Here is a 46,265-nt window from a genome sequence, read left to right on the forward strand (position 1 = left end):
CCGCCATAGGGGCTTGTGTGGCGGCTGCCACGGCCATGTTGCGGTTGGTTTCGTAGTCCTTCAGCGCTGCCTTAGCCAGTTCACCACTGTCCACCCGCTTCTTGGCTTCGTCGTAGGCTTCTTCAGCTTTCGCGGCGGCCTCCACGGCCTCCTTGGCCGCCTTCACCGCCATGGCCGTGTCCATGTAAGCGTTACGCACCCCCACCGTGGTGGTGGTGGTCTCCACCTCCTTGCGCGTCTCCGTGCTGGTCGTGTCTTGCTTGCCCGTGATGTTGACGCTTCCACCGGCCTGCACGATGGCTTGGCCATCCACATCGACCTTGCTCGCCACGATGTTCACGTCCTGCGTGGCCAGCACCGCCAGGTTGCCCACGTTCAGCGTCGTGCCCTTGTGCGTGGTGCTGGTGGTGGTCGTGGTCTCGGTGGTCTTGACCTCCTTCATGCCGCCCAGCGACACCTCGTCCTTGTTGAGCTTGCCGCCCACGCCACCGATCGTGTGCTCGCTGTGGCTGGTTTCGCTGGTGCTCGTTTCCGCCGCTGCCTCCAGCGTCACGTTGGCCGCCGAGAGGATGGCCGTGCCCTCGGTGCTCACCTCCGCACCGATCAGCATGACGTTGTTCTGGGCCGCCAGCACCAGCTGCTCACCCGCGTTCAGGGTGCTGCTCTGCTGCGTGACTGTCGTGGTTTTCTGGCTGCTGCTCTCGCCCAGCTTGATCTCTGGCGCCTTCATGTCCAGGGTCTGCGCCAGCGCGCCCGCCGCCACCGCGAAGCCCTTCATCAGGTCCGCCGCCACGCCCCGGTAGCCTTCCGATTTCTCGTTCCAGCTCTCGCTCTTGAGCGCCAGCGTGTCCACGATCAGGTTCTCGGGCGTGCCCTCCCCGTTCACCGCCACGAAGCTGCCGTCGGCCTGCTGCTGCACGGCCACGTCGCCGATGGCCAGGGTCTCCTCGGCGTTCAGGTTGGAGGCCGTGATCTGCACATTGCCCGTGGCCAGCACCTTGATGTTGGCGGCGTTCAGCTCGGTCGCCACCGCCGTCTGTTCCATCGAACCCTTGTCCTGGCTCTTGACTTTGAAGGTGCTCTTCGTCACCTTGGTATCGCGCTCGTACTCCTGGTCGATGCCCGCCGTCAGCGCGATGTTCTCGGCCTGCAGGGTGATGTCTTGCTCGGCGTCCAGCGTGGAGGCGTGGATGTGCAGCAGCCCGCCCGACTGGATCTGGATGTTCTCGCCGCTGAGGGTGTTGCCCACGTTGGAGAGGGTTTCCTCGGTGCTCGTCTTGGTGGTCTTCTTCTTGTTGAACGTACCGCCAGAAGTGCTAGTGGTCTTCTCGTAGCTGTAGTCGCGCTCGGTGGCGGCGAGCAGCAGCACGTCGCCGTCGGCGGCCAGGGACAGGGTGTCGCCCGCTTGCACCGTGGAGGCCGTGGACACCAGGTCTCCGCCGCTGCGGATGCTCAGGTTGCCCCCGGCATCCAGCTCATTGCCCACCACGGTGGTGCTGGATTGCTCGTAACGACGACCCAGCGTCTGCGACTCGTTCGTGACGGCAGCCAAGGTCACATTCCCCCTCGCGGACAGCGCCATGTCGCCATCGGCCTGGAAGCTCGTGCCTTCGCTGAGCAGATTGCCACCGGCTTTGATGGTCAGGTTGCCACCGGCTTGCAGCTGGTTGGTGAGATGCTCGGTTTCGGTGGTGGTCCGCCCCCCACTGGAGGTTTGCGTGGTTTGCGCCACAGCAACCAGCATCACGTTACCCTGCGCGGCGAGGGTCATGTCGCCGCCGGCATTGAAGGATGTGTTTTCGCTGCGCAGGTCACCTCCAACCTGAACGCTCAGACCCTCCTCGGCCTCCAGGCTCGCGCCAGTGAAACGCGCATCCCCGGCGACGTCCATGCTGACCGAGCCGCCACTGATGGTGGCCTGCTGCCCCACCAGCAACGCGTCCACCACGGTTTCGACCACCAGGTCACCGCCCACCTTCAGGCCCAGGCCACCCTGGGCCGTGATGGCGCCGCTCAGGTTGTAGAGGTCGCCACCCGTTTCGATGGACAGTGCGTCACCCGACTGGATGGTGCCGCTGTTGCTCAGCCCCCCCGCCACGTTCAGCGACATGCTTCCGCCCGAGGCCAGCAAGGAGCCGTCCGAGCGCAACACGATGTTGTCGTTGTGGCCCAGATAGACCTTGGGCACCAGGGCGGTCTGCACGCCAAACGCCGTCTCGAAGCTTTCCAGCACCATCCAGACGATGGGTTCCTGCAACTGGGCAATCTGCTGAGGCGTCAGGGCCACGCCGGGTGACAAGCTGAGCGCCTGGGTCTGCTCCAGCGCGTTCTCCATCAGGCCAACGTACTGCTTTTCCAGGTTGTCGTAACCGTCCAGGTACTGGAAGCCGGTCTGGCTCAGCAACTGGTCACGCACCAGGCGCTGCTCCACGAAACCATCGCCCAGGCGCTTGGGGGTCTCGGCGAAGTCATAGTCCAGCTTGTCCAGGATGTAGTCGGACGAGATGAAGGTCTTGTAGCTGGTCAGGCGCGGGTCGGTCTCGACCAGGTAGGGATGGTTGGGCGAGTTGGAGGGTTTGACCAAGGCCGAACTGGGCAGTTGGTAGCCGTCCTGGCCCAGGATCAAATCGGGTAGCGTGGCGTCCCGGTCGGGGCCTTGATGGGCTGCTGCCTGGCTTTGGGCCAAGGCATCCACTGGACTGCCATTCTTCAGTTCAACGAACTCACCCGTGAGGTTCCTGTTGGCTGAGAAGGTTGAGCTGGCAAGCCTGACCGTCGTTTTGCTCGTCTTGTCGTAGTCAAAAGTGTATTGCGGGGTGCACCAAAAAAAATTATCGTTGGCACCGTCACGCCCACAAACCCGTAAAAAGCCCGTCAAAATATCTTGCCCGTCGTGAACCGTGGTGTTGTCAACCGTATAGTCTTGATTGCGCGGCGACTTTGCCTTCACGAACAGGTCATTCCCTGCGCTGATCGTTGAGTAGACGTTGTCCAGTGTGTCATGCACATTAAGTGTCATATCCCCACCAGACAAGATTCGACCTTGAGGGCTGTCGACCGCCACGACGTGATTGGTAACAGTCTCTGTATAACTACGTAAACCGCTGCGATAGTCATCCGTCACATCAAGCTCAATATCGTTGTACTGTCTCACCGTAACAACTGCGCTAACCTCAAACACCTCCCGCTCGTTGCGCAGCGTCCCCGCCTCAATCCGCAAATTCCCCTCCGCCTCGATCGTGGCTGAGGCATTGCGCAAGGTCTCCGTCACCCGGATGTCCGCATCCCCCAAAGCCAGCAGCACCGCGCCCGAGGTGTTGTTCAGGTTGCGCGCCTGCAGCGTCATGTCCTGCGCGACCAGCGCGCCCTTGTTCTCCAGGGTGCCGCCCGTGGTGAGCTGCAACGCACCTTCCGCGAACATCAGGCCGTCCTTGGTATTGCTGACGGAGCCCGCCGTGACCGTGATGTCCGTCGCCTGAACGCCGCCTGCGTTCGTGAGCAGGCCCGTGGCCGTGAGGTTCAGTTGCTCATCGGCCAGCAGCACGGCGTTCGCGCTGTTGGTGAGGGTCACGGCGCTCAGGCTGGCGTTGCGCCCGCCGATCAGGCCGGTGTTGTTCAGTGCCTGATGGCCCTGCACGGTGAGTTGGCCGTCGATGGCCTGCATCAACCCGTTCTGGTTGATGTCGCCTTGCGCCGTCAGGCTCAGGTTCTGGCTGGCCGTGACGGCGCCTTGGTTGCTGACCGCACCGGCGCTGTTGATTTGCAAGTCCCTGTCCGCATAGACCAGGGCATTGGCAGCGTTGCTGATTGAGCCCGCCGTGATGTTGGCGTTGTTGGCCTGCACATTGCCTTCGTTGTTGAGCGCACCGGCGGTGGTGAGGCTCAGCGTGTCCTCGGCCAGCAAGGTGGCTGCGCTGCTGTTGTGCACGCTGGCGGCCGTCGCAACGACATTGCGGCCGCCGGTCGTGCCGGTGTTGTCCAGCGCAGCGTCGGTGTGCAGCGTCAGCGTTCCTTCGTTGGCCTGCGTCGTACCGGCCAAGGTGAGTGCGCCTGTCGCGCTCAGGCTCAGGTTCTGCACGGCCGCGATCTGGCCTTCGTTGACCAGGGTGCCCGCGCTGCTGATGCTCAGCGCCTGATCCCCCGCCACGGTGCCGCTGGCCGCGTTGTTGAATTGGCCCGCCGTCACCGTGGCACTGCCCGCTTGCACCCGGCCCGCGTTCGCGAACTGCTGGGCCGTGGTGATGGCCAACGCCTGCTGTGCCAGCAGCACGGCGTTCGCCGCGTTGTCGACGGAGGCTGCATTGATGTTGGCATTTCCCGCCTGCACGCGGCCTGCGTTGCTCAGGGCCTGCGAGCTTGTGATGTCCAGTTGCTGGCTGGTAGCGATCAGACCGGTCTGGGCATTGCGCAGGGTCTCGGCCTGGATGCGCGCGTTCGCGGCTTGCACCTGCCCCGCGTTGTCCAACTGCCGCGCGGCGCTGAGGTCCAAGCGCTGTTCGGCCGCAAGCACGGCGCTGGCGGCGTTTTGAATGGCATCGGCGGAGACGTTGACGTTCTTGCCGCTGACCGTGCCGGTGTTGTCCAGCACATCGCGGGTCTGGATCGTCAGTTGCCCTTGCGTGGCCTGCACCAGACCGGAATGGGTGATGCGCCCATCCGCCGCGAGCGTGAAGTCTTTGTCCGCGATCATCTGGCCCTGGCTGTTGACACCAAAGCCTTTTTCCGTGCCCACGATGCGGATCACATTGGCGTACATGCCGCCGATGGCCGCCACGTCCAGCGCCACGCCCGTGGTGTTGGAGTCTCCCCCCGCCAAGGGGGTCGCCGCCAGCGTGGCGTGGTCCACCACATTGCGTCCCGTCACCAGGTTGAGCTGCTGAGCCCAGAGCTGCCCGTTGATGCGGATGGTGCGGGAGAGCAGGTCCAGCTGGTCCACGTTGGAGGCATTCAGGCCCTGGCCTTCGATGGCGATCTGCCCGCCATCGACCCGGAACCCCGTGAGGCCGCCGTTGGCACCGAACTGCGCCGTGCCCGTGGTCAGCGTGCTGCGCGAGGTGTTGATGAAACCGCAGCCATTGCAGCTGATGCCGTTGGGGTTGGCCAGGATGAACTCGGCACGCTGGCCCGCGATCTCGGTGTAGCCGCGCAAGGCGCTGGGGTTGGCGCTGGTGACTTCGTTGAGGATGATGCGCGCGGCCTGGCCCTTGAGCGCCGCGTTGCCGTCGATGTAGCCCGCCAACTGCGTCTGGGTGATGGCCGTGCTGTTGTTCAGGATCAAGCCCTTGGGGCCGACGTTGAACTGGTTGTACTGGTTGCGCGACACCCCATCCTTGCTGGCCTGGTTGATGTTGACCACCGTGGTGTTGTTCTGGCTCTGGGTGATCTGCGGCGCGTGCGGGCTGTTCGCGGCAGCCTCCACGCCCGCCGCCTGCGCCAGCACCACACCCGGATAGCACAGGTAGGACAGCAGCACGCCCGCCGCGATGCGCTTGCGCTGCGCCGCGGTGAAGCCGAGGCGGCGGTCCTGCCCCGCCTCATTGCGACGATCCATGTGCCGGTCTTGCTTCAACCCTTGCTGCATGATCTTCCCCTTGTGCATGTTCAGATTCAGATGTGCCATGTCAGTGCGAAGCCTCCCGTCAGGCCTTCGTCCTTGAATGAATCCGGCGCGTGCAAGCCATGCGCCACGAAAGCTTCGTATTGAATCGGTCCCTGCCGACCGCGCCACCCCACGGCGCCACCGGCCAGCCAGCGGCCGTCGTAAGACTCGGTGCCCAGGCCGGAGACGCCGCCCACATCGATGGCCACGAAGACGTCCTGCCCGCGCCACCAGGTGTGGCCCAGCTCATTGCGGCTGAGCCAGCCGCGTTGCCCGCCCAGGCTGTTTTCCCCGCCATAGCCCCGCACCGTTTGCCGCCCCCCCACACTGAACCAATCCAGGCTGTAGAGCGGTGTGTTGCTCCACTGCACCCGGTTCTGCGACGACAGCCAGACCGGCTGGCGCATCGAGGGAAAAGACTGATTGAGGCCAACGGACGCCTGCACCAGGCTGTACGTGGGGCCCGGCGCATCGGGGCCGTCCAGGCCGGACTCGGCGTCGAAGATGCGCAGGCCCTGCTTGCCGGTGAGCGACAGGTTCAGGCTGCCGGTATCCAGGTAGTGGCGATGGCGCACGCCCAACTGCAGCTGCGAGAGACGCCGCTGCTGCACCATGATCTCCGAGTCTTCGATGTAGCTGTGGCGGCGGCGCACGCCCAGGCCCGCGAACAGATCGGTCTTGAGCCGGTTGTCGCGCTGCACGGTGCGGGTGGCGTCGAGCTGAACGTCATGGCCATCCCCGCTGCTCATGAATTCGAGCACGTCGCCTTCCACCTGCTGGTGGTAGCTGAACTTGTTGTAGCTGGCCTCGATCAGCCAGTAGCCCCAGGGCAGGCCGTAGTAGACGTTGTGGCTGCGGGTGCCTTGCTGGGCGTCGTAGTCGGAAGAGCGGTTCAAACCGATCTGGATCTGGTCCTGCAGACCCAGCGGGTTGTCCCAGCCCGCCTGGGCGGACCACTGGTTCTTGCCCGTGGCATCACCGCCGCTGTCGTCCAGCGTCACGCTCAAGCTCCAGGGCCGCGTGGTGGTGACGGACACCTCCACGTCGCTGTAGCCCTCGTTCTCCGAGGGCTTGATTTGCATCTGCACGTCCTGCGAGGCCAGACGCTTCATTTGCTCCAGACCTTGCTCCAGGTCACGCAGGTTGAGCACATCCCCCTTGCGCGCGGGAAAGGCGGTGCGCCAACTGCCCCGGTAGTCCTGGGGCAGACGGATCTGGTTCAGATAGCCGGGAAAGAAATGCAGTACCAAGGTGCCGCTCTTGAGGTCTTGCTCGGGAAAGGCCAGGCGGGAGGTGACGTAACCGCGCGCGAGCAGGCTGCCATTGAGGCTCTTCAGCAGCTGCGCCAGGCCTTGCTGGCCCAGGCAACGGCCTTGCCATGCACTCACTTCGTCTTGCAGCCAGCCAAAACCCGAGGGCATGTCACCTTCCAAGCGGATGTGGTCAAGCTGAAAGCAGAAGTCTTCGGCCGGTGCCGTCGCGTCGGGCGAAGCCTCGGGCGAGGGCAGCTCAAAACGGAAATCCGGCCGCTGCTCGCGGCGCTGCTGTTCCTGCGTCTCGCGCTGCTGGCGGCGCAGCCATTCGTCTTGAATGACCGCATCCACCGGCTGAGCCATCACGCCCCCGCATCCCCATGCGAATGCAACGGTCAGTGCCAAACGTCCTTTTTTCACGCGCCTCACCACGCCTTCCGCTGTTCCCGACTCTTGGCACGGCCTGCAAGTCCTCAGTCGGAGATTGCAAACGCACGCGCCAAGGCTGACCTTTTTGTTGGCGCAAGGAACACCGCAGACAGGGAAGGAGGTTTTGGGCGCGCAAGTCGCGCACCCCATGCAGACAGAGGATGGCGCCAGCACCGGCGCTTTCATCACTGTCTGGCAACCCCGCTGTCGTGTCGTCTGGACGTAGACCGGTAGCTTTGCGACCCTGGCTTTCGCGCAGGTGTGCCTTGCCTCATGAATGAGAACTGATCTTAACTAGCTCTGATCAGCAAACGCGGGAGTGCAGATTTTGAAAGGTAACGAGCCGTTTCCAACGTTAGAACGCCCTTCCCACCGTCAGGTAGCCATGCGTCTCCTGCGGCCCATCCAATCCCTTGGCAATGCCCAAGCGCATCTGCAGCCCCATCACGTAGAGCAGCTTGACCTCCCCCAGCAGTTCTACGCCCACCCCGCGCCAGTAGCGTGAGGGCGCGTCCTCGTCCCTACCCCAGGCACCCCCGACGTCGTAGAACACGCTGGCCGACAGGCGGTTGATGCCCACGGGCGGCACCATGAAGTGGCGGTCGATGTCGGCCAGGGGCGTGCGCCATTCGAGGCTGGCGACGCGCGCGTTGACGCCTTGCAGCTCGGGTTCGTCACCGCTGTAGCCGCGCAGTGCGAGGGTGCGGTTGCCGAGCTGGGTGCCGAGTTGCAGGTGCTCGTCGGTCGCGCCGCCGAGTTGGAAGGCTTCGGTCCGTCCCTGGGCGCGCGCCTCCGTGTAGCGCAGCCCGAGCACGGTGCGCCCCAGGGGCACGAAGCCGCGCAGGTCGGCACGCAGCACAGCGCCGTCGTAGTCCTGGTCCGGGGGCAGGTCGTCGCCGTCCTCGCCCTTGAAAGGGGCGTAGCTTTCGTAGAGGAGCCGGGCATTCAGGCCGCGGTTCGTTCCCTCGCTGTTCCAGTTGGCGCCCCGGCTGTCGTAGTCGACCAAGGCGGCGGCCAGGCGGGTGTCTTCCAGTCGGCGCGTGCTCTCGCTGGCCACGTCCACCCATTCGCTGCGCTCCAGCGCCGCGCCCAGGCCCAGGGTGAAGCGCTGATCAAGACGGGGCCACAGGGCCGTGCTCAGCCATTGCCCCTGGGTGTCGCGCTTGTAGGCGGTGGTTTCTGGGTCATTGCGTTGGCCCGTCCAAGCGCGTGCATCGACACTGCGGCTGAGCGACAGGTGGTGCTGGCCGCGGTACAGGTATTCCAGGCTGCCCACCGCCTCGTTCTGCGTGGTTTCCGCCGCCAGCAGGGCGGCGTACTGGTGCCAGCCCAGGGCGTCGGCACCGCTGGTCTGCACGCCCACGGTGAAGAGGCCGTGGTCAGACCAAAGGGCGGGCCACCACCAGCGCGGGACCATGGAGCGCCAGGCGGCATAGGGTTGATCCAGGCCCAGAGGAGCCTGGGTCTCCCTGGGTTCCTGGGGCTCGGGAATCGGGGACGGCACCCTTTGCGGCACCGCTTGCGGCTCCACGGGCAGGTCCACGCGCGCTGGTGCGAAGGTGTCACCGGACATGCGGCTCAAGGCGTAGCCCCCAGGAACGATCGTCACCAGCCCGAAGCTGCCGTCGGCGGCAAGTCCTGATTGGGCCGTCACGCCGGTGTAGGCATGGCTCAGGCGCTGCAAGCTCGCTCCCTTCAGCCGCCACACGTTGGGCACCCCGTCCTCGGCCAACACCATCGTGAGACCTTCGCGGTCCTGGCTCAGACCATGGATGGGCCGGTCACGGCGCAACACGGTCCGCGGCGGGTCTTGGGGACGCGCCAGATCGAACTGCACGATGCGCCAATCTGGGCCAGGATGCGCACCCCGGCGCTGCACGTCATCAGCGCCTTGGTGGGCGACCACGCTGACGAGGTCTTGGTCTGCGGCCAGGTCGCTCAAGTCCACGCCCCCGGGCGGCGTGTAGATCACGCGCTCGTGCCCGCCTTGGGCGTCCAGCCACACCAGGCGCGTGGCGCCCGCCTCCTGCTTGAGGGCCACGATGCCCGCCTGCGCGCCCTGCCCCGCGTACACGGCACGGCGCAGGCGCGCGCAATGGGTCAGTCTCTTTAGGCCCCCCTCGTGCACGGCGTAGAGGTCGTAAGCCAGCGTCCAGGCATCGCACAGATCAGGCTGGGCAACGAGCACGCGGCCATCCGGCGCGGCCGTCACGCGCGCCATGGCCTGGACCTCGGCCAGTTCACTGTGGTGGCCATCGGCCGCGAAGCGCAACAACCGAGGTTTCAGCAGACCGTCATCAAGCACGGCCAGCAAAGATCCATCCGCCTGCATGGCGACCGAGGGGATGCGAAACAACGGCGCGGCCAGAACCGCGCCCACCGCTTCGGGCTGGCGCTGGATGGCGAGGGCGCGCACGTCCACACGGGCACTCAGGTCCGCCAGGAACTCCTCCCACAAGACGTCCAGCGTCTTGCCCGTGATGGCCTGTGGATTGCTGTGCAAGCGCGGCCACAGGGGCGGATTGCCGCTGTACCGCGTGACCCAGTGCCGGGGCGCGTCGGCGCCATAACGGCGGGCCAGGAAGTCGTAGAAATAGGCGCCATAGAGGTACTGCTTGGACAGCGGCAGTGCGCGCCCGTCGGCGTTGAGCTCGGACAGACCGATGAAACCCCGCGCCCGTTCGGCACGCAGCCAGGCCTCATAGCCGGGGGAATGCAGGCGGCCCCAACCGGACCACGCGCCATCCACCGGCCCTAGCCCGTCCCCTGGCTGCCCCGGCCCGCCTGCGGGGCTGAGGCGTTCACTCTCCACCTGCACGGCCAAGCCTTCCAGCGCCCACGACGGGTTGAACAGGTTGGGAATGAAGTAGGGCACGTTGCCGAAAATCTGCTGGGCTTGCGCGGGCAAGGCCCGCACCTGGTCCAGGTGCACGGCGTGGGTCAACTCATGCACCAGCAGCAAATCCAGCCAAGCGCTGTTCTCCAACAACTCACCGTCGTCCGGCGGCGGGAGCATGACGCCCAACAGGCTGTACGGCAAGGGCGTGGCGTAGCCATTGGCCAGGTCGGTCTCGCTGATCACCACGATCTCGGTGCGTCCGCGCAAGCGCCACTGCAAGGCCTCAACCACCCTCGTGTAGGCGCGCTCGGCCGCGCGGGCAACGGCCTCGGCCTGGGTGCGCTGGCTGGCCCGGTAATGGATGCGGAAGTTCGCGCTGTCGGCGGTGCGCCATTCGACCCGGGGGTCCGGGCTCTGCGCCAGAGCCAGGCCCGTGACGCAACAACACAGCACAACCAGGCGCAGTACGCCCAGGCGGCCCAGGCGGGGCAGAACATCCCTCATGCACACGCTCCCTTGCACACACACCTCACAACAGCGGACGCACCGCCGCCGCCGTTTCCCAGAGCAAGGGTAGCAAATCACGCTTCAGTTCATCGGTCGACAGGCGCGAGGTCTCGGCCACGACGTTCAAGGCTGCCACGGTGCGTCCCTGGTTGTCGCGCAGGGGCACGGCCAGGGCGTGCACGCCGAGTTCGTGTTCCTCGCTGCTGAGGCAGTAGTCCTGCTTGCGCGCCTGCTCGATCACGGCGCGCAGAGCGCGCGGTTCGGTCAAGGTGTGGGCAGTCAGCCGTGCCAGTTGCCGGCCCTTGAGCCAGTCGCCGAACTCCGGCTTGGGCAAGGCCGCCAGCAACACCTTGCCGGTCGACGTGGCGTGGGCCGGCAGACGCGCGCCGAGGTGCAGGCCATAAGGCAACACGGTGGACGGCGCGCCCGCGTGCACCGGGCTGCTGCGCGCCACGATGACCACCTCGTCACCGCCCAGCACCACGGCCGAAAACGACTCCCCGGTGCGCAGGGCCAGGCGCTCCAGCGGTGCCTGCAGCACGCGCGGCAGGCGTGATGAAGCGAGATAACTGCCTGAGAACCGCAACACCTTGCTGGCCAGCCAGAACCAGGAACCGTCGCTCTCCAGATACCCCAGGTGCGCCAGCGTGAGCAGGTGCCGCCGCGCCGCAGCGCGGGTGATGCCCGCGCGCTGCGCGGCCAGCGTGGCGTTCAGGCGCTGGCGCTCGGTGTCGAAACTCTCCAGCACGGCCAGGCCCTTGGCCACGCCCTCGATCAAATCGGCCTTGGCGATCATCGGTACCTCCTCCATGCATTCCTTGCGCGATCATCGCGCAGTGGTGGCGATTGTCGCGCAAAGCTCTCCACCCCAGCGTGTTTCCTCGCTCGCGGGCCGCTACGCTGCACGGAGCTTGAGGCTGTGGGGCAAAGGCGCAGCGAAATAAAGGAGGAGCCAAGGCGTAAGCCTTGGCGGGGGACATTCGCGGAGCCTTTACCCCACAGCCTCAAGCGATGAAGCGATGAAGCATTGGAACAGGAGACCCGCATGAACTACCCCACCCGCACCCAAGTCGCCATCATCGGCGCCGGCCCCTCCGGCCTGCTGCTGGGCGCGCTGCTGCACAAGGCCGGCATCGACGCCGTGATCGTGGAACGCCAGAGTGGCGACTACGTGCTGGGCCGCATCCGCGCCGGCGTGCTGGAGCAGGTCACCATGGACCTGATGGACGAGATCGGCGTCGGCGCGCGCATGCACAAGGAAGGCCTGGTGCACGGCGGCTTCGACATGCTGTTCCAAGGGCAGCGCCACCGCATCGACATGAACCGGCTCACGGGCGGCAAGAACGTCATGGTCTACGGCCAGACCGAGGTCACGCGCGACCTGATGGACGCGCGCAAGCAAGCGGGTCTGACTACCATCTACGAAGCGGCGAACGTCGCCATCCATGACTTCGGCGCGGGCAAGCCGCGCGTCACCTTCGAGAAGGATGGCAAGTCCCACGAACTCCAATGTGACTTCATCGCGGGCTGCGACGGTTTCCACGGGGTTTGCCGCGACACCGTGAAGAAGAGCGCCTTCGCGTCAGCGATCCGCGAGTACGAGAAGGTCTACAACTTTGGCTGGCTGGGCGTGCTGTCCGACACGCCACCGGTGCACCACGAACTGATCTATGTGAACAGCGAACGCGGCTTCGCGTTGTGCTCGCAGCGCAGCAACACGCGCAGCCGCTATTACCTGCAGGTGCCGCTGACGGACAAGGTGGAGCAATGGAGCGACCAGGCCTTCTGGGACGAGCTCAAATTGCGTCTGGACCCAGAGGCACGCGAGCATCTGGTCACCGGCCCCAGCATCGAAAAAAGCATCGCCCCGCTGCGCAGTTTCGTGACGGAACCGCTGCGCTTTGGTCGACTCTTCCTGTCGGGCGACGCGGGCCACATCGTGCCCCCCACCGGGGCCAAGGGCCTGAACCTGGCCGCCACCGACGTGAAGTACCTCAGCGCCGCGCTGATCGAGTTCTACCAGGACAAGAGCGAAGCCGGCATCGACCACTATTCCGAGCGCTGCCTCAAGCGCATCTGGCGGGCCGAGCGTTTCTCGTGGTGGTTCACCACCCTGATGCACCGCTTCCCCGAGAACGGCGAGATCGGCCAGAAACTGCAAGAAGCCGAGCTGGATTACATCGTTCACTCCGAAACCGGCGCGCGCTCGGTGGCCGAGAACTACGTCGGCCTGCCGCTGGATTTCGGCACCTGAGTCGCCACAACCTGCGTCCAGGCTGGGGCACGCGACCGGATTCCTCCGGGGCACGCCCCACTGGGGGTATGCCAGACACGCCGAGCCCGTTGTCGGGGCCCGGCCCGGGTTTGATCTGCATCAAAAGGCTGCGTGGCAGGCCACGGCAGCGTGCTCTGGGGCACCCGGAAGAGAGGCAATCCATCCCATAATTTGTCGATGAGCAAGAAACTGGACGCCATCGACCGGCGACTGCTGGCCCTGCTGCAGGAGAACGCGGAAACCCCGCTGGCCACGCTGGCGGAAGCCGTGAACCTCTCCACCTCCCCTTGCTGGCGGCGGGTGCAGGCCCTGCGCGAACGCGGCTACATCACGCGCCACGTCGCCCTGGCGGACCGTGGCAAGCTCAATCTGGGCGTGACGGTGTTCGTCTCGGTCAAGACCAGCCAGCACAACCCGGCTTGGCTTGAACAGTTCCGCGAGGCGGTGCGCCAGATCCCGGAAGTGCTGGAACTCTACCGCATGAGCGGCGAGGTGGACTACCTGCTGCGTGTCGTGGTGCCGGACATCGCGGCCTACGACGGGGTGTACCAGCGTCTGATCCGCTCGGTGGCACTGAGCGACGTGAGCAGCAGTTTCGCGATGGAAGAACTGAAGTTCACCACCGCCCTGCCCTTGGACTACGCAAGTTGAACTGAGCTGGGCGACTGGCCCCGCAGCCGCTTCTAGATCTCCGAATCCTCAAGCGCCCACTGGCCTGTCGGCCCCTGCATGGCACACGGCACGGCATGGCGAAAAGCGTCAGCCGCGCCGCCCCTTGCGGGCCGCACCCGTCTCGCGCGGCGGCAGGCCCATGTGCTGGGTCAGCAAGCGGCCCTTGGGTGGCGTCACCGCAGACCGGGGCGCGCCCGCACCCGCGGAAGGCCCTGTGGTTCGCGCCGCGGCCGCCGTCTTGCCTGGCGGGGTGCTGTTCTTGCGCCGCGCGCTCTGGTAGCCGCCGTCAGTCAGCGGCTGGAAGGTGGGTATCAGATGATGCTTGCCGTTGCCGATCAAGTCGGCTCGGCCCATGGCCTTGAGCGCCTCGCGCAGCATGGGCCAATTGTTCGGGTCGTGGTATCGCAAGAAGGCCTTGTGCAAGCGGCGGCGTTTCTCGCCGCGCACGATGTCCACCTTCTCGGTACGCCCGTCTTCGCCCACGTCGCGGTGGATGCCCTTGAGGCTGTTCAGGCCCGTGTGGTACATGGTCGTGGCCGTGGCCATCGGGCTGGGGTAGAAGGTCTGCACCTGGTCGGCGCGAAAACCATTCTTCTTCAGCCAAATGGCGAGGTTCATCATGTCCTCGTCGCTGGTCCCAGGGTGCGCGGCGATGAAGTAGGGAATGAGGTACTGCTTCTTGCCCGCCTCCTCGCTGTACTTCTCGAACATCTGCTTGAAGCGGTCGTAGCTGCCGATGCCCGGCTTCATCATCTTGGACAGCGGGCCACCTTCGGTGTGTTCGGGCGCGATCTTCAGGTAGCCGCCCACATGGTGCTGCACCAGCTCCTTTACGTACTCGGGGCTCTTGACCGCCAGGTCGTAGCGCAGGCCGGAACCAATGAGGATCTTTTTCACGCCCTTGAGCGCACGCGCGCGGCGATAGATCTTGATCAGCGCTGAGTGGTCGGTGTTGAGGTTCTGGCAGATGCCCGGATAGACGCAGCTGGGCTTGCGGCAGGCGGCCTCGATCTCCGGCGACTTGCAGCCGATGCGGTACATGTTGGCGGTCGGTCCGCCCAAGTCGCTGATGACGCCGGTGAAGCCCTTGACCTTGTCGCGGATGTCCTCGACCTCCTGAATGATCGAATCTTCCGAGCGGCTCTGGATGATGCGCCCCTCGTGCTCGGTGATGCTGCAGAAGGTGCAACCGCCGAAACAACCGCGCATGATGTTCACGCTGAAGCGGATCATCTCCCAGGCCGGGATCTTGGTCGCGCCATCGTGGGAGCCGTTTTCATCCGCGTAGCTCGGGTGCGGGCTGCGCGCGTAATGCAAGCCAAACACATGGTCCATTTCCGCCGTGGTCAGCGGAATGGGCGGCGGGTTGATCCAGACGTCGCGGGCGGTCGTGCCCTCACCATGGGCCTGCACCAGCGCACGGGCGTTGCCGGGGTTGGTCTCCAGGTGCAGCACGCGGTTGGCGTGGGCATAAAGCACCGGGTCGGACTTGACTTGCTCGTAGCTGGGCAAGCGGATCACGGTGCGCGCGCGTGGCAGGCGCTTGATGCTGCCCCGGCCCTGCAAGGCCGGGTTGGCCATGAAGGTGATGGGTTGCACGGCCGGCATGACCGCGGCCTCGGCGCTGCCGCCAATGTCTCTGGCCGTGCCGCTACCGGTGCCGCGACCCTCCTCGCCATCCGCCTTGCTGCAGCTCTGCCCCTGGGCGGCGGCCTGCTCGGCCGTGGTCATGTAGGGGTTGATGTGCTCTTCAACGTGCCCAGGCGTGTCCACCTCGGTGGAATCGATCTCGAACCAAGGGTCATCGCCCGGCGGACTCTCGCGCCGCACGAACGCGGTGCCGCGCACGTCGGTGATCTCGTGCACCGGCTCCTTGGCGGCGATGCGGTGCGCCACCTCGACCAGGGCGCGCTCGGCGTTGCCGTAGAGCAGCAGGTCGCACTTGCTGTCGACCACGATGCTGCGGCGCACCTTGTCGCTCCAGTAGTCGTAATGCGCGATGCGGCGCAGCGAGCCCTCGATGCCGCCCAGCACGATGGGCACCTCGGGATAGGCCTCACGGCAGCGCTGGCTGTAGACAATGGCCGCGCGGTCGGGACGCTTGCCGCCCACGTCGCCCGGGGTGTAGGCGTCGTCGCTGCGGATCTTGCGGTCCGCCGTGTAGCGGTTGATCATGGAATCCATGTTGCCCGCCGTCACGCCCCAGAACAGATTGGGCTTGCCCAGCACCTTGAAGGGCTCGGCGCTCTGCCAATCGGGCTGGGCGATGATGCCGACGCGGAAGCCCTGGGCCTCCAACACGCGCCCGACCACGGCCATGCCAAAACTCGGGTGGTCGACGTAGGCGTCGCCCGTGACCAGGATCACGTCGCAACTGTCCCAGCCCAGGCGCTCCATCTCGGCACGGCTCATGGGCAGGAAAGGCGCTGCACCGCCAAACCGTTCAGCAAAGCGCTTGGCCCAGTAGGGCCGGTAGCTCGTCAGTGGCTTGGCAGCGCGAGGAAAGAAGGAAACGTCGGGATAGGCTTGCATGGGATCGTGGCAGGCCGCCCGGGCTAGGGCGGACCAAACCGCCGATTGTCCCGGATTTGCGCGGATCATGTGCCCAAGGCCCTGCGCACGACCCGGCCTAATGCTTGGCACAGGCCCCCATGATGGCGCACCCATTGACATGCTGGATGCCCCCTCTTTGGGGCGGTGGCGCCCCCGGGTCTCAGACGGGGTCGGAGGCAGGATGTGACTGCGGCACCCGCGCCAGCGCCGGATGGTCGGCTCGCGGGCAGTCCAGGTGGTAGCCCTGAACCAGGTCGACGCCCAGGGCGCGCACCATGTCCAGCGTCTGCTGGTCCTCCACGAACTCCGCCACCGTGCGCTTGCCCAGTGCTCGGGCCACGTCCACGATGGCGCGCACGAAGATCTGGTTGTCGCCGTCCTTGGGCAGGTCCCGTATGAAGAGGCCGTCGATCTTGAGCAGATCGACTTTGAGGTGTTTGAGGTAGGCGAAGGACGCGAAGCCCGCGCCGAAGTCGTCCAGGCAGGTCTGGCACCCCGTCTGGCGCAAGGCCTCGATGAAGCATTCGGCGTCCTGGAGGTCGGACACGGCGGAGGTTTCCGTCAGCTCGACGAGCAGGCGCGAGGGCTGCACGCCGTGGATGCGCAGCATCTCGGCGATGTAGTTCGGAAAGCTGTTCTGGTCAAAGGAGCGGCCGGAGATGTTGACCGCCAGCGGCGGCATGTCCGGATTCGCCGCCAGTTGCTCGATGCTGGCGCGGACCACCCAGCGGTCAATGTCCAAGATCTTGCCGCTCTTCTCCGCATGGGGTATGAACTGCCCCGGCATGATGAGCTGCAACGGATCGTCCACGTCCACCATGCGGATCAACACCTCCAAGTGGGATACTGTGCCGTCGCCAGCGTGGTACACGCCCTGGTAATGCAGGCGGAACAGCCCCTGTTCCAGCGCCCTGGCGATGCGGTCGTTCCAGCCCAGGCGGGTGATCATCTTGCGGGAACTGTCACGGCCGGGCTCGTACAGCCTCCACGCGTTCTTGCCGCTTTCCTTGGCCTGGTACATGGCGGTGTCCGCATGCGCCACCAGCTCTTCCGCGCTCACCGAGCCATGGGGATACAGCGCGATGCCCAGGCTCGACGTCAGGCGCAGGTTTTGTCCGTCGAGGCGGAACGGGATCAGCGCGATGGCGCGCACGATGCGTTCGGCGAGTTGCTCGGCTTCCTCCTGCCGCGCGTCGGGCATCAGCACGGCGAACTCGTCACCGCCCAGACGGCACAACAACTCGTTGCGCCGCGTGAGGGCACCGACCTCCGAGGCCACGCGGATCAGCACGGCGTCTCCGGCGCGATGGCCGAAGGTGTCGTTGATGTGCTTGAACTCGTCCAGGTCAAAAAACAGCAGCGCGCCATGCCGATGCCGCCGTTGCGATTCCTGGATGAAGCGCGCCAGCTCGTCCTCGAAGCGGCGTCGGTTGAACAGGCCCGTCAAGGCGTCGCGTTCGGCCAGGTACACCAGTTGCTCGGCGGTCTGCCGTTCCCGCGTCACGTCCTCGTGGATCCAAAGCTGGCCGATGAAGCGCCCCTCGGCGTCGCGCACCGGGTAGGCGGTCTGAACAATCACTCGGCCATCGGCCGTGGCGATTTCGTGGGTGGTCGTGGTTTCGTGGGTGCCCAGCACCTCGCGCAGATGGCTGGCGAAATGCTCGGGCTGCACGATCTCCACACCTGAATCGGCCAGCACCTCCCCCACGGCACGACCCACCAGGTTGACGTGTTCGTCCATCCGCCAGATGCGCAGGAAGGTGCGATTGCAGTATTGGACCTGCCGGTCCGCCGTCACGAACAGAATGCCCAGGTCCATCGCGCCCAGCAGCGCCAGCAGGCGCGCGTGTTCTTCCTCGAGCCCGGTCAGGTAGCGGCGGCGCGCGGCCTCCCCCGCGCGCAGCTCGAGCACCATGCCATCGAAAGCACGGGCCAAGCGGCCCAGTTCGTCCGAACCGTTCAGGGCGATGGGCGCGGGCATGCGGCCCTGCCCCAACTCGTCGACCGCCACCGTCAGGCGCTGCAGCGGTTGGGTCACGATGCGGCGGATCAGCACGCGCATGAACCCAAGGGCGGGCAGCAAGCCCAACAGCCCGATGAGGAAGACCAAGGCCGCACCCCAGCGCAGCACCTGGTCCACCTGGGACTGGGGCAAGAGCTGCACCCAACGCCAGTCCGGCCCCTTGATGCGGGACCAGGCCACCCAATAGGCTTCGTGACCGTTCTCACCCCGCGTCGCCCCGATGCGCCGCGCGCCGCCGGTCGCACGACCCAGCGCTTCCTCGGCGGAGATCAAGGCGTGCACCTCGGCCAGCAGCGGATCGCCCAGGCTGGCGATGGCGAGTTGACCATCGGCCTGCACGATGTGGTTCTGCAGATCGGGGTGGGCGATGAGGTGGCCATCGGCGCTCAGGATCATTTGCAGGCCACCCTCGGCGCTGCGCCCGCGCACGGCATCGATCAGGGTCTGGACCACGATGTCGTGCCCGACGGTGCCAACCCAGGCGCCGCGCCAGTCCAGGGGTTGTATGACCGAGACCATCCAGGCCTGGGCCTGCTCGTCGAAATAGACCGGCGTCCAGAACAGCTTGCGCTGAGGATTGTTCTCGGGGCGCGAGCCCGTCATCGTCGGGTAGTTGGCATTGGTGGCGTCGGCGTGCGCGGCGCCGCCCCAATCCCGGCCCCGGGCATAGACCATCAGGCCGTTCTCCACGAAATCCATGTAGGCGGAAAAAAACGGCGGGGCCAGCGCGGGCCCCCGCTCACGCAGCAATTGATAACTGGCGACGGCGCGCAGGCGCATGGAATCGCTCGGGCCGCGCGGGCCGGGGTTCAGGTACAGCGTGGGCGCGCTTTCCGTGTCCACCCGCTCGGCACGCAGGCGCCATACACCGTCCCAGTCACGGGCGAACAAGGCGTCAAAACGCCGGCGGGCCTCGGCCGGGTCCTGTTGCTCCAGTCGCAGGAGCAACTCTTCCTGCAAGCGCAACACGCTGTTCTGGGCCTGCAAGAAGACCGCCGCACCGGCCTCGGCGCGCAACTCCGCCGTCTGCCGCGCCAGGATGGGCGCCAAACGCGACGCCGCCCAGCTCATCGCTGCGTAGCCCAGCACCGCCAGCAAAAGCAGCAAGGCGACGATCAACCCGCCCATGGTCCAGGACAGCTGACGCGTGACGGAAACCCGGCGCGACACGGGTCGAGAAGCGATGCGGAACATGGGTTTTCATTACAACATAGCGGGTCACTTTCGAGGGTCCTCGACGCCCCAGACGTTGCCTCCATGCGTCACCGCGCGGGTAAGATCGATCACCCTATTGCCGCCGACCTTATGCGCAAATCGCTGATCCTCGCCAGTGTGCTGGGTTTCACCGCCTTGACGGCGCCCATTGCCGCGTCCTTGTACTGGGCATCGCACGAGGCGCTGCGCGCGGAATTGGACTACGCGGGCTCGCTGGCGGATGAAATGCTGCGTCGCTCCGCCGCCGCGCGGCAGCAGATTTACCTCGCCCTGGACACTTTGCGCGGGGCTGCGCGCGCTGATTGTTCGCAGGCCACGCTGGCGCTGATGCGCGAGCTGAGCATGGGACTGAGTTACCTCAAGGACGTCGGGGCGGTGCGGGAGGGGCGCTTGGTCTGCTCCTCCATGGGCCAGTACAAGAACGGCATCGCCTTGGGACCGAGCGATGTTCAAGTGTCCAGCGGCGTCAAGGTCTGGCGTGACGTGGTGCTGCCCTATGCGCCCGGGCTGCACCTCAATGTCTTCGAGCGTGATGGCTGGATGGTGGCGGTGCACCCCGATTTCGTCTTTGACCTGGCCTTGCACGACCAGGAAACAACGGTGGCGGTCTTGATCGGTTCTCCTGCGCTGATTCTTCAGTCGCGCGGCCCCATCGACCCGGCCCAGCTGATGAGCGACCCGGCCCTGGCCGCTGGCCACGCTGAGCTGCCGGATCACCTGCTGGTGCGACGCCACTCCGCCCAGAACAACCTGACCGCGCTGGTGGCGATCTCGCGCGCGGGCTTGCGCGAGCGCGTGCAGCGCCAGGCCTTGATCCTTCTACCGCTGGGTGCGGTGGCGGGCCTGTTGCTGGTGGCTGCCGTTGCCCTCGCCACGCACCGCCGCCTGAGCCTGCCCGGCGAGATCCGCCTGGGCCTCAAACGACGGGAGTTTCACCTGCACTATCAGCCGGTGGTCGATTTGCGAACCGGCCGTTGCATCGGCGCCGAGGCCCTGCTGCGCTGGCGCCGACCCGAGGGCCTGCCCATGTCACCGGATCTGTTCATTCCCGCGGCCGAACGCAGCGGAATGATCCGCGCCATCACGGCCCACGTCATCGACAACGCGCTGCGAGACCTACCCGCCCTGCTGGCCCTGCAACCCGATTTTCATCTCGGCATCAATTTCTCAGCCCAGGATCTCGAAGCCGATGGCTCGATCACCCAATTGCTGCGGGGCCTGCGCGCGATGAAGGCCCCCGCGGGCAGCCTGGTGGTGGAGATCACCGAGCGCAACGTCACCGACGCCAAGGCGGCGGCCAAGCAAATCGCCCGCCTGCACGATCACGGCGTGCAAGTGGCGGTGGACGATTTCGGCACTGGGCATTCCAGCCTGTCGGTCCTGGCGGGCCTGGAACTGGACATCCTGAAGATCGACAAGTCCTTCGTCGACGCGATCGACGCGCAGGCGGCGGCCAGCATGGTGCTGCCGCACATCATCGACATGGCCAAGGCCCTGAGCCTGTTCATGATCGCCGAAGGGGTCGAAACCGAAACCCAGGCGGATTACCTGCGCGAGCGCGGCGTTCAGCTCGCGCAAGGCTGGCTCTACGGCAAGCCCATGCCGCTGGAGGATCTGCTGGATTTGCTGCGCACCCAAGGCCGGGCCTGGGCGACCCGTGGCCGGAGCATGCCCGTCTGACCCCATGACCGCACCGCACGACTCCGTGTCCGCCAGCCCGGACACCACCGCCCTCCTGGCGCCACGTTCATGCGCGGATCTTTTCGTGTCCTTCACCGTGTTGGCCCTGCAGGGCTTTGGCGGGGTGGCGGCCGTCGCGCAACGCGAACTGGTGGAGCGCAAGCGTTGGATGACCAACCCGCAATTCGTTGAAGAATGGGCCGTGGCACAGATCATGCCCGGGCCCAACATCGTGAACCTCGCGCTGATGCTGGGCGCGCGTCACTTCGGCCTGCGTGGCGCGCTGTCGGCGCTGGCCGGCATGCTGAGCGCGCCACTGCTGGTGCTGCTGGTTCTGGCGTGGCTGCACGCCCAGTACGCAAGCCACCCCGCGGTGGCGGGCGCACTGCGGGGCATGGGCGCGGTGGCGGCCGGCCTGGTCATGGGCACGGGCCTGAAACTGCTGGCTTCGCTCAAGGGCAATCCGCTGCATCCAGCGCAGCGCCTGCTGCTGGGCGCGGCCTGCTTTGTCGCCATCGCCTGGCTGAGGTGGCCCCTGGTGTGGGTGCTGCTGGGGCTGGGCGGCCTGGGCTGGGCGCTGGCCTGGTCAGGTCTGGCCCGGCGCGAGTTGTCGGCCGCAAGCGCCAAGAGAGCACGGTGATGAACACCCTGGCCACGCCCCTGCTTTCGCTCGCCCTCATGGACTGGCTGCAGCTCGTGCTGCATTTCGCCCTGCTCTCGCTGCTGGCCGTGGGCGGCGCCATCACCACCACGCCAGACATGCACCGCTTTCTGGTCACCGAGCAGGGTTGGCTGAGCGAAACACAGTTCAACGCGTCCATTGCGATCGCCCAGGCGGCGCCCGGTCCGAACGTGCTCTTCATTGCCCTGCTGGGCTGGAATGTCGGGCTCAACCACGGCGCGGGAGGTGGCGCGATGGCATGGGGACTGCTCGGTGCCCTCGCGTGCCTGGTCAGCGTGCTGCTGCCGAGTTCCACCCTGGTCTACCTGACCGCACGCTGGAGCCATGCTCACCGAGAGCGACGCGCCGTGCGCGCCTTCAAACAAGGACTGGCGCCCGTGGTCGTGGCCTTGCTGATCTCCACGGGCTGGATTCTGGCCGGCTCTCAGGCCGGAGAACTCACCGACGTGGGATCAACCGTGCACGAGGCCGGACCGTTCTGGCTGCTGACGGCAAGCACCGCCGTGCTGGTGTGGCGCACGCGGCTGCACCTGCTGTGGCTGCTGGGCGCGGGCGCACTGGTGGGCGTTTGGCTGGCCTGAGGCCGGGCCGCTGCCACGGACGGCGACAATCCAGTGATGACCGAGAACGCCAACAAACCCCTCCCGCCGGCCGCCTCTTCAAGCCGAGGCGGGTCGCGCGTGCTGCGCAAGCTGCTCGGCGCCCTGTTGATGCTGGGCTTGGCCCTGGTGCTGGTGCTGATGGCGGGCCTGGCCTGGATCGCCGCGCGCTTCGACCCGCAAACTCAGGCGCGTCAACTGGCCGAGCAGATCCGCGGCCAAACCGGTTACCAGCTCACGGCCGCCGTCCCCAAGCTCACTGTCGCACCTCGCCTCGGACTGGCCTGGGGGCCTCTGTCGCTGCAGTCCGCGGGGGAGGAACTGAGCGCTGGAGCGCCCGCGCGTTCCGTGGCCACCGCCCAGGGCATGCACCTGTCACTGGACCTGCTCGACCTGCTGCGAGGGGAGGTGCAGGTGCGACGGGCGCGCATCGACGGGCTGCACTTGTGGCCGGCACCGGATCGGCATTACGTCGTTCCGACGCTGGAACTCAAGCTCGCCCAACTCGCGGCGACTGGGCTGGCATCCGCGGTGGGCCCCAACGGACTCGCCACGCCCTCTTCGCCCTCTGCACCTTCTTCGCCTTCTTCGCCCGTCACGGCGTCCCTGACCCGCGCTGCCACGCTGCCGACGCAAGCGGTTCAAGCCACCGGCACCGCGGTCGCCGACCCGCGCCTGGCTCCGCCGCTCACGCACGCCCTGGAGTTGCACGCCACCGTGCTGGATGCCGCAGGTCAGTCCCGGCCGCTGAAGCTACAAGGACAAGTCGGGCTAGAAACGCCCGAGGCCTCGGCCCATGGCGCCGCGTCCCGTCAGCCGCGCGCCTTCCACGTGCTGCTGCAAGGCGCGTTGGATCAGACCACGTTCGCCCTTGAAGCCAGCCGCACCGATGCGTCAGCGGTGCTGCGCTTTGACCTGAACCTGGGCACCTTGGACCTGGACCACTACCAAGCACACCCCCTCGCGCAACCGCTGCCGCTGACCGTGGCGAGTCCTGCGGACAAGTCCACGCCCACGGCGAGCCACCCGCCTGACACCTCGATGCCGCACACCACGGGCATGCCTGCGGCAGACCGTGTCGTCGCTCCTAACACCAACCTAGGCGCACCCGCCCGGGCCTCTGGCACCGCCCCCCTGCTGCGCTGGGTGCATGACCTGGGACTGGACGAGCTGGATTTGCAAGGCACGCTGCGGGTGGCCTCACTGCGGTTCATGAATCTGCAAATCAACCATTTGCGCCTGCAGGCGCAGGCACAAGACCTCCCCTTGCAGGAGAGCCAAGGCCGCAAGCGCCGACGCATCGAGCTGAATCCGCTGACCGCCTCGCTGTACGACGGTGGCGTGCATGGCTCACTGCGCATTCACCTCGACGACGAGGCCGCCGAGACACCTCGAGCCTTGCCCGCAACCACGTTCATCGCCACGAAGCTGGACCTGCGGGACGTGCGCATCGGGCCGCTGCTGCGCGACGGCTTGGGCATCCACTGGCTGGAAGGCCGGGGCAACATCGCGCTCGATCTGCGCAGCGGCGGCACCTCACCCGGGGCTTACACGCGCCACCTCAATGGCAGCGTGGGCCTGCAACTGCAAAACGGGTCCATCGGATTGAACATCGCGGATGTGCTGCGCGCCGGTCTGGGGCAACTGGGGGCGATGAGCAGCGCGCGTCGCGCGGCCACCTCAACGCTGCCGGCCGCGCCGCGCAACGAAGCAGCAAGTTCCGAAGCAGCAAGCTCGCCCTGGCGCACCCCGTTTGAACGGCTGCGTGTGAGCTTTCAGATCGAAGACGGCATCGCGCGCAGCCAGGACTTGAACCTCCAGGCGCCGCCCTTGCGCGCCGGGGGCGCGGGCACGGCCTGGCTGGCCGAGCAGCGGCTGGACTACACCTTGCGCGTCACCCTCGCACCGGCCGCCCTGCAATCCGATCAAGACACGACCCTGCAGTCGCTGGACAGCCTGCGGGGCTTGACGGTGCCGGTGACATTGCAAGGCCCGTATGACGGCCTGCAGTGGCGCATCGCCTACGCGGACATCGCGCCGACGCGGCAAATGCGACTACAGCTGCGTGGCTGGGCCCAGGACACCCTGGACACGCTGCGCGGACTGTTGCCCCCGGCCAAGAAGGACTGATGAGCACCGGCAGGCCGGGCACAGCGACCGGCCAGGCTGACGTGTGACGTGCGCGCGGTTCAGTCGTCGCCAAGCTGGCGGAACTTCAGCACCCGGGCCGCCAGCAAGGTCTCGGCGAAAAAGCAGCCCAGCGCCGCCATGAAGCACAGCACCCCGGCCAGGAAGCCATAGATCGCGTAGTGGTCGATCTTGAACTCCGTGGTCTCGCCCAGGAAGAGCAGCACGATGGTCAGACCGATCACGAAGGCGCACAGCGTGAGCAAGCCGATGGTGGTGTTGGCCAGCAGGCCACGCCGCCGCAGCGCGGCCAGTTCCATGATCCAGTGCTGGGCCAAGGCCGGTTCGGCGTTGATGCGCAACTTCTCATCGAGCGTGCGGCCGCGGTCGATGATGCGCGCCAGCCGTCCGGCCACCGCGCCAATCATGCCGGCCACGGCGGTGAGCAGGAACACCGGCGCCACGGCGAGCTGGATGCCATGGGTGACGGTGGAAGTGTCGGTGAAGAGAGCCATGGCCGGATTATCCGATGTGCTCGGGGCGTGATCCAGTGGGATACCCCCCAGTTGCCCGCACAAGCCTTCTTCATCCATCCACGGGCCAGAGGTCGTAGCTGCCATCCCCCATGCCACGCAGAGGCCCAAAGACGGCGTCCAAGGCCGCCCGCTCGGCGGTCAGCCAGGCCTGGGCGATCTCGAGCTCAGAGTCGGTGAGCGCCGCCAAGTCCGGCGGATCGCCATAGGCCTGCGCGATGCGCTGGTAGGCCTGGTACACCGGCAACACCAGGGCGGCATCACCCAAACTGTCGCGCAAAACCAGCGCGAAGCGGCGCTGCGCGCCCTCGCGGGCCATGTCCAGACCCGGTGCGTCGCTGTCACCATGGGTGTTGTACAGACGCACGGCGTACGGCAGTTCGATGTCCTTCATGGCGTGAGCTTAAGGCACAAACTCGACGCGGCTTAGGTACAGTGCGCAAGCCCAACCGATAGGAGCATGGACCGTGAGCGACTCCCCCATCCCGCCTGACCAGAACCATGCCGCCGCCGTTCCTGGCAAGAAACGCCGCTTGATCCCGCGCGTCATCTACATGGTGCTGATGGGGCTGGCCCTGCATCTGGCCCTCACGCTGCTTTTCGCCGTCGCCCTGGTGCAGCTGCTGCTGAGCATCGCCAGCAATGAAACCAACGCGCGCCTGCGCCGCTTTGGCCGGGGACTGGGCCGGTACCTGCGACAGATCGCGGACTACCTGAGCTTCGCCCGTGAGGACGTGCCCTTTCCCTTCCAAGAATGGACTGACGCCGACTGACATGACGTGGCGACGGCGCGGCCCGTCGAGGGACATGAGCGTCGCTAGGGCTTGAGCAGCGGGCGGAACATCCACAGGCCGATCAGGGGTCCGATGCCCAGCCAGGGCAGCAACCAATCCAGCGCCAGATGCGGCAAGGCCATCGTGAAGAGCTCGATGCTGAGCACCGAAATCACGAAGCCGATGCAATTGACGAGGGTCAAGACGCTGCCCACCGCCGCCTGGGGTGCATTGCGCGCGGTCAAGGCCGAAAACTGCGGGGAGTCGCCCGATACGGTCACGCCCCACACCAGCAGCCAGGCCAGGAACAAGGCGTCGGGCGCGTGCAGCATCAGAGGCGCAACGAGGCAGCACAGCGCGCTGAGCGCCAACTGCATCTGGGCAACACGAGCACTGCCGTGCCGCCGCGCCAGCCATCCCCCTCCCGCGCAGCCGATGAAGCCCGCGCCGATGATGGCGAAGGACCAAGCACTCTGCGTCGCGCCCGCGAAACGCAGACCCACCACGATTGGCACCAGCACGAAGCAGGTGTAGATCTCCCACATGTGGCCGAAGTAGCCAAAGACCGAGGCTCGCAACTTGCGGTCGCGCCAGATGAAGGCCAGCGCGCCCAACTTCAATCCTGACGAAGCACCGCCGCTGGCGCCCGCGCCTTGCCTGGCGCGTTGCACCCAGGGGCTGTCGGGCACCTGCCAAGCCGTGAGCAGGCCACCCAAGGCCGCGAGAAGCGACACCCCCAGAACCACCGCCTGCCAGGGTGCCAGGCCCCAGGCCGCGATCACACTCGCCCACCCCGCGTCGGCCCCGTGGGCGGCGCTCGGCACCACGGTCGCCAATGCACGCAGTCCATGCGGCAAGGCGGTGCCCAAGATCAACGCGCCAATCAGCACGCCCATGGCGGGCCCCAGACCCTCGCGGTACCAGCTGGCGGCGATTTTCATGCCCACGGGATAGACGCCCGCGAGCAGGAAGCCCACGGCGAAGCGCAGAACCAGCAAGCGCGTGAGATCGCCGTCCACCCCCAGCGTGGCGGCGTTCACCAAGGCCCCCAGCACGGCGCAGACCATGAACACCCGCGACGGCGAAAAGCGGTCGGCCACCATCAGCAAGGCAAACACCAGGGTGCCCGCGACGAAGCCCAACTGCACGGCCGACGTCAGACGCCCTATGGCGGCGGCGGGCCAGTCCCAGGCCTGCTGCAAATCGGGCATGACCGCGTTGACGGCGAACCACAGCGTGGTGGCGGCGAACTGCGACAGCACGATCACCGGCAAGATGCGACGGGGTACGGCGGTCGACGCGCGCTGTTGTGTTGAATCTTGGAGTACCTGCTGCGTCATCGGTCGAGCTTACCCGTCGTGCCATTTGTGTAAAGTCGGCGCGACCCCAAGCTTGCCCTCTACCAGCCCAACAATTAACCATTTGGTGATTTAAAGTCATGCCACGCCCGCCAAAAACTGCTCCCGAGGAACGTCTGCGCGACGCGGACCGCTCTCAGAGCACCATCCTGATGGCGGCGCGCGATGAATTCGCCGAATACGGCCTGGGGGGCGCGCGCATGGACCGCATCGCCGAGCGGGCAGGCCTGAACAAACGGCTCATTTATTACTACTTCGAGGACAAGGAGAAGCTGTTCCAGGCCGTGCTCGAGCAGGCCTACGGCAACATCCGCGAAGAAGAGCGCAAGCTGCACTTGCAAGACCTCACGCCGGCCGAGGCCGTGCGCACACTGATCGAGTTCACCTGGAACTACTACCTGGCGCATCCGGAATTCCTCACGCTGCTCAACAGCGCAAACCTGCACAAGGCGCGGCACCTGCAAGACTCCCGGCAAGCGCGTGCACTCAACTCGCCCTTGTTGGACTTGCTCGCCGAGATCCTGGAGCGAGGACGGCGCGACGGCAGTTTCCGGGGCGGCGTGGACCCGATGCAGCTCTACATCTCCATCGCTGGCATCGCCTATTTCTACCTCTCCAACAACCACACCCTCTCGGCCATCTTCGGCCGCGACCTGATGTCGGCCAAGGCCCGCAACGAGCGCCTGTCGCACATGACCGACCTGATTTTGGGCGGCTTGCTGCGCGGCTGACCCCGAAACGGCTTTCGGCTCCGCAGAGCCGACTTCATGCCGTTTGACCCGTGCCGAAACCTCCGAACCCGGTTTTTCGAAGCTTTTCGACGTTTTCCGAGACTTTCCGCGCTTTTGCAGCCCTTATCCCGGTTGCGCACCTGTCGCTAGCTCCGGGGCCAGCTCAGGGTGGTCCGCCCCTTCCCGCACCCTCCCGACTCCGGCGAATCCCTGATTCGCTGCGGACGGGACTCTTCCTATAATTCACTGGTCAGTTAATTATTTCAATCACCCAGGAGACAACACCATGCGCTACACCCGCAGATTCATCGCCGCGGCCATGCTGGCGGCGCTCGCGCCGCTGGCTGCTCAGGCCCAGGACGCTTACCCGAACAAGCCGATCCGCGTGATCGTGCCTTTCGCGGCCGGCAGCACCACGGACATCATCGCGCGCGCCATCACGGACAAGATGGCCCAGAGCATGGGCCAGCAGTTCGTGATCGACAACCGTGGCGGCGCCAGCGGCACCATCGGCCAGGCCATGGTGGCCCAGTCAGCGCCGGACGGCTACACCCTGATGATCCATTCGTCCTCGCACACGGTGACGCCGCACACTTTCGCCAAGCTGCCCTTTGATCCGCTGAAGGACTTCGTCCCCATCACCCCGATTTCGGCCACGCCGAACGTGCTGGTGATCGCACCGTCCAAGAACATCAAGTCGGTGCAGGAACTGCTGAGCTATGCCCGCGCCAACCCGGGGCAACTCAACTTCGCGTCCGCCGGCCAAGGCAGCGCCACGCACCTGAATGCAGAGAAGTTCAAGCTCGCCGCCAAGATCCAGGCGACCAACATCCCCTTCAAGGGTTCGGCCGAGGCCGTGAACGAGGTGATCGCGGGCCGGGTGGATTACTACTTCTCCCCCATCGCACCCGTGATCGGGCAGATCCGCGGGGGCCAGTTGCTGGCGCTCGCGGTCGGCTCGGCTCAACGCGCCAGCGCCCTGCCCGACGTGCCCACCACGGCCGAGGCTGGCGTGCCGGGCTCGGAATTCAACTTCTGGATCGGCCTGTTCGCGCCCGGCAAGACGCCTCGGTCCATCGTGGATCGCCTGAACGCCGAAGTCGTGAAGGCCCTGGCGACGCCTGAAGTCAAGGAACGTTTCCTGACCCTGGGCGCCGACGCCTGGACGCTGAACCCACGCGAATTCGACACCTACATCCGCAACGAAATCAAGAACAACGCCGCGCTGGTCAAGGCCGCCGGCTTGGAAGTCCACCCCTGAGCGGCATTGCCGTTGACCCCACTACCTCGTAGGAGAACTCATCCATGCCCACCCAACGTCTGGGAATCATCATGCACGGCGTCACTGGACGCATGGGCATGAACCAGCACCTGATCCGCTCCATCTGCGCCATCCGAGCGCAGGGGGGCGTCACGCTCTCGAATGGCGACAAGGTCATGCCCGACCCGATCTTGATCGGACGCAACGCCGAAAAGATCGAGGCACTGGCCAAGGCGCACGGCATCGGGCGCTGGGGCACGGACCTGGACCAGGCGCTGGCCAGCCAGGAGGACACGGTGTTCTTCGACGCGGGCACGACGCAGATGCGCCCGACACTCTTGGCCCGGGCGCTGCGCGCCGGCAAGCATGTCTATTGCGAAAAACCCATCGCCACGACGCTGGCCGAGGCGATGGACATCGCCAAGACCGCGCAGGAGGCCACGAAGAAGAGCGGGCTCAAGCACGGCGCGGTGCAAGACAAGCTCTTCCTGCCCGGCCTGCGCAAGCTGGACATGCTGCGCCGCGCCGATTTCTTCGGCCGCATGCTGTCGCTGCGCCTGGAGTTCGGCTACTGGGTGTTTGAAGGCGACTTGCAGCCCATCCAACGCCCGAGCTGGAACTACCGCGCCGAGGACGGCGGCGGCATGATCCTGGACATGATGTGCCACTGGCGCTACGTGCTGGACAACCTGTTCGGCCAAGTCAAGTCCATCAGCTGCCTGGGCGCCACCCACATCCCGCAGCGCTGGGACGAAGCCGGCAAGCCCTACACCTGCACGGCCGACGACGCAGCCTATGCCATCGCCGAGCTGATCGGCCACAAGGGCGAGCCCGTCGTCGCCCAGCTCAATATGTCCTGGGCCACGCGCGTCAACCGTGACGACCTGGTGACCTTCCACGTCGACGGCACGCACGGCTCGGCCGTGGCCACGCTGACCGACTGCAAGGCCCAGAGCCGCGTCAACACGCCGCGCCCCGTCTGGAACCCGGACGTGAAGCAGACCATGAACTTCACCGAGCAGTGGCAGGACGTGCCCGACACCCAGGTCTACGACAACGGCTTCAAGATCCAGTGGGAGCACTTCATCCGCCACGTGGTGGAAGACGCGCCTTACAGTTGGACACTGCCCGAAGGCGCCAAGGGCGTGCAGTTGGTGGAAGCCGCGCTGCAGAGCTGGAAGGAACGCCGCTTCGTCGACGTGCCGAGCTTGAAGTTCTGAGGACCGCGTCATGGCTCTGACCCTCAAGTTGCCGACCGCAACCGGCGCGCTCGACACCTACACAGTGCGCGGCACGGCACCGGCCAAGCCGGCCGCGGGCGTGAAGTTCAACCGCATCGCCTACTCCGCCGCACACGTCGTGGCCGACCCGCGCGCGGCCATCGACCCCTGGCTGCAATGCGCGGTGGACTGGGAGGCCACCATCGCCTACCGCCGTCGCCTATGGTCGCTGGGCCTGGGTGTGGCCGAAGCCATGGACACGGCCCAACGCGGCATGGGCCTGGACTGGCCCACCTCGCTGGAACTGATCCGTAGCTCGCTCGACGCGGCGCGTGATTTCGGCCCCAAGGCCCTGGTGGCCTCGGGCTGCGGCACCGACCACCTGGTGCTGGACGAGGTCCGGAGCGTGGACGACGTGATCCGTGGCTACGAGCAGCAGATGGAAGCCATCGAGAAGCTCGGCGGCAAGCTCATCGTCATGGCCAGCCGTGCGCTGGCCCGCGTCGCGAAAAGCCCCGCCGACTACGAGCGCGTCTACGACCGCATCCTGCGCCAAGCCCGACAGCCTGTCGTGCTGCACTGGCTGGGCGAGATGTTCGACCCGGCGCTGTCGGGTTACTGGGGCACGAAGGATTTGGACGCCGCCATGGACACGGCGCTGGGCATCATCGCCGCGCATCCGGACAAGGTGGACGGCATCAAGATATCCCTGCTCGACAAGGACAAGGAAATCGCCATGCGCCGTCGCCTGCCCACCACGGGTGGCCTGGACGGCCAAGGCGTGCGCATGTACACGGGCGACGACTTCAACTACGCCGAGCTGATCGCCGGTGACGGTTTCGGCGCCGCGCGCGTGCACGGCCAGAGCGACGCCTTGCTGGGCATCTTCGACGCCATCGCACCCGCCGCCAGCGCGGCGCTGGGCGAGCTGGCCCAAGGCAACACGGAGAAGTTCCACGCCATCCTCGGCCCCACGGTGCCGCTGTCGCGCCACATCTTCGCGGCGCCCACGCGCTTCTACAAGACCGGCGTGGTCTTCATGGCCTGGCTCAACGGCCATCAGTCGCACTTCACGATGGTAGGCGGCCAGCAGAGCACGCGTTCGCTCGCGCACTTCGCCGAGCTGTTCCGCTTGGCCGATGCCGCGAACCTGCTCGAACAGCCCGAGCTGGCCACGCGCCGCATGACGGCCCTGCTCGCCCTGCACGGTGTGGAGTGACGTGATGCGCAAGATCGACAGCTACGCCCACATCCTGCCGCGCAGGTACTTCGAGCGCATGGCGGAGCTGGCCAAGGATAAGGGCGCCATCAAGCGCTGGCTGACCATCCCGGTCCTCTACGACCTGGACGCACGGCTCAAGATGATGGAGTCCTTCCCCGACTATCAGCAAATCCTGACACTCTCCAATCCGCCGATCGAGATGATCGCGGGGCCCGACGTGTCGCCCGCGCTGGCTCGCCTGGCCAACGAAGAGATGGCTGCCATACGCGACCAGCACCCCGACAAGTTCCCGGCTTTCGTGGCGTCGCTTCCCATGAACAATCCCGCGGCCTGCCTGGAAGAGATGGACTACGCCATCAGCACCCTCGGCGCCCGAGGCATCCAGGTCTTCACCAACGTCAACGGCCGCCCGCTTGATGAGCCCGATTTCTGGCCGATCTTCGATGCAGCGGTCAAGACCTATGACGTCCCAGTATGGATGCACCCGGCCCGGGGCGCAAATATGACGGACTACGCGTCGGAGAAGAAATCGAAGTTCGAGATCTGGTGGACCTTCGGCTGGCCTTATGAGACCAGCGCGGCCATGACCCGCATGGTGTTCTCGGGTTTCTTCGACAAGCTGCCCAATCTGCGTGTCATCACCCACCACATGGGCGCCATGATCCCCTTCTTCGACGGGCGTGTCGGCCCCGGCCTGGACCAGTTCGGCAGCCGCACCTCGGACGAGGACTACGAAGGCTTGCTCAAGAGCATGCCCAAGCGACCCATCGACTACTTCCGCATGTTCTATGCCGACACGGCCCTGGCCGGTGGACGCTCGGGCCTGCGTTGTGGGCTGGATTTCTTCGGTGCCAAACAGGTGCTGTTCGCGTCGGACTGCCCCTTCGACCCCGAGGGAGGACCCATGTTCATCCGAACGATTCCGGAAGCCATCGACTCACTCAATCTTCCTGAGGAAGATCGCGAAGGCATCTATTTCCGCAATGCCTTGAGGCTTTTGAAGATGCCCTGCTGCTGATCAGAACAAACACCCGAGGAGACAACATGGACCAGTGGATTCGATTACTGACGGTCACCCTGCTTGCGCTGTCGAGCATCGCGGCGCATGCGCAAAGTTATCCGGACCGGCCTGTCCGTATCGTCGTGCCTTACGTGCCGGGAGGAACCGTGGACCTCGTGGCACGGGTGCTGGCGCAGCGACTGAGCGAACAGATGGGGCAACCCTTTGTGGTTGAAAATCGTGCGGGCGCCAGCGGTTCGATCGGCAGCGATGCTGTGGCCAAGGCTACCGCCGATGGCTACACCCTGCTGGTGCAGTCGCCCACTCTGATCGCCCACCCCTTGATGGTCAAGAAAGTGCCTTATGACGTGATCAAGGACTTCACCCCGATCTCGCTTCTGGGCTCCGTCCCCATGGTCGTGGCAGCGTACCCTGGTGTTCCGGCCGACAACCTGAAGCAGTTCCTGGACCTGGCACGCACGAAACCGAAAGAAATCAGCTTCGGCACCTCTGCTATCGGATCTCCTATGCACGTGGCCCAGGAAGCCATCAAGCACGGCGCCAAGCTGGACATCCCCATCATCGCCTACCGTGGCACTGGTGCAGCTCTCAACGATGTGCTCGGCGGACAGGTCAGCGCCATCATCGACGCCATTCCTTCCTCGGCAGCCCACATCAACAGCGGAAAACTCAAGGCACTCGCTGTCACGACCAAGACGCGCATCCCCAGCCTGCCGAACGTGCCTACCGTCGCAGAGTCCGGTTTCCCCGGCTTCGAGCTGGTGTCCTGGTACGGGCTCTGGGGCCCGGGCAAGCTGCCTGAGGCCATCACGAAACGCCTGGCCGAAGAGACGGCAAGGGCCATGCGATCACCCCTGGTCGCGGAACGACTCGGGGCGCAGGCCTTTATCCCCTCGGGCGCCGGCCCGACCGAATTCTCCAACTACATCACGAAAGAGATCGCTGTCTATGCACGCATTGTTCGTGACGCCAACATCCAGATCGATTAAGAGACAGCAATCCAGGTTTCACGTCAACGAAACATGCTCACAGGCGCAAGCCCACTAAACATGGAGACATCATGAACCACAGCTTCCTGAAAATTGCCATCGCCTTAATGCTGGCTTTCTGTGGCGCCGCCACCTACGCCCAGTCCGCCTACCCCAACCGCCCGGTCAAGGTCATCATCCCCTTTCCACCCGGGGGCACGCTGGACGCGGTGGGCCGCCAGCTGGCTCAGAAACTCTCGGACCAGCTGGGGCAACCCTTCGTGGTCGAGAACCGCCCCGGCGGTAACGGCACCATCGGGGGCGCGGTCGTGGCGCAAGCCCAGGCAGATGGCTACACCCTGCTGTTCAATGCCTCCACCTTCACCACGGCGCCCATGACCATGAAGTCTGTGCCGTATGGCGTGGTGAAGGATTTCACCCCCATCGCCCTGGTCGCCAAGGCCCCCTTGTCGATCGCCATCAACAAGAATCTGCCGATCACCGACGTCAAGTCGCTGCTCGCGCATGCCAAGGCCAACCCCGGCAAGATGACCTTCGCCGTGGGATCCATCGGCTCGGCGGGCCACTTGTCCACCGAATTGCTCAAGCGCGCCGGCGGCATCGACTACACCGTGGTTCCCTACAAGGGCACGGCACCCGCGTTTCAGGATCTGATCGGCGGTCAAATTGATGGCTTCATTGACCCGATCCTGGGCTCGCTCCAGTACCACAAGAATGGTCTGCTGCGCGTGGTCGCCACCACCGGCGACAAGCGCACGCCCAATCTGCCTGACGTGCCCACCGTGTCCGAGACCCTTCCCGGCTACGAGTTCTACAGCTGGTATGGCCTGTGGGGCCCCGCCAAGCTGTCGGCTGACATCACGCAGAAGCTGAACGTCGAAACCAACAAGGCCTTGGAATCAGATTTGCGCGACAAGCTGATGCAACAAGGGCTGGTATTGACGCCTGGCACGCCGGAAGACTTCGCGAAGTTCCAGAACGCCGACATGGTGCGTTCGCAGAAGATCATCACGGATGGCAACATCCGTCTTGAATAAGATCGCGCCGCATGAGCCTCTCGCAGCATCCGCGCGCACTTGTCACGGGCAGCAGCTCGGGCATCGGACAGGCCATCGCGCAAGCCTTGCTTGACCAAGGCTGGCAGGTCGCGGGACTGGACTTGGTCCCCCCCGAGTGGGCGCATGCGGCGTTCTCTCCACATCAAGTTGATCTGCGCGATCCGGCCGCTACGGCCCGCGCCGTGCAGGCTGCCGGGCCAGTGCAGGCACTGGTGCATGCAGCAGGCGTCTTGCGCGTGGGTCGGCTGGGCTCGCTGACGCAAGAGGATTCCATGCTGATGTGGCAGCTCCATGTGGACGCGGCGACCCGCTTGGCCAACTTGGTCATCCCGGCCATGACGCAAGCGGGCCTGGGACGCGTGGTGCTGATCGGCAGCCGCGTCTCGGGCGGCATGCCTGGCCGCAGTCAGTACGCGGCCACCAAGGCAGCGCTGGTCGCCTTGGCCCGCAGTTGGGCCGCGGAAACTGCCGCGCAGGGCGTGACGGTCAACGTCATCGCGCCGGCCGCGACACAGACTGCGATGCTGACCGACCCCGCGCGCGCTGGCGCCACCCCCAAGCTCCCTCCCCTCGGGCGGCTGATCCGACCTGCCGAGATCGCGGCCCTCGCCTGCTTTCTGCTTTCCACCGACGCGGCGGCCATCACGGGCCAAGAGATCCAGATCTGTGGTGGCGCCTCCCTCGCGATGTGAGCGCCATGACACACGCACAGAACACCATCGGCATCGTCGGACTCGGCTTGGTGGGCTCCGCCTTGGCCCAGCGCTTCCTGTCCGCAGGATGGCACGTCACCGGGTTTGACCTGAGCGAGCAAGCCCGGGAGGATCTGAGCGCCCTGGGTGGACAAGCCGCCTCCACCGTGGCAGCCGTGGCCGAGGCCGCGAGCTGCGTGGTGCTGGCCGTCTTCAACACCGACGATGTGCTCAGCGTGGTGGAAGGTGCGCAGGGTCTGCTCAGCGTTCCGGGCGTGCGGCACATCATCGACTGCTCCACCGGCGAGCCGCAGGCACTGGAAGCCCTGGCCTCGCGGTTGCGCGGGCGCGGCGTTGGTTTCATTGAAGCTCCTTTGTCTGGCTCCAGTCAGCAGATTGCCGCGGGCACGGCCACCCTGTTGCTGGGTGGCGAGTCCGAGGCCATCATGCAATGCGCTCCCGTGCTCAGCGCGATGTCGGAACACCAAGTGCATGTGGGCAGCGCCGGCATGGGCGCACGTGCGAAGCTCGCCACCAATCTGGTCTTGGGCCTGAACCGCGCGGTGCTGGCCGAAGGCATGGTGTTCGCCGAGCAGCTGGGCATCACCCCCGAGAAATTCCTGGCGCTGGTACTTGCCAGCCCGGCCACGTCTGGCGCGGCACAGGCCAAGGGCCGGATGATGGTGTCGGGAGACTTCACCCCCCAATCCCGCATCCGGCAGCACCTCAAGGACGTGGACCTCATGCTGGCCCAAGCCGCCGCCCTTGGGCAAAAGCTGCCCCTCTCGGAAACCCACGCTGCGCTCATGCGAGCGGCCATCGCCGCTGGCGACGGAGAACTCGACAACGCCGCCATCGTCCGCGAACTGCGTCGCCAGAAAACCTGAGTCTCCTTCATCGCCCGTTGATCTGCCCGATGGGCCGCCCCGCGTGGGCTCGCCCTTCAAGCGCACCCTGGCCTCCATCACCCCAACACCATCCCATCACCATGCGCGACTTCTCCACGGACCACCACTGGCTCTCGATCAACACCGCCACGCTGCGCCGTCAGAGCGGCCAGGAAGTTGCACTCGACCTCATCATGGACCAATGCGCCGCGCGTGGCGTGCGAGCCATCAGCCCTTGGCGCGATCAAGTGGCCGCGGTGGGCATCGACAAGGTGGCGCGTCAGCTGAAGGCGCTGGACATCGAACTCTCAGGGTACTGCCGGGGTGGCTTTTATCCCGCCGCCGACGCCGCGGGCCTGCGCGCCGCGCTGGACGACAACCGCCGCGCCATCGACGAAGCCAAGACCCTGAACGCGCCTTGCCTGGTGCTGGTGGTCGGTGCCTTGCCGGGCGCCTTGCAAGGCAAGCCCGCCTACAAAGACATCACCCGCGCGCGCGGCGAGGTGCGCGACGGCATCGCGGTCTCGCTGGAGTACGCGCGCTCGGTCGGCATGCCGCTGGCCATTGAGCCTCTGCACCCCATGCAAGCCGCCGAGCGCGCTTGCATCAACACACTGGAACAGGCGCTGGACCTCTGCGACGAACTGGACCCGCTGCCGACCGGCGAGTACGGCCAAGGGCAGCTTGCCGGTGCACCGGCCTCCTTGGGCGTCGCGCTCGATGTCTATCACTGTTGGTGGGACCCGAAGCTGCAGCAACAGATCGTGCGTGCGGGCCAGGGTTCGGCCTCCCGCCTGCTGGCCTACCATGTGTGCGACTGGCTCGCGCCCACGCGCGACCTGCTGAATGACCGGGGCATGATGGGCGATGGCGTGGTCGAGCTGCGCAAGCTGCGCGGCTGGGTCGAAGATGCTGGGTACGCCGGCTACAGCGAGGTCGAGATTTTTTCGACGCTGGACTGGTGGCAGCGCTCCGGCGAGGACACCTTGGCCACCTGCATTGAGCGCCACCGCAGCGTGGTCTGAAGGCGCATCCGGCTCTGCTCCGCGCGGATAGGCGCCGCTGTCGCGCCGAAGGTGGTGGGCCGAGGATGCAACGACAGATCCGAATGAAATCCGCTCAGGGAAGCGCTACAGTGTGGCCTCTTCCTGAACATCCACCATGGCAAAACAGAGCGAATGGCCCGGCAAGATGCTGGCCGTGATCAAGACCGGCAACGTGGCGGCGGCTGTCGCACAGATCAAGGTCGCGCCGACCGTGAAAGACCTGCGCCAGTTGCAGTCCGACATGGACAAAGCCGGGCTGCGAGGCCGCTGGCGTGAACTCGACCTGGCCATCGAGGAAAACATGGCGCTGCTTGCCGCGCCCCGCCTGCACCGTTCTCCCTGAGTTCAATCGATCTTGGCGCCCGAGTCGCGGATGACCTGGGCCCACTTCACCGTTTCACTCTTCATCAAGGCCGCCAGTTCTTCGGGGGTGCTGGGCATGGGCTCCAGACCGGCGGCCGAGAAGCGCTCGCGGACGTCGGCTGAGCGCAGCACGGTATCAAGCTCCGCGTTCAGCCGTTTCACGATGGCGGGTGGCGTGCCCGCGGGCGCGAGGATGGCGAACCAGCCGTTGGACTCATACCCCGGCAATCCGGACTCGGCCAAGGTGGGCAGTTCCGGCGCCAGCGACGACCGTGTCTTGCCCAGCACGCCCAGCACCTTGAGCCGGCCCGACTGCATCTGAGGCTTGATGGTCGTGATGTCGGCGATGGCCAAGGCGGTCTCGCCGCCCATGATGGCGACCACCGCGGGGCCACTGCCCTTGTAAGGCACATGGGTGATGCTGACGCCGGCCATGGCCTTGAGCAGTTCGCCCGACAGGTGCATGGCCGTGCCATTGCCCCCCGAGGCATAGGTCAGCTTGCCGGGCTCCTTCTTCGCCAGATCAATCACGTCCTTGACCGTCTTCACCGGCAGCGTGGCGCTGGCCGCCAGCACAAAGGGGCTGGTGCCGAAGCCGGTGATGGGCGCGAAGTCGCGCTGAGGGTCGTACGCAAGACTCTTGTAGAGCGAAGGATTGGCCGTGAGCCCGCCCGCGGAAGCCAGCACCAAGGTGTAGCCGTCGGGTGCAGCCTTGGCCACCAGACCCAGGCCCAAGCCGCCGCCCGCCCCGGGCTTGTTGTCCACCACCACGGGCTGGCCCAGGCGCTCGGCCAACTTGGGCGCGACGATGCGCGCGGCGGCGTCGCTGCTGCCACCCGGCGGAAAAGTCACCACCAGCTTGATCGGGCTGGCAGGCCAAGCCTGCGCCAGCGCCGCGCCCGAAATGCCGAGCAAGACACTCAGCGCCACATGGCGACGTGCTTGGGAAAATGTCATGCGGGTCTTCTCCTGTCCTTGTCGTGGTGATGGCCAACACACTCGCCGTGCCGCCGTGTCCCCGTGTCACCGTGTGGCCTAGTTCCGTTCAGAGACGGAACAGGCTCACGGCATTCGTTTCGTAAAACATCTTTTTGTGCTCGGGCGCCAGCGGCAGCGCATCCATGGCCGTGACTTCGCCCAGTTCGTACTGGTAGGGATAGTCCATCGCATACATGACGCGGTCCATGCCCATCTGCTGCTGCACGAAGCTGATGGCCGGTTCCCAGGCCATGCCACTGGTCGTGTACCAAAAGTTCTCGCGCAGGTAGTCGCTGGGCTTCTTCTTGAGCGGCTTGACGCCCGGATGACGGTTGGCGCGCACGATGCCAGCGTGCATGAAATCGATGCGGTACAGCCAGAAGGGCAAACCCTCGCCGAGGTGGCCCAGCACGATCTTGAGCTTGGGGAAGCGGTCGAACAAGCCCGAGAGAATCAGGCGCAAGGCATGCAAGCCGGTCTCCGCTTGGAAGCCGTAGATCGCGGCGTCCATGCAGCGCGGCAGAAAGGGCTGGATCATCTGGGGCGACGGCGTGTTGGGGTGGATGTAGAACGGCACGTCCAGCGCCTCGGCCGCCGCGAAGACGTCCCAGTATTGCTCGTCGTCCAGGTACAAGCCCATGGTGTGCGAATTGATCACCGCGCCCTTGAGGCCCAACTTGCGCACCGCCCGCTCCAGCTCCAGCGCCGCCTGGCGCGGCGCGTGCGGCGCCACAGCGGCCAGGCCCGCGAACCGATCCGGGTGCTTGCGGATGGTTTCGGCCAACTGGTCGTTGGTGGACACGGCCAGGGCCGCGGCTTCCTGCGGCGCGAAAACCTGCACGCCCGGCGCGGTCAGCAGCAGCAACTGGACATCCACGCCCGCGGCGTCCATGTCGGCCATGCGGCGCGCCTCCATGTCCTGAATGCGGTCACGCAGGTCCTTGGCACGCGGCGCCTCGCTGGTGCCGAAAAATCCCCACAGACTGAAGAAACCGGGATCGTCCAGGCTGTGGGTCTCGATGATCTGGCGGTATCTCTGCACCAGTTCCGGCGTGGCCCAGGCTTCTTCCGTGGCGATGCGACGCCATGCGCTTTGACTCATCGTCGTCTCCTTTGACGCCGCATTAGACGCATCCATGATTCATCTGTAAAACGAAAAATATTGAACCACTCATGAATTTTTTTCAATGAATCAATCCTTTGCTCCGACCCTGCGCCAGCTGCGCGCCTTCAAGGCGGTCTACCAGTTGCGCAAGCTTGGCGCGGCGGCACAGCAGCTGTCGTTGACGCAATCCGCGGTGAGCGTGCTGATCCGTCAGTTGGAGCAAGGCTTGGGCGCGCGGCTGTTCGACCGCACCACGCGCTCACTGCAAGCCACCCAGGCCGGCCAAGACGCCATTGAGGTGGTCGAACGCATCCTGCGCGACGTGGACATGCTGGGCTCCAGCTTCATGGACCTGCGCGCGCACCAGCGCGGTCGGGTCTGCATCGCGATCACGCCCACGCTGGCCGGCATGCTGCTGCCCGAGGTCATGCAAACCTTCAGCACCCGTTACCCGCATGTGCAGACCTTGGTGGACGACGTGGCGCCGGATCAATTCCTCAGCCGCGTGGTGGGCGAGCATGTGGACTTCGGCATCGGCACGCCGGAACGCGCCGGTGGCGAGATCGAGCAGCAGCCGCTGATGCGGGACACGCTCTGCCTGGTCTGCGCGCACGGCCACCCGCTGGCGGGACTCAAGCAGGTGCGCTGGGCCGACTTGGAAGGCCACGCATTGATCACCGGGCGTCCCGGCTACGGCGTGCGCCACCTGGTCGAGACCAGCGCGGCCCGCGCGGGCGTGCGATTGAACGTGGTGGGGGAAGTGTCGTTCCAGTCCACGGCGCTGTGGCTGGCGCGCAGCGGCCAGGCCGTGGCGCTGGTGCCCACCGCCTACGCCCTGTGCCTGGCGCATCCGGACTTGCTGATCAAGCCGCTGTGCCAACCCAGGGTGTCGCGAGACATCTACCTGGTCAGCAAGCGCGACCGTTCATTCTCGCTGGCCTGCCAAAGCTTCATCCAGGTGTTGCGCGAAGAACTGGCCGCGGGCCGCGCCATGCCCCAAGTCGGCAAAGTGGCGGTGCCCAAGGCCGAGCGCAAGACTTGATCAGAGCCGGGCCGCCAGTCGCGCGGCTTGGTCGATGGCGCGCTTGGCATCGAGTTCACCCGCCTCAAAAGCACCGCCGATCACGTGCAGGTCCACGCCCGGCTTTCGGCCCTGGGCCTGCAGCGCGTCAAAGACCGTTCTCTGGGACACCTGGCCAGCGCACAGCACCACGGTGTCACAGGCGATCCAGCGCGGGGCTTCGCGCTTCTCGCCTTGGCTGACGCACAGTCCCCACGCCTCGGCACCGGCCTCGGAGAACGTGCCCATGCGCTCGTAGTTCACCCCTCCCTCCATGCGCACCCGCTTCATCTTGAGCGCGGCGCGGTGGATCCAACCCGTGGTCTTGCCCAGCTTCTCGCCCAGCTTGCCCGCCTTGCGTTGCAGCAGGGTGACCTCGCGCGGCGAGGCTGGGGGCTGCGGCCCCTCAGGCGCCAAGCCACCCGGGGCCTGCGCGGGGTCGGCCACGCCCCACTCGGCCAACCAGGCTGGCAGGTCCTGCGCCGTGGAATGCCCGGCACTGGTCAGGTATTCGGCCACGTCGAAGCCGATGCCGCCCGCGCCGACGATGGCCACCCGGCGGCCCGCGGGCTTTTTGCCTTGGAGCAGGTCCACATAGCTCATCACGCGGGCATCGTCTTGCCCGGGAATCTTGGGGTCGCGCGGCACCACGCCCGTGGCGACCACCACTTGGTCGTAGTCGCTCAGCGCCTGCGCGCTTGCAGTCGTGTTCAGGTGCAAACGCACGCCCGTGGTCTCGATGTGCCGACGCAGGTAGCGCAGCATCTCGTGGAATTCTTCCTTGCCCGGCACCTGCTTGGCCAGGTTGAGCTGGCCACCGATCTCGCCACTGGCCTCGAACAAGTGCACCTCGTGGCCGCGCTCGGCCGCGATCGTGGCCACCGTCAACCCGGCGGGTCCCGCGCCGACGACCGCGATGCGCTTGCCCGGCGTGCCCAGGTCCTTCAGGGGACGGTAGACCAATTCGGTCTCGTGGCAGGCGCGCGGGTTGACAAGGCAGCTGGTGAGCTTGTTCACGAAGATGTGGTCCAGGCAAGCCTGGTTGCAGGCGATGCAGGTGTTGATCTCGTCCGCCCGGCCCTCGGCCGCCTTGCGCACGAAGGCCGGGTCAGCCAGCAAGGGGCGCGCCATGGACACCATATCCGCGCTGCCTTCGGCCAACAGCTGCTCGGCCACCTCGGGCGTGTTGATTCGGTTGGACGTGACCAAGGGCGTGCGGATGCCCGCCGAGGCGAATTCGGCCTTCATCTTCTTCGTGACCCAGGCGAAGGCCGCGCGCGGCACGCTGGTGGCGATGGTGGGCACGCGCGCCTCGTGCCAGCCGATGCCAGTGTTGATGATGCTGGCGCCGCCCTGGGCCACGGCCTTGCCCAGGGTGACGACCTCGTCCCAGCTGCTGCCACCGGGCACCAGGTCGATCATCGAGAGCCGGTAGATGAGGATGAAATCGGGCCCCACGGCCTCGCGCGTGCGCGACACGATCTCCAGCGGCAGGCGCATGCGCTGGCTGTAGTCGCCACCCCAGGCGTCATCGCGCTGGTTGGTGTGGCGGGCGAGGAACTGGTTGATGAAGTACCCCTCGCTGCCCATGATTTCCACGCCGTCGTAACCCGCCTCGCGGGCCTTGACCGCGCAGTTGACGAAGGCGCGGATCTGCCGCTCGACGCCGCGCGCCGACAAGGCGAAAGGCTTGAAGGGCGAGATCGGCGACTTGATCGCGGAAGGCGCCACGGCCAGCGGATGGTAGGCGTAGCGGCCGGTGTGCAGGATTTGCAGCGCGATCTTGCCGCCCGCCTCGTGCACGGCCTGGGTCACGACCTGGTGCCGACGCGCCGCGCCCGAGGTGGCCAGGGTGCCTGCGAAGGGCTTGGCCCAGCCCGCCACATTGGGCGCGAAACCGCCCGTCACCATCAAGCCGACACCGCCCTGCGCGCGCTCGCGGAAGTAGGCGGCCAGCTTGCTGAGGTCGCGTCCGTCTTCCAGGCCCGTGTGCATGGAGCCCATGAGCACGCGGTTCTTGAGCCGGGTGAATCCGAGGTCCAGGGGGGCCAGCAGATGGGGATACAGGCTGTGGCGGGGGTCAGCAGAGGTCATGGTGGCGAAGATGGTAAGGCCGCGGACCCGCCGCGCGGGGCTGCCCCAGACCCGGACAAACCCGGCAGCGGCGCTGCTAAAATGCGCGTTTCTCGTTCGAGTCACACCTGAGTCATACCACCCCAGAAGGATTTGCCATGGGCAACAAGATCGTCACCGAAGCAGACCGCAAGGCCACTCCCCGCCCCGTTCCCCCGAACGGTTTTTCCCTGCCCACCGGCGGTCGCGGCCAGCGCGTCAGCCTGGAGCGCGGCGTCGCCACGCGCAGCAAGAAGAACCCGGGCAAGCGCCCGAGCAAGGGTGGTTGATTCGCGCTTGCGCTTCCCCACGACAAGGCCCTCATCGAGGGCCTTTCGCATTTCTGGGCCGTTCGCGTTCACTTGGGGTTCAAGCCGGGCCGGCTGAGCGCCGCCCGTCGACCTCAGGGCTCAATACAGGCCTCAGTGAAGGCCTCAATACGCCTTGAAGTTCGCCGCGACCCGCTGCTTCAGATAGTCACCCGCGCTGATGGCCGGGTACTTGCGCGCCGGCCCTTCGATCAGGGCCGAGCGGTTGGCCTGGGCGAAGAAAGCCAGGCTGTAGCGCGGCCCCATGTACTCGCCCGGTTGCGGGTTGCGCACGCGGTGGAAGTTGCTGGGCAGGCGATCATCGCTCCAGCGCATCAGCATGTCGCCGATGTTGCAGGTGATCGCATCACCGTCGGGCGGGATCGGTGTCCAGGCCTGAGCGTCCATCTCCTTGCCAGGGCAGACTTCCAGCCCGCCCTGTCCCTGGCGCTGGTAAAGCAAGGTGAGGCAGTCGAAGTCGGTGTGCGCGCCCGCGCGCCACAAGTCCAACTTGTCCTGCACCTCGGGCGGGATGGCGTAGTAATGCAGCAGGCGCAGTGTGCTCTGGTAGTCCGCGTGCTCGGGATCGTGGGCGCGCGTGAAGAAATCATCGGCAAACCCCAGCTTGTGCGCGAAGCAGGACAACACCTGCATGCCCACCCCCCAGCTCTTGCGCTCAAAGGCCAGCATGGTCGCCTGGAAGCCCGGCAGCTCGGCCTCGGTCGGCCAGAGGTCGGCCATGTGCGGTCGGGTGATCTGGTAGCTCTCCTTCTGGTCCGGCGTGCCAGTGGAAGGCCGCACCTGGGCGCGGCTTTCCCAACCGACATTGAGTGCCTTCTTGTGCGGGTACTGCTGCTTCACCGACTCGGGCAGGGCGAAGAAGCGCTCGGCCATGGCAAAGGCGGCCTGAATCTCTTGCGGGCGGATGCCGTGGTTGACGAGCTGGAAGAAGCCCACGTCGACCGCCGCGTCCCAGAGCTGGTCGGCGATCTCGGCCTTGCGGGCTTCGAAGTTGGAGAGGTCGATGCGGCGGATCTCGCGCGCGGTGTCGAGCGTGCCCATCGCGCCCATGCGCGATTCTTTTTGCAGCTCGGTGAGGTCGTAGGCGGGTGCGGTCATGCAGATCTCCTGAAAGTTGAACTTCAAGAGCAATTTCCGGGCGCTGGCTGGGCCTGCGCTGAACGCTTCTACTCCTGCCTCACCACAAGCAAGGCGCGGGCCAGAACTGACAACCTTGCTGTATACACAATTGGCACATGCCTTGCTTGAAGACCCCCAAGAGTAGAAGCGTTCAGCGCAGGCCCAGCCAGCGCCCGGAAATTGCTCTGGAAACCCGGTCCCAGCGACCGGGCACTCAACCTCTTCCAGGAGCAATGCCATGCTGCGCCGCCATTTCCTCGGTACGTCCACCGCCCTCGCCGCATCCACCCTCGCCGCGCCGGCGGTCTGGGCCCAGTCCTCCCCCAAGCTCACGCCCCTGAAGTTCACGCTGGACTTTCGCGTCACCGGACAGACGGCCCCCTTCTTCCTGGCCCTCGCCCAAGGTTATTACCGTGACGAAGGGCTGGACGTGTCCATCGACGTGGGCGCCGGATCAGTGACCTCCATCACGCGCGTGGCCAGCGGCGTCTACCAATTGGGCCTGGGGGATATCTCCTCGCTGATCGAGTTCCAGGCCCAGAACCCCGGCACGCCCGTGGTGCAGGCCGTCTACCAGTACTACAACCGCGCACCATTCGTGATTATCGGACGCAAGGACCGTGGCATCACCAGCGACTTCCAGAGCCTCAAGGGCAAACGCATCGCCGCCGCGGCCGTCGAGTCCACGCGCCGTGCCTGGCCCATGGTCGCCAACAAGCTCAAGCTGGGCGCCGAGCACTTCCAGTGGGTCACGACCGACTTTAGCGCGCGCGACAACGTGATGGTGCGCGGCGACGTGGACGGCGCCACCTATTTCCACGACTCGGCCGTGTCGCTCTTCGCGCGCATGAGTCCGCAAGAGCTGTCGGTGCTCAAGTACACCGAGGCCGGGGTCAACCTCTATGGCAACGCGGTGCTGGCCAGCCGCAAGCTGATCACCGAACAACCCGCCCTGGTCGCGGGCTTTCTGCGCGCGAGCAACCGCGCCCTGAAGGAGACGCTGGCCAATCCGGCGGCTGCCATCGCCGCCATCAAGCAGCGTGAGCCCATCCTGGAAGAACCGGTGGAGCTTGAACGCTGGCGCCTGACGGCCCAGTACGTCGCGTCGCCCGACGTGGCAAGCCATGGTCTGGGCGACGTGCGCAAGGCGCTGCTGGAAGAGCAAATTGCCCAGGTGGCGCAGGTCTTCGGCCTGCAAAACCGCCCAGGCGCCGACAGCGTGTTCGAGCGAGGCCTCTTGCCGGCCAGCGGCGAGCGCAGCTACAAGGCATGAGCATGAGCACGGAATTGCCCAAGGAAGTCACCCTGAACGAACGCGACAGCAGCTACCTGCGCCAGGCGATCACCTGGTCGGCCAACGGCCGTGCACGCGGCAACCGACCCTTTGGAGCGGTCATCGTGTCAGAGCAGGGCGAGGTCCTGGCCGAGGCCTGGTGCAACACCAGCGAAACCGGGGATTGCACCGGCCATGCCGAGACCAATGCGGTGCGCTTGGTTTCGCCGCTCGTGGACCGAGACACCCTGGCGCGCGCGACGCTCTACTCCTCGGCCGAGCCCTGCGTCATGTGCGCGGGCGCGATCTTCTGGTCCAACATCGGGCGCGTGGTCTACGGCATCGACGCGGTGCGGCTGCGGGTGTTTCGCGGTGAGCGTGCCGAGCAGCGCGACGCGGAGCTGTCTTGCCGGGATGTGTTCGCGTCATCGCCCCACCCCATCGAATGCATCGGACCGGCCTTGATCGAGCAGGCCAGCGCCCCTCATCAGGGCTTCTGGAAACGCTGAACGGGGGGGCGGCGGGCCGGGCGGTTCAGCGCAAAGACAGCAGCGCGGGCTGCGCGCCACCCGCGCGCCCGACAGCGGCATGTCCCGCGCCAGGATGCCCCACGCCAGCGTGCCCGCCAGCGAGTTTGAACACCGCCACGGTCTGCACCAGTTCCTGCGATTGCGAGCGCAGG

General features: G+C 66.1%; 35 protein-coding genes and 1 riboswitch. Of the genes, 22 read left to right on the forward strand and 13 right to left on the reverse strand.

The window, feature by feature from the left end; translation table 11 throughout:
• The 4 genes from HGR_RS07870 to HGR_RS07885 form a co-directional block, all read right to left on the reverse strand.
• A partial coding sequence (locus HGR_RS07870; RefSeq protein WP_006297650.1) for a two-partner secretion domain-containing protein occupies positions 1-5,620 on the reverse strand: 5,620 nt, incomplete at its 3' end.
• On the reverse strand, positions 5,608-7,215 hold the full coding sequence (locus HGR_RS07875) for a ShlB/FhaC/HecB family hemolysin secretion/activation protein (RefSeq protein WP_006297651.1): 1,608 nt from the start codon (positions 7,213-7,215) through the stop codon (positions 5,608-5,610). The genes HGR_RS07870 and HGR_RS07875, both read right to left, overlap by 13 nt.
• Positions 7,216-7,472: 257 nt before the next feature.
• Positions 7,473-7,557, reverse strand: a riboswitch (cyclic di-GMP riboswitch).
• A 79-nt stretch (positions 7,558-7,636) separates the two neighbouring features.
• Positions 7,637-10,624: a hypothetical protein gene (locus tag HGR_RS17545; RefSeq protein ID WP_006297652.1), complete on the reverse strand. Its 2,988-nt coding sequence runs from the start codon at positions 10,622-10,624 to the stop codon at positions 7,637-7,639.
• A gap of 25 nt (positions 10,625-10,649) precedes the next feature.
• The gene (locus HGR_RS07885) at positions 10,650-11,423 is read right to left on the reverse strand and encodes an IclR family transcriptional regulator domain-containing protein (RefSeq protein ID WP_006297653.1); all 774 of its coding nucleotides are present in this window, start codon (positions 11,421-11,423) and stop codon (positions 10,650-10,652) included.
• 249 nt (positions 11,424-11,672) lie between these two features.
• Here HGR_RS07885 and pobA point away from each other — a divergent pair, with 249 nt between their 5' ends.
• Together pobA and HGR_RS07895 are read left to right on the forward strand one after the other, a co-directional pair.
• Positions 11,673-12,881 (forward strand): 4-hydroxybenzoate 3-monooxygenase, encoded by a 1,209-nt coding sequence (gene pobA, locus HGR_RS07890; RefSeq protein ID WP_006297654.1) that lies wholly within the window; start codon positions 11,673-11,675, stop codon positions 12,879-12,881.
• A gap of 210 nt (positions 12,882-13,091) precedes the next feature.
• Complete coding sequence (locus HGR_RS07895; protein ID WP_039852927.1) at positions 13,092-13,553, forward strand: Lrp/AsnC family transcriptional regulator; 462 nt, start codon at positions 13,092-13,094, stop codon at positions 13,551-13,553.
• Between the two features lie 108 nt (positions 13,554-13,661).
• Here HGR_RS07895 and HGR_RS07900 read toward each other — a convergent pair whose 3' ends face one another.
• Together HGR_RS07900 and HGR_RS16820 are read right to left on the reverse strand one after the other, a co-directional pair.
• Positions 13,662-16,106: a YgiQ family radical SAM protein gene (locus HGR_RS07900; RefSeq protein WP_006297656.1), complete on the reverse strand. Its 2,445-nt coding sequence runs from the start codon at positions 16,104-16,106 to the stop codon at positions 13,662-13,664.
• Positions 16,107-16,287: 181 nt separating this feature from the next.
• Positions 16,288-19,344, reverse strand: coding sequence for a bifunctional diguanylate cyclase/phosphodiesterase (locus HGR_RS16820; protein WP_006297657.1), 3,057 nt, complete (start codon positions 19,342-19,344; stop codon positions 16,288-16,290).
• 111 nt (positions 19,345-19,455) lie between these two features.
• Between HGR_RS16820 and HGR_RS07910 the strand changes: the two genes are divergently transcribed.
• The 4 genes from HGR_RS07910 to HGR_RS07930 are packed head-to-tail and all read left to right on the forward strand — an operon-like array spanning position 19,456 to position 24,456.
• Positions 19,456-21,045 (forward strand): EAL domain-containing protein, encoded by a 1,590-nt coding sequence (locus HGR_RS07910; protein ID WP_006297658.1) that lies wholly within the window; start codon positions 19,456-19,458, stop codon positions 21,043-21,045.
• 4 nt (positions 21,046-21,049) lie between these two features.
• Positions 21,050-21,685, forward strand: a complete 636-nt coding sequence (locus HGR_RS07915; protein ID WP_006297659.1) for a chromate transporter — start codon at positions 21,050-21,052, stop codon at positions 21,683-21,685.
• Positions 21,685-22,308 (forward strand): chromate transporter, encoded by a 624-nt coding sequence (locus HGR_RS07920; protein WP_006297660.1) that lies wholly within the window; start codon positions 21,685-21,687, stop codon positions 22,306-22,308. Before HGR_RS07915 ends, HGR_RS07920 begins: the two co-directional genes overlap by 1 nt.
• 36 nt (positions 22,309-22,344) lie before the next feature.
• Complete coding sequence (locus HGR_RS07930; RefSeq protein WP_006297661.1) at positions 22,345-24,456, forward strand: AsmA family protein; 2,112 nt, start codon at positions 22,345-22,347, stop codon at positions 24,454-24,456.
• Between the two features lie 59 nt (positions 24,457-24,515).
• Here HGR_RS07930 and HGR_RS07935 read toward each other — a convergent pair whose 3' ends face one another.
• Together HGR_RS07935 and HGR_RS07940 are read right to left on the reverse strand one after the other, a co-directional pair.
• Entirely contained in the window at positions 24,516-24,968 is a 453-nt protein-coding gene (locus HGR_RS07935) for a DUF2721 domain-containing protein (protein ID WP_006297662.1), read from the reverse strand.
• Between the two features lie 70 nt (positions 24,969-25,038).
• Positions 25,039-25,380 (reverse strand): hypothetical protein, encoded by a 342-nt coding sequence (locus HGR_RS07940; RefSeq protein WP_006297663.1) that lies wholly within the window; start codon positions 25,378-25,380, stop codon positions 25,039-25,041.
• 73 nt (positions 25,381-25,453) lie between these two features.
• Between HGR_RS07940 and HGR_RS07945 the strand changes: the two genes are divergently transcribed.
• Entirely contained in the window at positions 25,454-25,759 is a 306-nt protein-coding gene (locus HGR_RS07945; RefSeq protein ID WP_006297664.1) for a DUF4389 domain-containing protein, read from the forward strand.
• A 44-nt stretch (positions 25,760-25,803) separates the two neighbouring features.
• Here HGR_RS07945 and HGR_RS07950 read toward each other — a convergent pair whose 3' ends face one another.
• Positions 25,804-27,099: an MFS transporter gene (locus tag HGR_RS07950; RefSeq protein ID WP_006297665.1), complete on the reverse strand. Its 1,296-nt coding sequence runs from the start codon at positions 27,097-27,099 to the stop codon at positions 25,804-25,806.
• A 98-nt stretch (positions 27,100-27,197) separates the two neighbouring features.
• Between HGR_RS07950 and HGR_RS07955 the strand changes: the two genes are divergently transcribed.
• The 11 genes from HGR_RS07955 to HGR_RS08005 all read left to right on the forward strand — a co-directional run bounded on the left by HGR_RS07955 (position 27,198) and on the right by HGR_RS08005 (position 37,587).
• Positions 27,198-27,848: a TetR/AcrR family transcriptional regulator gene (locus tag HGR_RS07955; protein ID WP_006297666.1), complete on the forward strand. Its 651-nt coding sequence runs from the start codon at positions 27,198-27,200 to the stop codon at positions 27,846-27,848.
• A gap of 286 nt (positions 27,849-28,134) precedes the next feature.
• Positions 28,135-29,109: a tripartite tricarboxylate transporter substrate binding protein gene (locus HGR_RS07960; RefSeq protein ID WP_006297667.1), complete on the forward strand. Its 975-nt coding sequence runs from the start codon at positions 28,135-28,137 to the stop codon at positions 29,107-29,109.
• A 44-nt stretch (positions 29,110-29,153) separates the two neighbouring features.
• Positions 29,154-30,329: a Gfo/Idh/MocA family protein gene (locus HGR_RS07965; protein WP_006297668.1), complete on the forward strand. Its 1,176-nt coding sequence runs from the start codon at positions 29,154-29,156 to the stop codon at positions 30,327-30,329.
• 10 nt (positions 30,330-30,339) lie between these two features.
• Positions 30,340-31,548, forward strand: a complete 1,209-nt coding sequence (locus tag HGR_RS07970) for a dihydrodipicolinate synthase family protein (protein ID WP_006297669.1) — start codon at positions 30,340-30,342, stop codon at positions 31,546-31,548.
• 4 nt (positions 31,549-31,552) lie between these two features.
• On the forward strand, positions 31,553-32,569 hold the full coding sequence (locus tag HGR_RS07975; RefSeq protein WP_006297670.1) for an amidohydrolase family protein: 1,017 nt from the start codon (positions 31,553-31,555) through the stop codon (positions 32,567-32,569).
• Between the two features lie 26 nt (positions 32,570-32,595).
• Complete coding sequence (locus tag HGR_RS07980) at positions 32,596-33,561, forward strand: Bug family tripartite tricarboxylate transporter substrate binding protein (RefSeq protein ID WP_006297671.1); 966 nt, start codon at positions 32,596-32,598, stop codon at positions 33,559-33,561.
• Between the two features lie 68 nt (positions 33,562-33,629).
• Positions 33,630-34,598 (forward strand): Bug family tripartite tricarboxylate transporter substrate binding protein, encoded by a 969-nt coding sequence (locus HGR_RS07985; RefSeq protein ID WP_406564767.1) that lies wholly within the window; start codon positions 33,630-33,632, stop codon positions 34,596-34,598.
• Positions 34,599-34,609: 11 nt separating this feature from the next.
• Positions 34,610-35,311 carry an SDR family NAD(P)-dependent oxidoreductase gene (locus HGR_RS07990; RefSeq protein WP_006297673.1) on the forward strand — a complete coding sequence of 234 codons (702 nt, stop codon included), beginning with the start codon at positions 34,610-34,612 and terminating at the stop codon, positions 35,309-35,311.
• Between the two features lie 5 nt (positions 35,312-35,316).
• Positions 35,317-36,198: an NAD(P)-dependent oxidoreductase gene (locus HGR_RS07995; RefSeq protein WP_006297675.1), complete on the forward strand. Its 882-nt coding sequence runs from the start codon at positions 35,317-35,319 to the stop codon at positions 36,196-36,198.
• A gap of 101 nt (positions 36,199-36,299) precedes the next feature.
• Positions 36,300-37,223, forward strand: a complete 924-nt coding sequence (locus HGR_RS08000) for a sugar phosphate isomerase/epimerase family protein (RefSeq protein ID WP_006297677.1) — start codon at positions 36,300-36,302, stop codon at positions 37,221-37,223.
• A 136-nt stretch (positions 37,224-37,359) separates the two neighbouring features.
• Positions 37,360-37,587, forward strand: a complete 228-nt coding sequence (locus HGR_RS08005) for a hypothetical protein (RefSeq protein ID WP_006297679.1) — start codon at positions 37,360-37,362, stop codon at positions 37,585-37,587.
• A 2-nt stretch (positions 37,588-37,589) separates the two neighbouring features.
• Here the strand turns inward: HGR_RS08005 and HGR_RS08010 are convergent, their stop codons facing one another.
• Positions 37,590-38,564: a Bug family tripartite tricarboxylate transporter substrate binding protein gene (locus tag HGR_RS08010; protein ID WP_006297683.1), complete on the reverse strand. Its 975-nt coding sequence runs from the start codon at positions 38,562-38,564 to the stop codon at positions 37,590-37,592.
• Between the two features lie 88 nt (positions 38,565-38,652).
• The gene (locus HGR_RS08015) at positions 38,653-39,687 is read right to left on the reverse strand and encodes an amidohydrolase family protein (protein WP_006297685.1); all 1,035 of its coding nucleotides are present in this window, start codon (positions 39,685-39,687) and stop codon (positions 38,653-38,655) included.
• Between the two features lie 85 nt (positions 39,688-39,772).
• Here HGR_RS08015 and HGR_RS08020 point away from each other — a divergent pair, with 85 nt between their 5' ends.
• Positions 39,773-40,732 carry a LysR family transcriptional regulator gene (locus HGR_RS08020; RefSeq protein WP_006297686.1) on the forward strand — a complete coding sequence of 320 codons (960 nt, stop codon included), beginning with the start codon at positions 39,773-39,775 and terminating at the stop codon, positions 40,730-40,732.
• On the opposite strand, the gene HGR_RS08025 is transcribed toward HGR_RS08020, so the two are convergent.
• Positions 40,733-42,844, reverse strand: coding sequence for an NADPH-dependent 2,4-dienoyl-CoA reductase (locus HGR_RS08025; RefSeq protein ID WP_006297687.1), 2,112 nt, complete (start codon positions 42,842-42,844; stop codon positions 40,733-40,735).
• Positions 42,845-42,981: 137 nt separating this feature from the next.
• Here HGR_RS08025 and HGR_RS17550 point away from each other — a divergent pair, with 137 nt between their 5' ends.
• Positions 42,982-43,152, forward strand: a complete 171-nt coding sequence (locus tag HGR_RS17550) for a hypothetical protein (protein WP_006297688.1) — start codon at positions 42,982-42,984, stop codon at positions 43,150-43,152.
• 144 nt (positions 43,153-43,296) lie between these two features.
• On the opposite strand, the gene HGR_RS08030 is transcribed toward HGR_RS17550, so the two are convergent.
• Complete coding sequence (locus HGR_RS08030; RefSeq protein WP_039852944.1) at positions 43,297-44,289, reverse strand: isopenicillin N synthase family dioxygenase; 993 nt, start codon at positions 44,287-44,289, stop codon at positions 43,297-43,299.
• Between the two features lie 259 nt (positions 44,290-44,548).
• On the opposite strand from HGR_RS08030, the gene HGR_RS08035 reads away from it, so the two are divergent.
• Positions 44,549-45,583 (forward strand): ABC transporter substrate-binding protein, encoded by a 1,035-nt coding sequence (locus HGR_RS08035; RefSeq protein WP_006297691.1) that lies wholly within the window; start codon positions 44,549-44,551, stop codon positions 45,581-45,583.
• Entirely contained in the window at positions 45,580-46,092 is a 513-nt protein-coding gene (locus HGR_RS08040) for a nucleoside deaminase (protein ID WP_006297692.1), read from the forward strand. The genes HGR_RS08035 and HGR_RS08040 overlap by 4 nt, the downstream gene beginning before the upstream one ends.
• Positions 46,093-46,265: the final 173 nt, after the last annotated feature.

The organism is Hylemonella gracilis ATCC 19624, from assembly GCF_000211835.1.
Lineage (GTDB): Bacteria > Pseudomonadota > Gammaproteobacteria > Burkholderiales > Burkholderiaceae_C > Hylemonella > Hylemonella gracilis.

What these genes read in the sequence shown, in the direction of transcription:
- HGR_RS07980 (WP_006297671.1), top strand. Translation starts at nt 32,596, where the DNA reads ATGGACCAGTGGATTCGATTACTGACGGTCACCCTGCTTGCGCTGTCG.
- HGR_RS07885 (WP_006297653.1), bottom strand. Translation starts at nt 11,423, where the DNA reads ATGATCGCCAAGGCCGATTTGATCGAGGGCGTGGCCAAGGGCCTGGCC.
- HGR_RS07915 (WP_006297659.1), top strand. Translation starts at nt 21,050, where the DNA reads ATGACCGCACCGCACGACTCCGTGTCCGCCAGCCCGGACACCACCGCC.
- HGR_RS07955 (WP_006297666.1), top strand. Translation starts at nt 27,198, where the DNA reads ATGCCACGCCCGCCAAAAACTGCTCCCGAGGAACGTCTGCGCGACGCG.
- HGR_RS08015 (WP_006297685.1), bottom strand. Translation starts at nt 39,687, where the DNA reads ATGAGTCAAAGCGCATGGCGTCGCATCGCCACGGAAGAAGCCTGGGCC.
- HGR_RS07995 (WP_006297675.1), top strand. Translation starts at nt 35,317, where the DNA reads ATGACACACGCACAGAACACCATCGGCATCGTCGGACTCGGCTTGGTG.
- HGR_RS07960 (WP_006297667.1), top strand. Translation starts at nt 28,135, where the DNA reads ATGCGCTACACCCGCAGATTCATCGCCGCGGCCATGCTGGCGGCGCTC.
- HGR_RS07965 (WP_006297668.1), top strand. Translation starts at nt 29,154, where the DNA reads ATGCCCACCCAACGTCTGGGAATCATCATGCACGGCGTCACTGGACGC.
- HGR_RS08025 (WP_006297687.1), bottom strand. Translation starts at nt 42,844, where the DNA reads ATGACCTCTGCTGACCCCCGCCACAGCCTGTATCCCCATCTGCTGGCC.
- HGR_RS07935 (WP_006297662.1), bottom strand. Translation starts at nt 24,968, where the DNA reads ATGGCTCTCTTCACCGACACTTCCACCGTCACCCATGGCATCCAGCTC.
- HGR_RS07900 (WP_006297656.1), bottom strand. Translation starts at nt 16,106, where the DNA reads ATGCAAGCCTATCCCGACGTTTCCTTCTTTCCTCGCGCTGCCAAGCCA.
- HGR_RS16820 (WP_006297657.1), bottom strand. Translation starts at nt 19,344, where the DNA reads ATGTTCCGCATCGCTTCTCGACCCGTGTCGCGCCGGGTTTCCGTCACG.
- HGR_RS07975 (WP_006297670.1), top strand. Translation starts at nt 31,553, where the DNA reads ATGCGCAAGATCGACAGCTACGCCCACATCCTGCCGCGCAGGTACTTC.
- HGR_RS08030 (WP_039852944.1), bottom strand. Translation starts at nt 44,289, where the DNA reads ATGACCGCACCCGCCTACGACCTCACCGAGCTGCAAAAAGAATCGCGC.
- HGR_RS07990 (WP_006297673.1), top strand. Translation starts at nt 34,610, where the DNA reads ATGAGCCTCTCGCAGCATCCGCGCGCACTTGTCACGGGCAGCAGCTCG.
- HGR_RS08005 (WP_006297679.1), top strand. Translation starts at nt 37,360, where the DNA reads ATGGCAAAACAGAGCGAATGGCCCGGCAAGATGCTGGCCGTGATCAAG.
- HGR_RS07910 (WP_006297658.1), top strand. Translation starts at nt 19,456, where the DNA reads ATGCGCAAATCGCTGATCCTCGCCAGTGTGCTGGGTTTCACCGCCTTG.
- HGR_RS08010 (WP_006297683.1), bottom strand. Translation starts at nt 38,564, where the DNA reads ATGACATTTTCCCAAGCACGTCGCCATGTGGCGCTGAGTGTCTTGCTC.
- HGR_RS07875 (WP_006297651.1), bottom strand. Translation starts at nt 7,215, where the DNA reads ATGGCTCAGCCGGTGGATGCGGTCATTCAAGACGAATGGCTGCGCCGC.
- HGR_RS07950 (WP_006297665.1), bottom strand. Translation starts at nt 27,099, where the DNA reads ATGACGCAGCAGGTACTCCAAGATTCAACACAACAGCGCGCGTCGACC.
- HGR_RS17550 (WP_006297688.1), top strand. Translation starts at nt 42,982, where the DNA reads ATGGGCAACAAGATCGTCACCGAAGCAGACCGCAAGGCCACTCCCCGC.
- HGR_RS08035 (WP_006297691.1), top strand. Translation starts at nt 44,549, where the DNA reads ATGCTGCGCCGCCATTTCCTCGGTACGTCCACCGCCCTCGCCGCATCC.
- HGR_RS08000 (WP_006297677.1), top strand. Translation starts at nt 36,300, where the DNA reads ATGCGCGACTTCTCCACGGACCACCACTGGCTCTCGATCAACACCGCC.
- HGR_RS07970 (WP_006297669.1), top strand. Translation starts at nt 30,340, where the DNA reads ATGGCTCTGACCCTCAAGTTGCCGACCGCAACCGGCGCGCTCGACACC.
- HGR_RS07930 (WP_006297661.1), top strand. Translation starts at nt 22,345, where the DNA reads ATGACCGAGAACGCCAACAAACCCCTCCCGCCGGCCGCCTCTTCAAGC.
- HGR_RS07940 (WP_006297663.1), bottom strand. Translation starts at nt 25,380, where the DNA reads ATGAAGGACATCGAACTGCCGTACGCCGTGCGTCTGTACAACACCCAT.
- pobA (WP_006297654.1), top strand. Translation starts at nt 11,673, where the DNA reads ATGAACTACCCCACCCGCACCCAAGTCGCCATCATCGGCGCCGGCCCC.
- HGR_RS07920 (WP_006297660.1), top strand. Translation starts at nt 21,685, where the DNA reads ATGAACACCCTGGCCACGCCCCTGCTTTCGCTCGCCCTCATGGACTGG.
- HGR_RS17545 (WP_006297652.1), bottom strand. Translation starts at nt 10,624, where the DNA reads ATGAGGGATGTTCTGCCCCGCCTGGGCCGCCTGGGCGTACTGCGCCTG.
- HGR_RS08040 (WP_006297692.1), top strand. Translation starts at nt 45,580, where the DNA reads ATGAGCATGAGCACGGAATTGCCCAAGGAAGTCACCCTGAACGAACGC.
- HGR_RS08020 (WP_006297686.1), top strand. Translation starts at nt 39,773, where the DNA reads ATGAATCAATCCTTTGCTCCGACCCTGCGCCAGCTGCGCGCCTTCAAG.